Source organism: Streptomyces sp. NPDC006463 (genome assembly GCF_042870715.1).
Lineage (GTDB): Bacteria > Actinomycetota > Actinomycetes > Streptomycetales > Streptomycetaceae > Streptomyces.
This window is the reverse complement of record NZ_JBIAHP010000004.1, coordinates 56464-114134: the sequence shown is the minus strand read 5'-3', so window position 1 is coordinate 114134 and position 57671 is coordinate 56464. Positions and strand designations below refer to the sequence as shown.

The following is a 57671-nucleotide window of genomic DNA, read 5'->3' as shown; positions in this document are numbered from 1 at the left end:
CGGCGTCCACCCGGTCGGTCTTGTTGAGTACGACCAGGTCCGCGACGGCGAGGTGGCGGTCGGTCTCCGGGTGCCGGGCCCGGGTCGCGTCGAACTCCGCCGCGTCCACGACCTCGACCATGCCGCCGTAACGGACGTCCGGGTTCTCGCTGGCCATGAGCATCCGGATCATCTCCTGGGGCTCGGCCAGCCCGCTCGCCTCGATGACGATCACGTCGATGCGGTGGACGGGCGCGGCGAGCTTCTCCAGGTACGCGTCGAGCTCGCTGCCGTCGACGGCGCAGCACAGGCAACCGCCGCCGAGGGAGACCATCGAGTCGCCGAGCTGGCCGGCCACCGACATGGCGTCGACCTCGATCGAACCGAAGTCGTTGACGACGACTCCGATCCGGGTGCCCCCGCGGTGGGCGAGGAGGTGGTTGAGCACGGTGGTCTTGCCGGATCCGAGGAATCCGGCGAGGACGACGACGGGGATGGGCTGCCTGCTGTTCACCCGGCCGATCGTAGCCAGCCTCCGTCAGCCGAGCGGCGGCACCGGCTGCGGCGCGGTGGGACCGGCGTACCGGGCGGCCGGGCGGATGATCTTCGAGTCGGCGGCCTGTTCCAGGATGTTGGCACTCCAGCCGACCACGCGGGCAGCGCAGAAGGTCGGGGTGAACATCTCGCGCGGGAGCCCGCACAGTTCCATGACCACGCCCGCGTAGAACTCCACGTTGGTGTGCAGTTCGCGGCCCGGCTTGAGTTCGGCGAGGATCTCCTCGACCTGCCGCTCGACCTCGACGGCGAGGTCCACGAGGGGGCCGCCGAACCCGCGGGCGATGTCGCGCAGCATGCGCGAGCGGGGGTCCTCGGTGCGGTAGACGGGGTGGCCGAAGCCCATGATCCGGTCCCCCGCCAGGACCCGCTCGCGGATCCACGGTCCGATCCGGTCCGCCGTGCCGATGGCGTCGAGGGTGTCCAGGGCCCGGCTCGGGGCGCCGCCATGCAGTGGGCCGGAGAGCGCGCCGATCGCCCCGGTCAGGCAGGCCGCGACATCCGCGCCCGTGGAAGCGATGACGCGGGCGGTGAAGGTCGAGGCGTTGAATCCGTGGTCGATGGTGGAGATCAGATACCGCTCGACCGCGCGGGCCTTGACCGGGTCTGGCTCCTGCCCGGTCAGCATGTAGAGGTAGTTGGCGGCGTACGGAAGGTCATCGCGCGGCTCGACGGGCTCCAGGCCCTGGCCCAGCCTGTGCAGCGCGGTGAGCAGGGTCGGTACGGCGGCGCAGGCGGCCAGCGCGTCGGCGGCTCGGCGGACGGGGTCGAGGTCGTAGACCGGGCGGAATCCCGCGGAGGCGCCGAGCAGCGAGAGCGCGGTACGCAGTCCGGCGAGGGGTCCGGAGAGCGCGGTGGCCCGGGCGAGGGCGGGCAGGGCGTCCCTCACCTCGTCGGGGAGCCGGCGCAGCGGGGCGGTCTCGGCGCCGAAGGCGGCGCGCTCGGCTGTGTCCACGGGCAGCGCGCCGCGGAACATCAGGTGCCACACGTCCTCGAAGCTTCGGCTCCCGGCGAGCTCGACGGCCGAGTACTGGCGGTAGTGGTAGAAGCCCTCGCGTCCCCGGACGTCACCGAGCTCGGTCTCGGTGACCACGACTCCCGCGAGACCGCGGGGTGCTTCGACGGTGGTGTCGGTGGTGTTCATGCATCGACCATCGATGATTGATGGAATCCTTGTCAATATTGATTCAATCAATATATGTAGGGTGGCGTGCATGAACGAAGAGCGACGGCTCACCACCCGGCAGGCAGCCGAGCTGCTCGGGGTGAAGCCCGCGACCGTGTACGCCTACGTCAGCCGGGGCCAGCTCACAAGCCGGCGGGACCCGGTCGGGCGGGGCAGCAGCTTCGACGCGCGCGAGGTGGAGGAGCTGGCCCGGCGCAGCCGGCGGGAGGCGGCGGCCCCGGCCGGGGAGCTCGCCGTACGGACGGCCCTCACGCTGATCGAGCCGGACCGCTACTACTTCCGGGGCGTGGATGCCGTGGAACTGGCCTCGCGGTACGCCTTCGAGGAGGTCGCGGAGTGGCTCTGGACGGGAACGCTCCCGCGCGGGGCCCGGTTCACCGCTCCCCCGGAGCCGCTCGCCGCGGCGCGTCGGGCGGTGGCCGCCCTGCCGGAGCACAGCGGTCCCGTGGACCGGCTGCGGGTGGCTGTCGCCGCCGCCGCGGTGGCGGATCCGCTGCGCTTCGACCTTTCGGAGGAGGCGGTACTCGGCTCCGCGCGCTGCCTGATCCCCACGCTGGTCGGCGCCCTGCCCGTGGTCGGGCCCGCCCCGTGGGCCGGCGACGGCCGGACGGCCCGGCAGCTGTGGGCGCGGCTGACCGAGCGGGAGCCGGACCCGGACGCACTGGCCGTCCTGGACCTGGCGCTGGGGCTCCTCGCCGACCATGATCTGGCCGCCTCCACCCTGGCGGTACGGGTGGCCGCGTCGGCGCGCGCCCATCCGTACGCGGCGGTGTCGGCCGGACTCGGCGCACTGGAGGGGCCGCTGCACGGGGCGGCCGGGCGGCTGGCGCACCGGATGCTGGTGGAGGTCCTGGAGCGGGGCGGGGCCGCCCCGGTAGTGGCGGAGTACCTGCGGGCGGGGCGCCGGGTGCCGGGGCTCGGCCACCGGCTGTACCGGGGCGAGGACCCCCGCGCGACGGCGCTGTTTTGGCGGCTGGAGGGCCTGGCGCAGGCGGGCCCCGCACTGGCCGCGGCGCGCGAGGTGTCCGCGGTGATGGCACGGCAGGGCGGGCTGCACGCCAACGTGGACCTCGCGCTGGCGGTGCTGACGGTGTCGTGCGGGATGGAGGCGGAGGCCGGCGAGACGGTCTTCGCGGTGGCGCGCACGGCGGGCTGGATCGCGCACGCGCTGGAGGAGTACCAGGAGCGGCCGCTGCGGATGCGGCCGAGCGGCGAATACCAGGGGCCGCGTCCGCCCCAGCCGATGCCGTGACGGCCGGGCCTGGATCCGCTGGGGCATGGCCTTGATCCGGACGCAGCGAGTGCCCTGACCGCACTCCCATGCCGCCGCCGCTTACGCAAGCCGGCACAAATAACGCAAGCGTTTCGCGTGCACGATGCAGATTCCGCTTTTGCCGGAGCCGACCTACCGTTGCTGCCCATGCGGTTCCTCCTCATGAGCGCTCGGCGCCTCGGGCTGCCCAGACGGGCCGTCTCGCAGATCCTGCTGACCCAGCTGGCCATCGCAGGCGCGGTCGTCACGCTGGCCACCGGGCTGTTCCTGGCTCCGCTGAGCGCGCAGCTCGACGACCAGGCCATGCGCCGCGCCCTGGCCATCGCGCAGAGTGCCGCGGCCGACCCCTCGCTGGCCGCCGACCTCCTGGACTCCCGCGCTTCCGCCGACAGCCCCGTGCAGTCCTCGGCCGAGCGGATCCGCCGGGCCACGGGCGCCGAGTACGTGGTCGTCATCGATCTGAACGGCATCCGGCGGTCGCATCCCAGCCCCGGACGGATCGGGCTGCCCGTCTCCACCGACCCCAGCGACGCCCTGGCCGGCCGCGAGGTCATGGAGATCGACGAGGGCACCCTGGGCCGCTCGGCCCGCGGCAAGGTCCCGCTCCTGGCCGCCGACGGCGAGATCGTCGGCGCGGTATCGGTCGGCATCGCCTACGACAGTGTCCGCGACCGGCTGCTCGGCGCCATCCCGGGCCTGCTCGCCTACGCGGGCGGAGCGCTGGCCGCGGGCGCCCTCGCCGCCTACCTGCTGTCCCGCAGGATCCATCGGCAGACCCGTGACCTGGCCTTCTCCGACATCGCCGGGCTGCTCGCCGAACGCGAGGCGATGCTGCACTCCATCCGCGAAGGCGTGATCGCCCTCGACCGGGAGGGCCGGGTCCGCCTGGTCAACGACGAGGCCCACCGGCTGCTCGGCCTCACCCCCGACTCCGGCTCCCTCGCCGGACGCCCGCTGGACGACGTACTCGGCGCAGGCCGCACCGCCGACGTCCTGTCGGGCCGCGTCACCGGCCGGGACCTGGTCACCGTCCAGGGCCCGCGGGTCCTGGTCGCGAACCGGATGCCCACCGAGGACGGCGGCGCTGTCGCCACCCTGCGCGACCGCACCGAACTGGAGCACCTGGGCCGCGAGCTCGACTCCACCCGGGGCCTGATCGACGCCCTGCGCGCCCAGGACCACGAACACGCCAACCGCCTCCACACCCTCCTCGGCCTGCTGGAGTTGGGCCTGCACGAGGAGGCGGTGGAGTTCGTGACCGAAGTCGTCGGGGTGCACCGCACCACCGCCGAACAGGTCACCGAGAAGGTCCACGACCCGCTGCTGGCAGCCCTCCTCGTAGGCAAGGCGACGGTGGCCGCGGAGCGAGGCGTCCCCCTGCGGCTGGCCTCGGCCACGCTCCTGCCCGACCGGGTCGTGGACCCGGGCGGCCTCGTCACGATCCTCGGCAACCTGGTGGACAACGCCCTGGACGCGGCGGCCGGTTCGGCGGCGCCCCTGGTCGAGGTGGAGCTGCGTGCCGAAGGCCGCACGGCCGTGCTCCTCGTGCGCGACAGCGGCCCCGGGGTCCCTGCCGCGCGCCGCGAGGAGATCTTCACGGAAGGCTGGTCGACCAAGCAGCCCAAGGCCCACCGCGAGCGCGGGCTGGGCCTCGCCCTCGTACGCCGCCTCGCGGAGCGGCAGGGTGGCAGCGCCCGGGCCGGCGAGACAGCGGACGGAGGGGCGGAGTTCTCCGTCGTACTCCCGGAGGCCCTGCGATGAACGAGACCCCGATCCACGTATTGGTCGTCGACGACGACATGCGTGTTGCCCGGATCAACGCGGCGTACGTGGCGAAGGTTCCCGGCTTCCAGGTGGCGGCGCAGGCCCATTCGGCAGCCGAGGCCCTCGACTTCCTCGCCTCCCGCCCTGTGGACCTGATCCTCCTCGACCACTACCTCCCGGACGAGAACGGCCTCGACCTGGTGCGCCGCCTGCGTCAGCTCGGCCACCGCACCGACGTGATCATGGTCACGGCCGCGCGCGACCTGGCCACCGTCCAGGCCGCCATGCGCCTCGGCGCCCTCCAGTACCTGGTCAAACCCTTCACCTTCGCCGGCCTGCGCACGAAACTGGAGGCGTACCGAACGCTGCGCCGCACCCTGGAGACGGGCGGCGAGGCCGAACAGGCCGAGGTGGACCGGATCTTCGGCGCCCTCGCCGCCGCCGGATCCCCGAACGACCTGCCCAAAGGCCACTCGCCCACCACCGCGGAACTGGTCCGCCAGGTCCTGCGCTCCGCCGACGGCCCGCTGTCCACCCAGCAGATCGCCGACCGCGCGGGCATCAGCCGCCAGACCGCCCAGCGCTACCTCAAGCTCCTCGAACGCTCCGGCCGCGTCAGCCTGGCCCTGCGCTACGGCGAGACCGGCCGCCCCGAGCACCGCTACACCTGGCTCCCGTCGGACGGGTCCTGAGCAGGCTCACACCGCTCCGGCGCCGGTCAGCGAGCGCACCTCGGTCTCCGCGTGCTTGCGCTCGTCGGCTTCCTCACCGGAGGTGACGGTGCCCAGCCAGCCCGCCAGGAAGCCCACGGGAATGGAGATGATGCCCGGGTTCTGCAGCGGGAAGTACTGGAAGTCCACGCCCGGGAAGAGCGATTCGGGGCTCCCGGACAGCACCGGTGAGAGGACGACCAGCAGCACCGCCGGGATCAGGCCGCCGTAGACCGACCAGACGGCTCCCCGCGTGGTGAAGCCTCGCCAGAACAGCGAGTACAGCAACACCGGCAGGTTGGCCGAGGCGGCCACCGCGAAGGCCAGGCCCACCAGGAACGCCACGTTGAGGTCCTGCGCGAGCAGCCCCAGGGCGATCGCCACCGCCCCGATGCCGACGGCCGCGGCCCGGGCCACCGAGACCTCGCTGCGCTGCCTGGCATGGCGCCTCTTGAGGGAGGCGTAGAGGTCGTGGGCGACGGAGGCCGACGAGGCCAGGGTGATCCCGGCCACGACCGCGAGGATCGTGGCGAATGCGATGGCGGCCACGAACGCGAACAGCACCGCACCCCCCGTCGAGTCGGCGCCGCCGCCGAGGAACGCCGCGAGCAGCGGAACGGCCGTGTTCCCGGAGGCGTTGGAAGCCCGCACCTCTTCGGGGCCGAGGAGCGCCGCCGCCCCGAAGCCGAGCACGATGGTCATCAGGTAGAAGCCGCCGATCAGCGCGATCGCCCACACCACCGAGCGGCGCGCCGCCCGTGCGGTGGGAACGGTGTAGAAGCGCGACAGGATGTGCGGCAGTCCGGCGGTGCCCAGGACCAGTGCGAGACCGAGGCTCATGAAGTCCACGCGGGCGGTCCAGCCCCCGCCGTACTTGAGGCCGGGACTCAGGAACCGCAGGCCGTGCCCGCTGCGATCGGCGGCGGTCGTGAGCAGCTGGTCGAAGTTCCCGTGGAAGCGCAGGAGGACGAGCACGGTCAGTGTGATCGCCCCGCCCATCAGCAGCACGGCCTTCACGATCTGAATCCAGGTCGTGGCCCGCATCCCGCCGAAGGACACGTAGACCACCATCAGGGCACCGACGCCGACCACGGTGAGCGTCCGGGCCGCGGCGCTCGAATTGCCGAGAAGCAGGGCGACCAGACTGCCCGCGCCGACCATCTGCGCGACGAGGTAGAGCACGGAGACGACCACCGACGAGGTGCCCGCCGCGATGCGCACCGGCCGCTCGCTCATCCGGGCGGCGACCACGTCGGCGAGGGTGAAGCGCCCGCAGTTGCGGACCAGTTCGGCGACCAGGAACAGCACCACCAGCCAGGCGACGAGGAATCCCACCGAGTACAGCAGGCCGTCGTAGCCGAAGAGGGCGATCAACCCCGAAATGCCGAGGAAGGAGGCGGCGGACATGTAGTCGCCCGCGATTGCGAAACCGTTCTCCAGTGGGGAGAACAGCCGCCCGCCCGCATAGAACTCCTCGGCCGACCCGTGCCGGTTCCGGCTGACCCAGGTGGTGATGCCCAAGGTCACCGCGATGAAGACACTGAACAGGACCAGCGCGAGGGCCTGGTGTTCCGTGGTCACCGGCCGGCCTCCCTCGCCCGGTTCCGTACCTGGTCGCGCTCCTGCTCGAAGACGGTCCAGCGCAGGTCCAGCGCGGCCCGGTCCCGGCGCAGCCGCGCGTGCCGGGCGTAGGCCCAGGTCAGCAGGAAGGTGCTGAGGAACTGGGCGAGCCCCGCCAGCATGGCCACGTTGACCGCGCCCGCCACCGGCCGGGCCATGAGGCCGGGCGCCGCGGTGGCGGCGACCACGTAGGCGACGTACCAGAGGAAGAAGCCGACGGTCGCGGGGACGACGAACCCGCGGTAGCGGCTACGGACCTCCTGGAAGGCTGCGCTGCGCTGCACTTCGAGGTAGATGTCGGATGCGCCGGGCGCGGGGCGGCTGCCGGAGGCCGGGCGCGGCGGGGCCGTTTCCCCACCCTCGCCCCAGCCGATGGCCAGCGCGTCGTACCAGGGGTCGTCCAGCCGGATCGTTCCGGTATCACGACCATCGTGCTTGTCCACCGAACTCTCCTTGTCCGCTGCCGCATTGGCCGCGCGCCCACAAGGATGGGCTCAATGGTCGCTTTCCGGACTGATGTCCCGGTGCTCTTCACTCCTTCAGGTGATGGAGTGAAGGGCACCGGTATGCCGTGGAACCGGACGGGCCGCCTCCCCGCTCAGGCGTCGATGCGCGAGCGGTCCAAGGTGGCCGCGGAACTCGTGATGAACTCCTTGCGCGGGGCCACCTCATTGCCCATGAGCAGGTCGAAGACCGTCTCGGCCGAGTCCAGGTCGCCGATGTTGATCCTGCGCAGGGTGCGGAAGCGGGGGTCCATGGTGGTCTCCGCCAGCTGGTCCGCGTCCATCTCGCCGAGGCCCTTGTAACGCTGGATCGAGTCCTTGTACCGGATGTTCTTGCGCTGGTACTCCAGCAGGGTCTGGCGCAGTTCGTTGTCCGAGTACGTGTAGACGTACTTGTCCTGGCCCTTCTTCGGCTGGACCAGCTCGATCCGGTGCAGCGGCGGCACCGCCGCGAAGACCCGGCCCGCCTCGACCATCGGGCGCATGTACCGCTGGAACAGCGTCAGCAGCAGGCAGCGGATGTGCGCGCCGTCCACATCGGCGTCGACGAGCAGGACGATCTTTCCGTACCGGGCCGCGTCGATGTCGAAGGTCCGGCCCGAGCCGGCTCCTATGACCTGGATGATCGCCCCGCACTCGGCGTTCTTGAGCATGTCCGAGACCGACGACTTCTGGACATTGAGGATCTTGCCGCGGATCGGCAGGAGCGCCTGGAATTCCGAATTCCGGGCGAGCTTGGCGGTACCGAGAGCGGAGTCACCCTCGACGATGAAGAGCTCGCTGCGCTCCACGTCGTCGCTACGGCAGTCGGCCAGCTTGGCGGGGAGCGAGGAAGACTCCAGCGCGGTCTTCCGGCGCTGCGCCTCCTTGTGCTGGCGGGCCGCGATCCGGGTCCGGGCGGCCGCGACGATCTTCTCCATCACGGAGCGGGCCTGCTGCTTGTCGTCCCGCTTGGTGGAGGTCAGGAAGGCCTTGAGCTCCTTGGCGACCACGGCGGCGACGATCCTGGTGGCCGCCGAGGTGCCGAGCACCTCCTTGGTCTGGCCCTCGAACTGCGGCTCGGCGAGGCGGACGGTGACGACGGCCGTCATGCCCTCCATCGCGTCGTCCTTGACCACGTCGTCCTCGGCGACCCGCAGCAGCTTGGCAGAGCGCAGCACCTCGTTCACGGTCTTGGCGACCGAGCGCTCGAAGCCGGAGACGTGGGTGCCGCCCTTGGGGGTGGCGATGATGTTCACGAAGGACTTGACGTTGGTCTCGTACCCCGTGCCCCAGCGCAGGGCGATGTCCACGCCGAGCTCACGGGTGACCTCGGTGGGGGTCATGTGGCCGCGGTCGTCGAGGACCGGGACGGTCTCCTTGAAGGTGCCCGTGCCGGTCAGGCGCAGCACGTCGCAGACGGCCTTGTCCTGGGCGAGGTAATCGCAGAATTCGCTGATGCCGCCGTCGAAGCGGAAGGTCTCCTCGGTCTTGCCGGCGCCGTCGATGCCCCGCTCGTCGCGGACGACCAGGGTCAGGCCGGGGACGAGGAAGGCGGTCTGGCGGGCGCGCTGGTAGAGCGTCTCCAGGCTGAGCCGGGCGTCCTTGAGGAAGATCTGGCGGTCGGCCCAGTAGCGGACGCGGGTGCCGGTCTTCCCCTTGGCGATGCGCTTGACCTTGCGCAGGCCGTTGGCGGGGTCGAAGGGGCTGTCGGGGCCCTGCTCGGTGAACATCCCGGGGACGCCGCGGCGGAAGCTGATGGCGTGGGTGGAGCTGCCCCGGTCGACCTCGACGTCCAGGCGGGCGGAGAGGGCGTTGACCACGGAGGCGCCCACACCGTGCAGGCCGCCCGAGGCCGCGTACGAGCCGCCGCCGAACTTTCCGCCGGCGTGCAGCTTGGTCATGACGACCTCGACACCGGACAGGCCGGTCTTGGGCTCGACGTCCACGGGGATGCCGCGGCCGTTGTCGCGGACCTCCACGGAGGAGTCCTCGTGGAGGATCACCTCGATGTGGTCGCAGTAGCCGCCCAGGGCCTCGTCGACGGAATTGTCGATGATCTCCCAGAGGCAGTGCATGAGGCCCCGGCTGTCGGTCGAGCCGATATACATGCCGGGGCGCTTGCGGACGGCCTCCAGCCCTTCGAGGACGAGCAGGTGCCGCGCGGTGTAGTTGGAACCGTCCCGGTCTGCTCCGGACAGCAGCGCGCTGGAAGGCACGGACGTGTCGGCGGTCACGCAGTTCGCTCCTCGCTGAATTTCTTTTCTGGCCCGGTCGGGCGCAGGGGTGGCTCGGTTGCCGGTCGAAGGGTACCGAGGCCAGGTAGAGCCGATGCAACGCCACCCTCACGCGTTCCTCAGCCTAGTCCAGATCCGTACGGATGTTCGATCCCTCGCGGGGGTGAAGCAAACATCACGTTCCCTTCCAGGCATGAACCATTTAGGGTTCGGGCACGTCCTCATGAACAACCTGGCACTCACGCCGGGGAGGATGGAACTGCAAGAAGCGAACGACTGACAACGCGAAACCGTAAAGCAACGCAATACGGCTCCTTCGCCGCCAACCGGCAGCAGCCGGCCAGCTTCGGAAGGAAGTTTCGAGGAAAAGCCGCGAGCGGGAACGTTTTCGGCCTGGTTGGATGTTGACCCTGGTACGACAGCTCGTCGAGCTAGAGAAGAGGCGACGTGACTACTGTTCTGACACCCGCGACCCCGCTGACGGCCGCTGACCGATGCGACCGTTGCGGCGCCCAGGCATATCTGCGCGTCGTCCTGCTGAGCGGCGGTGAACTGCTCTTCTGCGCCCACCACGGTCGCAAGTTCGAGCCGGAACTCAAGAAGATCGCCGCAGAAATACAGGATGAGACCGAGCGGCTCACGTCCGCTCCGGCTGCCAATGCCGCCGAACCCGAGGACCGCTGACACAAGGCCTGCACCTCGCATCCGACGAGCCAGGACCGGCCAGGCCGGTCGACGGGCGGCATACCTGCGACCCAGGGATGCCGCCCGTCCTCATGTCCGCCCCCAAGCCCGTACGGGGGCTACTCCGTCCGAGGTACCTGCACGGGCCCTGCACCCGCCCTGTACGCCCTCCGGGTAGCGGCGGCGACGTCCTGGACCCTCGCGGGCTGCGCGGCCCTCTGCGGGCCTGTCACGAAGTCGGCGAACGGCGCAATCCGCGTGTACACCCCCGGGCTGTCCGCGCGCCCGCAGCCGCGTCCCCACGACACAAGGCCGATGAGCCGCCCCTGCGCCACCAGCGGTCCCCCGCTGTCCCCCTGGCAGGCGTCCTTCCCGCCCGCGTCGTCGCCCGCGCACACCATGGAATCCGCGCGGTACTGCCCGTCGGCGTCCCCGGGGTAGGCCCGGCCGCAGACCTCGTCCGACAGTACGGTCACCGCGGCGGCGCGCAGCGCGTACGCGTAGTCACCGAATCCGCTGGTGTCGCCCCAGCCGTACACGGCCGCCTCGGTCCCCGCCGCATAGGCGGGATGCCCCGCTCCGGCGATGGGGAGTACGTAGTGCGCCGGCACGGCTTCGGCGAGTTCCAGTACGGCCAGGTCCCCGGCGTTGCTGCGCGGGTCGTAGTCCGGGTTCACCCGGGCCGCGCGCACCGCGATCTCCTGGCCGTCGGTCGCCCGCAGCTCCGTACGCCCGGCGATCACCCGGAAGTCCTCGACCGACTCGACGGAGCCGCCCAGCACCTCGCGCCCCAGACAGTGGGCCGCGGTCAGCACCTTCGCCGGTGCCACGATGACGCCCCCGCAGAACTGCCCGCCCCGCGTACCCCCGAACCGGTCACGGCTGGCGAGGGCCACGACCCAGGGACTGTCGGCCGCCTTCACCGGCTTCCCGCCGATCACCACACTGTCCGCGGCCGCCTGCGGCACCTGGGCCAGCGGGGCCGCGGCCGCTCCCGCCGCCAGGGTCAGCGCTCCCGCCAGAGCACGGGCAAAGGGACGACGCATGAGGCCTCCTGACTCCGAGTGTGCATGACTCCACCCAGAGTGGGATGCCTGGTGGCCGTGCGCACCCGCGCGGCCACCGCCGTCGGCATCGCTGCCGGACGCGTGCCGGTCAGTCGAGGTAGTCGCGCAGCACCTGGGAGCGGGAGGGGTGGCGCAGCTTCGACATCGTCTTCGACTCGATCTGGCGGATCCGCTCACGCGTGACCCCGTAGACCTTGCCGATCTCGTCGAGGGTCTTGGGCTGGCCGTCCGTGAGGCCGAAGCGCATCGACACGACACCGGCCTCGCGCTCGCTCAGGGTGTCGAGCACCGAGTGCAGCTGCTCCTGCAGGAGCGTGAAGCTCACGGCGTCGGCCGGGACGACGGCCTCGGAGTCCTCGATCAGGTCGCCGAACTCGCTGTCGCCGTCCTCGCCGAGCGGGGTGTGCAGGGAGATCGGCTCGCGGCCGTACTTCTGGACCTCGATGACCTTCTCGGGGGTCATGTCGAGTTCCTTGGCCAGCTCCTCCGGGGTGGGCTCGCGGCCCAGGTCCTGGAGCATCTGGCGCTGCACGCGGGCGAGCTTGTTGATGACCTCGACCATGTGCACCGGGATGCGGATGGTGCGGGCCTGGTCGGCCATGGCGCGGGTGATCGCCTGCCGGATCCACCACGTCGCGTAGGTGGAGAACTTGTAGCCCTTGGTGTAGTCGAACTTCTCGACGGCGCGGATCAGGCCCAGGTTGCCCTCCTGGATCAGGTCCAGGAAGAGCATGCCGCGGCCGGTGTAGCGCTTGGCGAGGGAGACCACGAGGCGGAGGTTGGCCTCCAGCAGGTGGTTCTTCGCGCGGCGGCCGTCCTCGGCGATGATCTCCAGCTCGCGCTTGAGCTTGGGCGCCAGCTTGTCGGAGTTCGCCAGCTTGTCCTCGGCGAACAGGCCCGCCTCGATGCGCTTGGCGAGCTCGACCTCCTGCTCGGCGTTGAGCAGGGGGACCTTGCCGATCTGCTTGAGGTAGTCCTTGACCGGGTCGGCGGTGGCGCCGGCGACGACGACCTGCTGGGCGGGGGCGTCGTCCTCGTCGTCGGAGATGACGAAGCCCTTGTTCTCGCCGCCCTCCTCCTCTTCGTCGGCCTCGGCCTTGACGGTGTCGGGACCCTCGTCCGGGGTCTCCTCGTCACCGGCCGCGTCGGCGTCCTTCTTGGCGGCGGTCTTCTTCGCCGCCGTCTTCTTGGCGGCGGCCTTCTTGGCGGGCGCGGCCTTCTTGGCCGTCGTCTTCTTCGCCGCCGTCTTCTTCGCGGCGGGCTCCGTTGCGGGCTCCTGCGCGAGGGCGTCCGCGGTCTCCGGGTCCGCCGTCACGGCCTCCGGGGCCGCGGCGTCCGCGGGCTGCGCTGCCGTCGTCTTCGCCGCCGTCTTCTTGGCCACCGGCTCGGTCGCAGTCCGCTTGGCCGGGCTCTTCGCTGCGACGCTCTTGCGGGTGGTGCGCTTGGGCGACTCCGCGGCACTGACCATCAGCGTCACACCCTCTTCCTCGAGGATCTGGTTGAGGCTGCGCAGAACATTCTTCCACTGGGTCGCTGGAATCTGGTCAGCCTCGAAGGCCCGACGCACGTCATCGCCGGCGATCTGCCCCTCGGCCTTGCCCCGCTCGATGAGCGCCATCACAGACTCGGAATCGGCGATCTCCGGCGGGAGCGTACGGGATGTGCTGGCCGACACGAACAACCTCTCGGAACGATGGAAACGGCTTCCGACCCCGGCCTGGTGCTGGACCGGAGCCGACGACCACCGACTGGGGATGGGCCGGGGGCGCGGGCAGGGGCCGGGGAGCTGCACAGCACCCGCAAGGGCTGCTGTCTTCCCTCCGTCGGCCATCACCTCTTAGGTCATCGCGTGGCGTCGCGGAGCGTTACGCCCAATCTTCGTGGCCCGAGTCACACCCCGTATGAGCCGATGCCGGTCATGGGGTCACGCACATGGTTCCGGCGGGTCCGGAGCAGGGCGCCGTATGCCGGTGTCGCCGGACCCGACCGGGCCCGGCGACACGTCGTGCGCCCCCGTGCCCCCGCGCGTCCGCCCGTCAGTGCTCGCGCGGGGCGGGGACCACGCGCTCGACCTCCGGATGCACCGTCAGGAGCTGACGCATGGCGTTCTCGGCGCCCGTCGCGTCACCCGCGGCGAGGGCCTCGACCATCCGCGCGTGGTGCGCGACGCCGGCCTCGCTCGGGCGGTCGCAGGCGGTGATCGGGCTGCCCGAGACCTGGAGCGCGGCGGAGACGATGCCGGAGAGGTGCTCCAGCATCCGGTTGCCGGCGACCTGGATGAGGAGTGCGTGGAACTCGTTGTCGGCGCGCGTGAAGGTGATCGAGTCTCCCTGGCCGAGGGCGTGGCCCATGATCTCGACCATGTCGGCGAGGCGCTGCTGGATGTCCGGGCGGCCGTGGCCGGCGGCGAGGCGGGCGGCGAGCGGCTCGATGGTCCAGCGGAGCTCCCCGAGCTCGCGGCGCTGGTCGTCGCGCTGGGGGCCGAAGGCGCGCCATTCGATGATGTCGGGGTCGAGGAGGTTCCAGTCGGCGACCGGACGGACCCGGGTGCCGACGTTCGGGCGGGCGCTGACGAGGCCCTTGGCCTCCAGGACCCGCAGCGATTCACGGACGACGGTGCGGGAGACCTCGAAGCGCTGGCCGATCTCCTCGGGGACCAGCGGGCGGTCCGCCCCGAGATCGCCGGAGACGATCATCTGGCCGAGCTGCTGGACGAGTTGGCCGTGCAGTCCGCGGCCGCGGCTACCTGCCGCGCGGCGGCCGACCCGGCTCAACTCGACGTCGGCGCCGTCCCAGTGGGGCGCTCCGCCGCGGTCGGGACCGGGGGCCTCCGCGTAGGGGTAGCGGTCGAGTTCGCCCGGGCCGGCGAGGCCGGAGTCGGCATGGCGGGCGGCGGTCATCATGGTGTGCGCAAGGGTACTCACGAATCCTTTGTCGGCCGTGCCTCGATCGCCCTTGAGGTCTTTGGTGAAAAGCACACGAAAGGGTGATCGGTGCCACCCACGCAATTGACGACTTATCGTAAAGAACCGGGCCTTTTACGGGGAGTTGCGGTCCGCGTCATACGAGGCGGACTTCAACGGTCCCGTCCGGGCCCGGTACGCACCGAAACGATCACCAACGGACCTTGCTGCGCAGTCCGGTGAACCCATAGGCGCACAACAGGACCATCAGCGACAACACCAGTGCGGTGCCGACGGGTTGGGCCATCACCCGCAAGGCCCCCAGGATCAGGCGGTCCGCCTCGGGCGGCCACTGCACCCGGGTGAGAGCCCGCAGCCGGGGCCCGAGTCCGGTGACCGGGTACGCGGAGGGGCCTTCCAGCACCTTGCGCACCATCGGCACCACCATCACCGGTACGGCGAGCACCGCGGCCAGGCCTGCGGTGGCGGACCGGAAGACACCGGAGGCAAGTACGCCGGCCCAGGCGCAGCCGATGAGCAGCCCGGCCCAGCTCACGGCCGGGTAGAGCCACCGCACCGGGGTACGCAGCGGGCCGCTGTCGAAGACGAGCGCCAGGGCGCCGGCGTCGGCCACCACCACGAGGGCTCCCAGCAGCAGCGCAAGCAGGGCGCAGACACCGAGCTTGGCCGCGAGGAGTCCCATCCGGCGGGGCACGGTGCCCCGATCGGCGGCGAGCGCGGGGTAGCGGTACTCCTCGCCGAAGGCCAGGGCGCCGAGCAGGCCGGCGCCGAAGGCCGCGGGCGGTAGCGGCAGCTGCTCGGGCCACGCGGCGAGCAGCCGGTTCTGCGTCGTGTGCCCGGCCCGGGCCAGCACCAGGGTGGTCAGGACGGAGACGGCGACGACGAGCGCGGCGGTGAGGGCGGGGGTGGCGGTTCCGAAGACCCGGAGCAGCTCGTAGCGCAGCGGCCGCAGCGGTCCGCCGACGCGGCGCACCGCGGACGTCGGCCGCCCGGACCGGGCGCGCCGCGCCCGTCCGCCGGGGGTCTCGTCAGACACCTCTCCCGGGGCTTCGCCGGAGGTGGGGGCGGGCTGGGCCCCGGCGGCCTCGGCGCGGGCGCGCGGGACCGGTGACGTGGGAGCGCCTGCGTCTCCGGTCTCGTCGGCGAGCTGATGGACGAGCACCCCGTGCCGGAACGCCGCCTCGCCGACCTCGGCACAGTTGCTGCCGTACACCGACAGGCGATTGCCGCTCTCCGACACGATCTCCACGGCACGCTGGGCCGCCCGGGCCTCCCGGCCCAGCACGTCGGCCAGCCGGGTAGCGTGCGGGGTACGCACGGCGACGCGCGGCCGCAGACGGGTCCGGGCGAACTCCGCGGCGTCCTGGTCGGCGACGAGGCGACCCGCTTCGATGCTGACGACCCGGTCGGCGCTGCGGGCCGCCTCTTTGGCGTCGTCGGTCGTGAAGAGCACCGCTCCGCCGAGGGAGGCGTGGCCGCGCAGCAGCCCGTGCAACCAGCCGCGTTCACGGGGCGACAGACCGGCCGCGGGCTCGTCCAGGATCAGGGTGCAGGGGTCGGCGAGCAGCGCCGCGGCCAGCGCGACCCGTCGCTCCATGCCCAGAGAGAGCGAGCCGAGCCGCTGGTCCCGCAGGCCCGCGATGCCGACGACGTCCAGCATGGTGTCGGCCCGGGAGGCCGGCACGCCTGCGGCGGCGCAGAGCATCCGCAGCTGGTTTCGTACGGTGCGCGCGGGGTTGCCGGGGACGTCGCCGAGCAGCACGCCGACCTCACGGCTCGGGTACGGGATCCGGTGCAGCGGACGGCCGCGGAAGTAGGTGACGCCGCGGCCCGGTTCGAGTTCGAGCATGAGCCGCAGCGCGGTGGTCTTGCCCGATCCTGCCTCGCCGAGCAGGGCGGTCACGCTCCCCGGGCGGGCCTCGAACGTGAGGTCGTCCACGAGGGGCCGGGAGTCGGGGCGGGGTTTGCTGGTGAGTCCGATTGCCTGGAGCATCGCTTCTCTCGCGGGGGGTGAGACCGCTCTGCGGCAGGGTGAGTACCGCAAGCAAGATAACGCGATATGTCCGATTTACGGTGCAACCGGTCCGATGGGATACCGATATTGCCGTCGGAGCGAAAGCCGGGACCGCTGCCTCGGCGTCAGACTTCCGGACGCAGCATCGGCGGGTTGAGCAGGGTGGCCCCGCCCGCACGGAACAGCTGGGCGGGGCGCCCACCCTGACGGGTCGTCGTCCCTCCGGCCGGCACCAGGAACCCGGGGGTCCCGGTGACCTTGCGGTGGAAGTTCCGTGGATCGAGGGCCACGCCCCAGACGGCCTCGTAGACCCGGCGCAGCTCGCCGACCGTGAACTCGGGCGGGCAGAAAGCGGTGGCGAGGGAGGAGTACTCAATCTTCGAACGGGCCCGCTCCACGCCGTCGTCGAGGATCCTGGCGTGGTCGAAGGCGAGCCCCGCGGACGCCGGGTCCTCGGATTCCAGCAGCTCGTCGACGGGGGCCCAGCGGGCACTGTTGGCGTCGCCGCCGGCCCGGGGCGCAGGCAGGTCGGGAGCGAGCACCAGATGCGCCACGCTGACGACACGCATCCGCGGATCCCGCTTCGGATCACCGTAAGTGGCCAGCTGTTCGAGATGGGCCCCGTTGCCCACGCCCGGCACGGCGGGGTCGTGCGCACACAGGCCGGTCTCCTCGGAGAGTTCCCTGGCGGCGGCCGCCGCCAGGTCCTCGTCTCCGCGCACGAATCCGCCGGGCAGCGCCCAGCGCCCCTGGAACGGCTGCTCACCCCGCCGGACGACCAGCGCGCAGAGCGCGTGGCGCCGTACGGTGAGCACGACCAGGTCGACGGTGACGGCGAAGGGCGGAAAGGCCGACGGGTCGTAGGGCGACATGCCGCGATCATAGTCGTCTGCCTGACGATAAACAGCGCTTTGGTGACCTTGAAGACGCTGGAGTGGAGGCTAGCCTCCCAGTACGAGCGCATCGGCCGCCTCCTCCACCATGCCGAGGCCCAGCCGGCTGATCCGGACGGCGAAGGGCTCCCCCGACACACGCAAGCCGGAGAGCCGCAGCGCGCCGAGCGGTGCGCCGGGGAGGGGGGCGAGGGCGACCGTCCCCGCAGGGGCGTCGGGGCGGATCCCGGCGAGGGCGGTCAGGACGTGGATCCCGGCCGCGGCGGCCACCGCGGCCGGGCGACAGGCCGCCGGGTGCGGGATCGGAGCGCTGCCGGAGGTGCGCTGCTCGGCCGCGAACATCTCCGGTAGCCGGTACCCGAAGCTCTCCGCCGCGTCCAGCAGGCCCCGGAGCAGGCCGGCGGCCTCCTTCTCGAAGCCGGCCTGGGCCAGTCCGGCCACCGCCACGGCGCTCTCGTACGCGCGCACCGCGCCGGAGCGGTGGCCGAACGGGTTGTGGCCCGGTTCCCTGGCCGCCATGCTCCGCAGTCCCCACCCGGAGTCCATCGCGGGCGCGCCGAGCAGCCGGGCCAGCTGCTCGGTGCGGACCCGGTCCAGGAGCCCGGGGGCGAGCCGGCCGCCGCTGAGGAGGCCGGTGTCGAGCAGGTGGGCGGCGGCCCCCGTCAGCCGGGGCAGCGGCCGGCCGTCGGGATGCAGGGCCGCCGCGGGCCGCCCCCCGTCCGGGCCGTCGATCCAGAACTCGGCCCGGAACCGCTCCCGCAGCGCGGCCGCCCGCTGCCGCCACTCCTCGGCGCCGGCCCGACCGCGTGCGGCGAGGAGGTCCGCGCCGAGCAGCGCGGCCCGGTGGGCGTGGGCCTGGGTCTCGCAGCGCCGCGGCCCCGGCTCCGGATCGGCCAGGAAGCCGTCCTCGCCCAGAGCGCCCCGCAGCCAGTCGAGACACCGCTCGGCGGCGGGGAGCAGTCGGTCCACCTCCTCCTCCGGCATCCCCCAGAGCCGGGACTCGGCGAGCACCGCCGGGAAGGCCAGGGTCGCCTCCGTGCCCGTGCACCCCGGGGGGAGCTGCGGGCCCGCCCCCCGCAGAGGTCCTGGGATCTTCCCCGCGTCGGGCCCGCGCCCGTCACTCTGGTTGCGGGCCAGGATCCGCAGGGTGGCCGCGGCCAGTCCGGTCCCGAGCGGCAGTGCCATGCGGGCGGCCCAGAGGGACTCCGCCGGTGCCAGCCCCAGCCGCCATGGCACGCCCGCCGCCGCGAAAGCGTCACCCGGCTCGGCGGGATCCCTCAGTAGCAGCGCCCTGAGGTCCTCGACGCTGGTCCGGAACCACGCCTCGGCTCTCGGGTCGTCCCCTTCGGCCCGGGCATCGGCGAGCGGATTGGCCACCTGGCCGGCCGGAGCCCGGACGACGCGGTCCTGGGTGGTCCGCAGCTCGATGGTGCGGGACTCGCCGGGACCGAGTTCGAGCTGCCAGCGCAGCAGCCCGGACGAGGCCAGCGCGTCGTCCGGATGCGGATCGGCGGCGGTGACCGCCTCGGCGTCGCCGGTACTCCAGCGCAGCCCGGCGGCATGCACCGCGGCGGGCAGCTCCGGCCCGGCCCGGCCGGCGGCCACGGCGGCCAGTTCCGCCAGGTCTGTGCCGAGCAGAACCTCCACGGGCAGGCGCAGCGGCCGGGCCGCAAAGCTGCGCAGGGTGATCCGTTCGGTGCCGTCCGCGTGGCGGACCCGCTCCACGCCGACGTCCGGGTCGGGGCCGGGCTCGGCACCGGTGCGCACCGTGGCGGTGAAGGCGGCGCGGTCCGCGCCGAGGCTGCGCCCCTGGACGGCCACCGGGTCCCGCCCGCCGACGCGCAGCACGCACCGGGAGAGCAGCCGCCGCCCGGAGCGGTAGATGCCGTCGATCCCCCGGCCGGTCAGCTGGCCGTGCCCCGGTGAGATGACCAGGCAGGGCGCCGCGACGCAGATGACGGCGCCGTGCACTGGCGGTGGCTCGGACCTGCGGGCGACAGGCACGCCGGGTGGTCTGGAGGGTGCGGGGTGAGACATGCGTCGCCTTGTCTGCGCTCCGGTCGGTTCGGCTGGGCGGCGGCGCGGCCGGGCCCCCACCGCCCCACAGCTGAACGCCCCCACCCCCGCCCGGGTCACGGGCCGCAGAGCCGACCGCGCACGCCCGGGGCGGGGCTGCCGTCTCATTACCGCGCCCAGGGCCCTTCGCAGCCGCCGCACCCCAGTCCCCTGCCGGGGCCGCAGCGGGCTCACTGCCCGCTCCCCGCGGTGCGGCGGGGAGCCGCCTTGCCGCGGCGGCCGGGGGGACGGGTACCCGCGGTCCGCCGCCCCGACCTGGGCTCGCGGCGCCGCCGTTCCTCCCGCAGGCATTGCCGCAGTCCCTCGGGGTCGATGCCCTCGTTGCAGGCGTGGTGGAGCAGTTGGGCGAAGCGGTATTCGCCGTCCGCCCGCAGGGCGAGTCCGAGGGCGATCCGGGCGGTCGGCTCGTCCCCGGCGGACCAGGAGACCCAGCCCGCGAGGGTGAGCGGAGCCGCCGCGTGTTCGCCGTACGCCCCGACACAGCGCCGGGCCAGGGCCCGCCACAGCCGCAGGGCGGGCGCTGCCTCCTCGTCCTCCATCCACTCGGCCGCGATGTCCCTGACCTCACGGTCCTGGAGGCCGAGGATCACTGAGGCGGCCTCGTCGTGGCCGAGCAGCGCGTCGTCCCAGTCATCGGCGTGGGGACCTCCCTCCACGGGCGGCGCGAGGGTCATCCGCCGCATCAGTGAACGGGCCAGCGTGAGGGTCTCGGCGCCGACCTCCTCCCGGCTCGCCCCGTCGAGGATCTTCGGTACGAGGGCGGCTGCCGCCCGGTCCAGGGCGCTCTCCATCTCCGCGGCGACTGCCCCGCGCAGCGGCGCGAGCCGGCCCTCGATGTCCTTGAGGGAGCCCCGGACCTGGAGCCCGGCGAAGGTGGCCGCGGCGGCCATCACGGAGGTGCCGACCGCGGCCAGCTGGCTGCCTTCGGCCGGGCAGCAGCGCTCGTCGGGGCACACGTAGGACCAGAACCGGCCCGCGGAGAGGCACAGGGCCTCCAGAACGGGCACGTCCAGCGCGCCGCAGGCCAGCCGGATCCGCTGGGCGAGCGGCCGCAGCCGGGTCATCACCCGCTGGCCGCTCTCCCCTCCCTGCGGCTCCTGGCAGAGGAAGACGACGATGCCGTCGGGCTTGCTGCTGCGCCGCTCGCTGCCGCGGATCAGGCAGTCGGCGGCCTGCTGTGCGGTGTCCTCCCATTCCGCGGGGGTGGCCGGGATGCCGACGCGCAGCCGACCGCCGAACCGCCCACCGTCGCCGTGCACGGCGACCATGACCAGGGAGTCCGTGGGATGGAAGCCGAGCATGTAGGGCAGCGCGTCGGCCAGCTCGGCCGGACTGCGCAGAGTGATCCGGGAGTCGGAGGTGGATCCGGCCGCGCTGATGGACGGCCGGCCGGACGGGGTGCGTGATTCGTGGTTGTTCGTCATGTCCCGAAGATCCCGTGAGTGATCCGATCCCGAAAGCCCTGTGGATAACCATTTGACCGTTCAACATCCACAGGCTCAGAGCGGCATTGGCGCTATGTCGGAGCCATCGGGTTGCATGGGGGCATGAACGCAGACCTGAGGTCCTCGGCCGACTCCGTACTAGCCCGCCTCGTGGGCGATCCCACGGGCACCGCGCGGCTGCGCGAGGACCAGTGGCTGGCGATCGAGGCCCTCGTCGCGCACAAGCGGCGGGCGCTGGTGGTACAGCGCACGGGCTGGGGCAAGTCCGCGGTGTACTTCGTCGCCACCTCGCTGCTGCGGGCGAGCGGCGCCGGTCCCACCGTGATCGTCTCCCCGCTCCTCGCCCTGATGCGCAACCAGGTCGAGGCCGCCGCCCGCGCCGGGATCCGCGCCCGCACCATCAACTCCGCCAATCCCGAGGAATGGGAGGGGATTCAGGCCGAGGTCGCGTCGGGCGAGGTCGACGTCCTGCTGGTGAGCCCGGAGCGGCTCAACAACCCGGACTTCCGCGACCAGGTGCTCCCCAAACTGTCCGCCGCCACCGGTCTCCTCGTCGTGGACGAGGCCCACTGCATCTCCGACTGGGGCCACGACTTCCGCCCCGACTACCGGCGGCTGCGCACGATGCTCGCCGACCTCCCGCCGGGCGTCCCGGTGCTGGCCACCACCGCGACGGCCAACGCCCGCGTGACGGCCGACGTCGCGGAGCAGCTCGGTACCGGCGCCGGGACGGACGCGCTGGTCCTGCGCGGCCCGCTGGACCGCGAAAGCCTGAGCCTGGCGGTGCTGACCCTGCCCGACGCGGCACACCGACTGGCCTGGCTCGCAGACCACCTGGGCGAGCTGCCCGGCTCCGGGATCATCTACACGCTGACCGTGGCGGCGGCCGAGGAAGTCACCGCGTACCTGCGCCACCGCGGGCACACGGTCGCCTCGTACACCGGGAAGACGGAGAACGCCGACCGCCAGCAGGCCGAGGACGACCTCCAGGCCAACCGGGTCAAGGCGCTGGTCGCCACCTCCGCCCTCGGCATGGGCTTCGACAAGCCCGACCTCGGCTTCGTCGTGCACCTGGGCTCCCCCTCCTCCCCCATCGCCTACTACCAGCAGGTCGGCCGCGCCGGCCGCGGTGTGGAACACGCCGAGGTCCTGCTCCTGCCCGGCCGGGAGGACGAAGCGATCTGGCAGTACTTCGCCTCGGTGGCCTTCCCGCCCGAGGAGCAGGTGCGCCGCACCCTCGACGTACTGGCCCAGGCAGGCCGGCCGATGTCGCTGCCCGCGCTGGAGCCGCTGGTCGACCTGCGGCGCACCCGGCTGGAGACCATGCTCAAGGTGCTGGACGTGGACGGGGCCGTGCACCGGGTCAAGGGCGGCTGGACCTCGACCGGCGAGCCGTGGGCGTACGACGCGGAGCGCTACGCGTGGGTGGCCCGCCAGCGGGCCGCGGAGCAGCAGGCCATGCGCGACTACGCGGCGGCCACCGAGTGCCGGATGGAGTTCCTGCGCCGCCAGCTCGACGACGAGGAAGCCGCGCCCTGCGGCCGCTGCGACAACTGCGCCGGAGCCCGGTTCACCGCGGACGTCTCAACCACCGCGCTGGACACCGCCCGCGGCGAACTCGGCCGCCCGGGCGTGGAGCTGGAGCCGCGCAAGATGTGGCCGACCGGGCTCACGGCCGTCGGCGTCGACCTCAAGGGGCGCATCCCGGCCGGGGAACAGGCCGCCACCGGCCGGGCGCTGGGCCGGCTGTCCGACATCGGCTGGGGCAACCGGCTGCGCCCGATGCTCGCCCCGCAGAGTCCGGACCAGCCCGTTCCCGACGAGGTCGCCCAGGCCGTGGTGGCCGTCCTCGCCGACTGGGCGCGCGGCCCCGGCGGCTGGGCCTCGGGGGCGCCGGACGCCCCGGCCCGGCCGGTGGGCGTGGTCGCGCTGCCCTCGCGAAGCCGTCCGCAGCTGGTCGGTTCGCTGGCCGCACGCATCGCCGAGGTGGGGAGGATGCCACTGCTCGGGACGGTCGCGTACACGGACCAGGTACCGGAGTACGGTCTGCCCTCCTCCAACAGCGCGCAGCGAGTGCGGGGGCTCCACCAGGCCTTGACCGTGCCCCCGGCCCTTGCGGCGACGTTGGCCGAGGCGTCAGGGCCGGTGCTCCTCGTGGACGACCGTGCGGAGAGCGGTTGGACCCTCGCCGTGGCCGCTCGGCTGCTGCGTCGGGCGGGCGCGAAGGAGGTGCTCCCACTGGTACTGGCGGTCCAGCCGTAGCCGAATGAGTCATCTTCGGCGTGGCGGGGCAAGGATATGAACGGCATACCGGCGAATTCCGGTCGGCAGCGTCATTTGCTCGTTGCCGCATGCTCCGGCGCCACGCGAGAATTGGAGTGCTCCCGCTCGGCTCCGCGGCACTCTCCTGGGCCGCGCCGCGGCGCGCCCACACTCCAGCCGTGCCCGTCCGCGGGCGTGTACCCGAAGGGAGGACCGTGACCTTCGGATTCGCCCCGCCCTCGACCACGTCCCTGAAAACGGCCACCGGCAGCGCCAGCCGGCACGGCCGGCTGCTTGAACCCGCCGAATGGACAGCGGCGGGAATTCCGTTGCTGCGCAATCCTCGTGAGGTCGTCAGCGGCCTGCACTCGCGGCACGCCCCGGTGCCGTCGACCGCGGTCATAGCCGTCCTCGGCCCGGAGGAGCAGCTCGTGGCGAGCGCCTCCTTCGTGCAGCGGTCGGCCTCGGCCGACGGCTGGGAGTACCGCAACGCCCTGCTCTCCGCGCTGCGCCGGGTCCTCCCGCACGACCTGCGGCGACGGACCCCGGTGCGGACGGCGGTGCTGCTCTACTGCCGCGAGGGCGACGAGCGGTGGACCGAGGAGGACGGCGCGTGGATGTGGGGACTGCGGGACGCCTGCACCCTGCACGGGCTGCGCTGCGGCGCGTACATCACGCTGACCCGGGGCGGCTGGCAGGTTCTCGGCGAGGGCCGGGGCGGCCGGCGGCCCAGCTCGGACTCGCGACCTCAGCGGCTCGGCGACACCGTGGCCGAGTTCGCCCCGATCGCCCTGCACGGCGGCGGCGGCGCTGCCGAGGCCTTGCGCCGAACCGCCGCGCGCTGACCGTCGTACGGCCGCCCGGCCACACGGGTGCATACCCGGACGGGCGGACCGCCTACACGCGGACCACCGGCATCCCCACCACCGGCATCCCGACCACCGACATCCGGCCCACCTGCGGGCGGACTCCGGCGGGCACACCTCACGGCCGTACCCCCAGGCGCGGGCGTACGGCGGATCAGTCTCCGGGCTTCAAGCGGGGCCGGCCGTCGGCCCGCCCCGCCCCTCGCCCGAGCCGGGATACGGGGCGTCAGACGCCCGCACCCAGCACGGAGTTGATCTGCTTCGCGTCACCACACACGATCAGCAGCGCACCGGCCCGTGCGAGGGCGACCGGCAGGGCGTCGGCGACCGCGTCGACCGCTCCGCCATTGACGGCGAAGACCACGACCGGGCGGCCGGAGGCGCGCTTGACCTGCGCGGCGTCCGCGTAGAAGACGTCGTCCCCGGCGTCGTGCAGGGCCCAGTACGCGGCCTCGCCGAAGGACAGCTCGTGCGCGGCCCACGGGTGCGGGTCGCCGGTCGTGAGCACCAGGATGTCGCCGGGCGCGCGACCGGTGTCGAGCAGCAGGTCGACGGCCTCTTCGGCCGCGTCCAGCGCACCCTCGGCGGAGGCCGGGATCAGCTGGATCTGCGGGACCGCCGCCGAGACGGACGGCGCGGCGGGAGCGGCTGCGGCTGCGGCTGCGGCTGCGGGAACGGGTCCGGGGCTGGCCTGCTGAACGGGCGGGGCGGGCCGGACGGGACCGGGGCGTCCGGGCCGGGGCACGGCGGCGGGACGCGGACCAGGTACGGGGCGGGGGGTCTGCGCGGTGCGGCTCGCGGCCGGCGTGACGCGGGGACCCTGGGCACTCTCGTGAATCTGAGGCTCCTCGATGGCGGGGTGAGAGGCGTGACGTGGTGTCTATCAAACGCCGGTACGAAACGTACCGGTCAGTGGCACATGGGTGCGATCAGAAATCGAAGCCGAGTTGGCCTCCGTTTTCCAGCTCCATCGACTCCTCGCTGCGGCGCACCTTCTTGAGGTGGCGCCACTGGGGAAGCGCGTCGAGGTACGACCACGAGAGCCGGTGGTAGGGGGTGGGCCCCCGATCCTCCAACGCCGCCCGGTGCACAGGTGAGGGGTATCCGGCGTTGGCGGCGAAGGCGAAGTCCTCGAATCCACCGCCCTGTTCGCCTATCTCGGCCATCATGCGGTCCCGGCGGACCTTGGCGATGACCGAGGCCGCCGCGACGGCGACGCAGGACTGGTCGCCCTTGATCACCGTACGGACCCGCCAGGGCGAGCCGAGGTAGTCGTGCTTGCCGTCGAGGATCACCGCGTCGGGCCGCACCGGCAACGCTTCCAGAGCACGCTCCGCGGCGAGCCGCAGGGCGGCGGTCATCCCCAGTTCGTCGATCTCCTCCGGGGAGGAGTGCCCGAGGGCGTACGCGGTGACCCAGGCCTCCAGGACGTCGACGAGGACGTCGCGCCGTTTGGCGGTGAGCAGTTTGGAGTCGGTGAGCCCCGCGGGCGGCCGGCGCAGACCGGTGATCGCCGCGCACACGGTGACGGGACCGGCCCAGGCCCCTCGTCCGACTTCGTCGACCCCGGCGATGACCTTGGCGCCGGTGGTTGCACGGAGGGAGCGTTCGACGGTGTGGGTGGGTGCTTCGTACGGCATGGCGCCAGCAAGGTTACGCCGCCCCGCGCCGCCTGCACACCCCGCCCCGGGTCCGACGCGACTCCGTCCCGGTCACGGCGCGTGTCCGGCCCGCATCCGGATCCTCTCCTTCGCTCCCGCACACCTCCGTGCGATACATCGCCGTCGCCGCGAACGACATCCACGACAAACGGACCAGTCGAGTCCGGCCGCGCTCCGCTCCGCCCGATTCTCCACCGGACAAGCCCCTGATCAGACACCACACCAGCGGCCGCGATCCGGACCGGACGGGTCCGCAGAACCGGTCGGCCCGCATCTGACGACACCTGCGATCGCATTCGTGAAGGAACGGCCGCCGGATCTGTCCGCCATCGCACGGCCCCCACCCGCCTCGCGTGAATTTTCGGCACCGGTGAATCCTTTCGTTCACTAAGGATTCGCTCCTACCGTGGTCCCACAGTGAACGGTTGCGTTCACCCACTCACTTTGGGGGGGATCCTCAGTGACAAGCTCTCAACTCACCAAACCCCGGATACCGGGCGCGGCCCGCCGGGAGGGGCGTCCCGGCGTGGCCCTCACCGTCATCGCCGCATGCCAGCTCATGGTCGTCCTCGACGCGACGATCGTGAACATCGCGCTCCCGCACATCCAGACCGCCCTCGACTTCAGCACCACCGACCTCTCCTGGGTGCTGAGCGCCTACACGCTCACCTTCGGCGGTCTGCTCCTGCTGGGCGGCCGGGCCGGCGACATCCTGGGCCGACGCCGCGTGTTCATGGCCGGAATCCTGCTCTTCACCCTGGCCTCCCTCCTCGGCGGTTTCGCCCAGGAGCCCTGGCAGTTGCTCGCCGCCCGCGCCCTCCAGGGCGTCGGCGGCGCGATCGCCTCCCCGACCTCGCTCGCCCTGGTCACCACGACCTTCCCCGAAGGCCCCGAACGGAACCGGGCCTTCGGGGTGTTCGCCGCCGTCTCCGCGGGCGGCGGCGCCATCGGCCTGCTGGCCGGCGGCATGCTGACCGAGTGGCTCGACTGGCGCTGGGTGCTCTTCGTCAACGTGCCGATCGGCGTGCTGATCGCGATCCTCGCCCCGCTCTACATCAGCGAGTCCGAGCGCCACCCGGGCCGCTTCGACGTCGCCGGCGCCCTCACCTCCACCGGCGGCATGGCCTCGCTGGTCTACGGGTTCATCCGCGCCTCGGAAGACGGCTGGCGCGACTCCCTCACGCTCGGCTCGTTCGCCGCTGCCGTCGTCCTGCTCGCGCTCTTCGTCGCCATCGAGTCCCGGGCCCCCGAACCGATCATCCCGCTGCGGATGTTCGCCGACCGCAACCGAGCCGGCACGTACGTGATCATGCTCGGCCTCGCCGCGGCGATGTTCGGGATGTTCTTCTTCATCGTCCAGTTCGTACAGAACGTTCTGGGCTTCTCCCCGATCCAGTCCGGACTCGGGTTCCTGCCCGTGACCGTCGCCATCGTCACGGCCGCCGGTCTCTCTCAGCGCTTCCTGCCCCGCTTCGGCCCCAAGCCGTTCATGGTCACCGGAACCGCCCTCGTAGGCACCGGACTCAGCTGGCTGGCCTTCATCCGGACCGATTCCTCGTACCTCGCCGGGGTGCTCGGGCCGATGCTGCTGTTCGGCTTCGGCATGGGACTCAACTTCGTGACTCTCACGCTCACCGCCGTCTCCGGAGTCGCGCCGAAGGAGGCGGGTGCGGCCTCCGGGCTGCTCAACGCCAGCCAGCAGGTGGGCGGTTCCCTGGGGCTGTCCATCCTGGTCACCGTCTTCGGCACGGCCGCCCGCACCGAGGCCGCCCAGCAGGTCCCCGTCTTCATGGCGCAGGCTCGGCCGGACCAGCTGGTCGCCTTCGACGAGACCGGCCAGCTGCCCGACCCCTGGGGCGACCTCGTGCTCACCCAGGGCATCTCCACCGCGTTCGGCGCCGCCGTGGCGATGGCCGGTCTCGCCCTGGCCACCGCGCTGCTGGTGATCCGGGTGCGCAAGAGCGACCTGGATGCCCTCAACGGAGCCGCCGTGAAGAACGGTCCGGCGGCCTGAGCCTGGCCGCCGGACGTACGGGAGCCCGGGCGCGGCACCGTGCCCCGTGCCGGACCCCGTGCGGCGCCCCCTAGTACTCGGTGCGGCCGCTGAACGTGCCGAGGCGCGAGCAGACCTCGTACGACGCGGTCACCGGCCGCTCGCGCAGAATCCGGCGGGCCCGGTGCTCGCCGAGGCTCATGGCGTACCACGGGACGCCGCCCGCCCTGGAGATCTCGGCGCTGATCCCGTACAGGGCGCAGGACCTGCGGGGCTCGGGCAGCCGGTCCAGGGCCGGCACGGCGTCCGCCGACAGGCTCTGGAAGTAGGCCAGGTCGATCTTGCCGTCCGCCTGGAACCGGGCGACGTTGTTCTCGGCGACCATCCCGTCCGGGGACAGCAGGCCGAAGACCAGGACGCCGGCCGCCGCGCTCCCGGCGACCGCGCGCGGCAGCCAGCGAGCACCGAACACCCCGGCCGCCATGATCAGTACGATGACCAGCCCGAGCCACAGCTCCATCGCGGCCACCGACACGCGCAGCCTGGTCAGGCCGTACGCCTCCACGTAGAGGTCCATCCGGCGCAGCGCGGAGGCGACGACGACCAGGGTCAGCGCACACAGCGCCCCGAGGACGACGCGGACGAAGCGGCGGTCACCCGCGCCGTCGCGCGGGGCCCAGCGCAGCGCGAGGGCGATCACTGCGAGAATGAGCAGGGTGGCCCAGAGCAACTGCCAGAATCCCTGCCGGGCGTACTCGGCGTAGGTGAGGCCGGTGCTCTCCAGGACCTTGTCGTAGCCGCCGAACAGAACGGCCAGCTGCACGGCGTTGAAGCCGGCGAACAGCAGGTTGAGCAGGACGAGCGGAAGGGCCCATTCGACGCGGGACCGCGGCTTGCCTGGGGTCACCTTGATCCGGTCCCAGCGCAGCGGGGCCGCGGCGGTGCGGGCGGCGGCCACCGCGAGGAGGGCGCCGACGAGGAAGAGCAGGATCCGCAGGGGCCCGTCCCCTACGGAGATGTCGGGCGTCAGCCCGCCCAGCAGATCGGCGAACGCCGCGTCGGCAGAGGCGAACAGCGCGCCGAAGAGCAGCAGGAGGGCCACCGCCACGGCGCTGGCCTTGGCGACCGGCAGCCAGCGGTCCTTGCTCACGCCGCTGCGCGAGCGCAGGCCGGACCAGGCCCAGCCGACGCCGGACACGGCGGCCTCGAAGAAGCCGAGCGGGCTCAGCAGGACTCCTGGCCAGGTCCGGCTGCCGTGCAGGGCCAGCGCGCCGAGCAGGACGGCGGAGAGGATCGCGAGGGTGGACGGCCACGCCGAGTCGCGCAGGGCGGGTACGACCAGGAGCGCGAGGCAGCCGATCGCCCAGACCACCGTCCAGGGGCGTGCCGTACGACGGGCCGTGCGGGCGGCGGCGTACGCGGCGACGACGGCGGGCACGACGGCGAGCAGCAGGCCAGGGCCCATGCCGTCGCCGAGGAGCAGGGCCGCGGAGAGTCCCGCGAGGCCGGCGGCGGCGAGGGTGGCGGTTCCGATGGGCGCGGCCTGGGCGGGCCGCACCAGTACGGCCCACTCGGGCGGCGCGGCGGCCTTGGCGCGGGCCGCGGCGGCCCGTTCGCGTCGCTGCTGCTCCTGCCAGGCCTGCCAGGCGGCCGCGTCGGCCGGGGCTCCGGAGCCCGGCCCGGCAGGTCCGGCCGCTGCGGCTGGTCTGTCCGCGGCCGGAGCCGTGCCTGCGGGCGGATCTCCGGCCGCGGACGCGCCGTTGGACGCGCCCTCGGCTGCGGTGCCGGCCGCGTTGTCGTCCGCCCTGTTGATGTTCTCTGACATCGGGTTCCCCTCCCCTGTCGTCCGCCCCCGGGTTCCGATGGGGGCGGCGGAGCGGACAGAGTAGGCCGGTGCCATGCAGTTTTGAACAGGATCAAAAGACTCCTGTGGCAGGACCGTGACAATCGGAACGGGGTATTTCACCCGCCGCGACGCCACGAGCCAGCTGCCGCTAACGCGTTGCGGCCTCCGGGAGCCAGGCCGGCAGGGCCTCGGTGCGCGCCAGCCACGCGGCCGGCAGCACCTCGTCGCCGCGTGCGCCCAGCACCCCGCCGACGATCGCGCAGGTCGTGTCGACGTCCCCGCCCACCTGCGCGGTGGTCCAGAACGCCCGCTCGTAGTCGTCCAGCGACCGCGCGGCCGACCACAGCGCGAACGGCACGGTGTCATGGGCGCTCGTGCGCCGCCCACAGCCCAGTACCGCCGCGACCGTCGTCGCATCGCCGTAGTCGAGCATGTCCCGTGCCCGCCGCACCCCGGCGCCCACGGCGCTGCGCGGCACCAGCGCGATCACGCCGTCCAGCAGGTCGGCGGCCTTCGGCGGTCCGGCCGGGTCCGCCGCGAGCGCGGCTGCGGCGGCGACGGCCATGGCCCCGCACACGGCCTCGCGGTGCTGGTGGGTCGTGTAGGCGGAGATCTCCGCCTGGTGCGTGGCCTGCTCGGGGTCGTCGGCGTACCAGGCGCCCAGCGGCGCGATCCTCATGGCGGCGCCGTTGCCCCACGAGCCCTGCCCGTTGAACAGCTCGGCGGCCAGCGTGCGCCAGTCCTCGCCTTCCCGGATCAGGCGGAGCATCCGGTTCACGGCGGGGCCGTAGCCCCGGTCGAAGTCGTGGTGGTGGGCGAAGGAGTCGGCCAACGCGTCCTGGTCGACGCGGCCGTGCTCGGCGAGCACGGCCACCACCGAACAGGCCATCTCGGTGTCGTCGGTCCACTGCCACGTCTCGGTGCCGGCAGGGAGTTCGCGCCGCTTGAGGCGGGGGTAGTTCACGGGGACGAAGTACTGGGAGCCCAGGGCATCGCCCAGCGCCAGCCCGCGGAGGCTGGACATGGCGCGTGCGTAGCGCCGTTCGGGAGTGGTGTCAGGGGTCATCGCGGGTCACTCTAGCCGTCCAGGTCATAAGGCTCGGGTGTGGTCCAGCGCTCAAACGGGCGGTCCATCCGGTACCGGCCGTCCGGTCCCAGCACGAGCGTCCGGAATTCGCCGTTCCCGGGGTTGGACAGGGCCTCGAACTCGGCCACCGACCAATGGAACCACCGCATGCAGAACAGCCGCATGGTCAGCCCGTGCGTCACCAGCAGCACGTTCTCGGGGTGGTCCGGCGCCTCGAAGCTGCGGTAGAGGCTTTCCAGGAACGACCCGACACGGTCGTACACATCGGCGCCCGACTCCCCCTGCGCGAAGCGGTAGAAGAAGTGGCCGTACGCGTCCCGGTACGCCTTCTGGAGCCGTACGTCGTCCCGGTCCTGCCAGTTTCCCCAGTCCTGCTCGCGCAGCCTCGGTTCCTCGCGCATCCGGACCCGGGTCGGATCCAGCCGCAGCTCCCGGAAGGTCTGCAGGGTCCGGCGGTACGGGGAGACGTAGGCGCTGATCGTCTCGTCGCCGAAGAGCTCGCGCAGCCGCTCGCCGACCGCCACGGCCTGCTCGCGGCCGTTCCTGGTCAGCCGCAGCGCGTGGTCGGGTTCCCGTTCGTACACCGAGTCGTCGGCGTTTCCCTCGGATTCCCCGTGCCTGACAAGGACGATGCGGCGTGGTCGAGACATCCCACGACCCTATTCGGCCACCGGGAGCCGACCGGCCGGGCACGCCGGTGGGCCTGCCGGTCGTCGTACGGTCATACCGTCCAGGAAGGTTCGAGGTCGACGACGTCACCGGTGAGGGCCTCGACATCGGCCTGGATCTGGGCGCGCAGGGAGAGCCGCTCGACCCGCTCCTGCCGGTACTTGCCGTGCTCCGCGGCCGCGCGCCACATCGACAGCACCAGGAACTCCCGGCCCGGGGCCTCCCCGAAAAGGCCGCGGATCATGCCGGGCGAACCCGCCATGGCCGGGTTCCACACCTTCTCCTGCATGAGGGCGAAATGGTCCACTCGCCCCTCCCGGACACGGGTGTGCGCCACCCGGACGACGTCGGCGTCGGTGAAGCGCGGCTCGAACCCGGTCTTCACATCGAAGCGGTGGTCGAAGAGCGTGACCCTCGCATCGGTGTAGGTGCCGTGCTGCGCCGCGGCGAGCCGGTCATGACTGCGGGCCATGAAGGAGTCGTAGAAGGAACGGCTCTCCCAGAACGCGAAGACATGCGCGACCCCCTGCCGGCCCCGGCTCCAGCCGCCGCCTTGTCCCCGGAATCCCGGCTCGCCCGGCAGCCCCGCCCATTTTCGCTGTCCGCGCTCGAACCCGCGTCGGTCCGTCACCGTGCAGCGAATCCACTTGACCAGCACTGCGCCATCGTACGGTCCCGGCGCGACCCGGGTCAGTCCCCGGCGGTGTGGATCCGCACCAGTTCCGCCCCATCCCGCTCGGGCAGCCGAAGCCCGAACTCCCGGTCGAGCACGTCGAGCAGCTCGTCCGGGCCGACGGACCGCCGCTCGTCCCGCCCGTCGGGGTGCAGCCGGGTGAGCTCGCGCCCGACCAGCGCCCGGCGGACGTCGTCGCCCGGGTGCTGCACGATGACTCGCCCGATGAAGGCGGAGCGGGGGTGGGTGGAGCTGTAGTGGTTGAGCAGGAGGTAGTCGACGGGGTGGTACCGCTGCGGGGAGAACGCGTACAGGTCGCGCCAGGCTCCCCCGCGCAGGAAGCACAGCACGAGGATGCCGTCCTCCTCCTCGCGCACGCGGTACGTCCACTGCCCCTGCCGCACCTCGCCGCCGGGCTGCCCCAGCGGGACGGGCTCGCGCGGGCCCTGGTAGCCGAACCCGGCGTCGCACAGCCACGGTTGTCCCTCGGCGGTGGCGACGAGGACGGCGTGCGTCACCGGAGTCAGGGAGTCCCCGCGGGTGCGGTTGCGGGCGCCTCGCCCCGAGACCTCGAAGCCGATCCGCTCCAGTGCGGCAGCCAGCAGTGAGTTCTGCTCGTAGCAGTACCCGCCGCGGCGGGCGTGCACGAGCTTGTCCTCGATCGCCTTTGTGTCCAGCTCGACGGGGCGGCCGAGCAGGACGTCCAGACTCTCGAAGGTGATGGCGGCGGTATGTGCGCGGTGCACTGCGTACAACGTCTCCAGGTCCGGACGGAGTTCCCCGCCCCCACCCCCGATCCCGATCCGTGCCAGATACGCGTCCAGGTCCAGCTCGTCACCGCTCCACATGGCTCCCCCGTTTCCCCGTGTCCCTCGGTCCGTCCGCGGTGTACGCGGCGTCCACACAATGATCGCGGGCCCGAGAACGCCGGAGGCGGGCAGGTCCCCCAAGAGACCTGCCCGCCTCAGCGGATCACGACATCAGCACGGCATCACCCGGATGTACTGGCGGAGATCACTTGTTGCTGGGGCGTCGTATTCCTCGCCTCGCCCGTTCTTCACGCGCGCCGTCGGGGCCCAGGCCGGGGGTAGCCGAGCTGGTCGGCGGGCTCCTTCCAACCTCCGCAGACCTCAGCGACCTCGCGGGGATCTTCGACCGTGAGACGCGCCTCAAGGTGTTCGACCTGGTCGGCCGAGAACAGGACGCCGCGGGGGCGGTCCGCCCGGGCGAGCGCCGGGCGCAGCGGCTGCAGCTCGGCCGGGATGTGCCCGTCGGGACCGGCCAGCGGGTGCTGGAGCCAGTCAGCGAGCACGCAGCGGGCGCACTTGGCGTCGGCGACAGGTCCGGCCGCCGAGCCCGCAGGCTCGGCAGGTGTAGTCGAAGGCGGTGCCCGCAGGCTTCGCAGATGCCGGTCCCGTCCTCGGCGGTCCCGATCAGGCCGGCGGGACGGCGGAGTGTCCGGCGGCGTGCAGGATCGGGGCGAGGCGAACGATCACGGAGGGGCAGTGGGAGTCGCCGGAGACCAGGGCCTACGCCGTGATCACGCGGTCGAGGGCCACCTGTCGCTGCTCGGCTCGCTGGCGGTCGCGAGTGCGGCCCATGGCCCTCGGGGCGACGGATCGTGGTCCCGGGCGGCTGGCAGCGGACGGACCGGTGCGCGTCCGCAGTCTTGCGGATCTCCTCGTTGACGACCTGGATCTCGATGGGGTCCCCGGGCTGGCAGCCGAGGGTGTCGCAGAGCGCCGCGAGGGGGTCCAACGACAGCCGCTGCGGGGGCTGGGTGACCAGGCGGAAGACCTGTTCCCGGGACAGGGTGATGCCCCGCGCCGCGCGCCTGGTGCCGGCCTCACGATGCATCTACGACGAAGGGGACCGGCCGGAGGCCGGTCCCCTTCGTGAGCTGCTGGTCAGCTACCTGTGCGGACTACGTCGGATGTTGCATCCAACGCAATTGCGCCCGGTATCAGCTGCAGCCGCTGGTGGAGCCGCAGCCCTCGCAGATGTAGCAGGAGCCGGCGCGCTGCATCTTCGTACCGCAGGAGAAGCAGAGCGGAGCGTCGGCGGAGACGCCCAGCTGCATCTCGACCAGTTCGGCGTTGCTGTGCGCCGTCTTCGGAGCCGGGACCGGGGCGACCGCCGGCTTCGGGGCCGACGGGACGGCGGCCAGCGGGGCCGACTGGGCCAGCGACTCGGTGTCCAGCTCGTCCTCGAGGGGCTCGTAGGAGCCGGTCTCCAGGTGGCGCTGACGCTCCTCGGCGGTGTGGATGCCGAGGGCCGAGCGCGTCTCGAAGGGCAGGAAGTCGAGCGCCAGGCGGCGGAAGATGTAGTCGACGATCGACTGCGCCATCCGCACGTCCGGGTCGTCCGTCATGCCGGCCGGCTCGAAGCGCATGTTCGTGAACTTCGAGACGTACGTCTCCAGCGGGACGCCGTACTGCAGACCGACAGAGACGGCGATGGAGAAGGCGTCCATCATGCCCGCGAGGGTCGAACCCTGCTTGGACATCTTCAGGAAGACCTCGCCCAGACCGTCGTCCGGGTAGGAGTTGGCCGTCATGTAGCCCTCGGCGCCACCGACCGTGAAGGAGGTGGTGATCCCCGGGCGGCCCTTGGGGAGGCGCTTGCGGACGGGACGGTACTCGATGACCTTCTCGACGGCTGCGCGGATGGTCTCCTCCGTCTTGGCGGTGACCTCCTCCTTCTCCTCTTCCTTCTTCTTCGCGGAGAGGGGCTGGCCGACCTTGCAGTTGTCGCGGTAGATCGCGAGCGCCTTGACGCCCAGCTTCCACGCCTCGAAGTAGATCTCCTCGATCTCCTCGACGGTCGCCGACTCCGGCATGTTGACCGTCTTCGAGATCGCGCCGGAGATCCAGGGCTGGATCGCGGCCATCATGCGGACGTGGCCCATCGCGGAGATGGAACGCTCGCCCATGGCGCAGTCGAAGACCTCGTAGTGCTCGGTCTTCAGACCCGGGGCGTCGACGACCACGCCGTGCTCGGCGATGTGGGCGACGATCGCCTCGATCTGCTCCTCCTGGTAACCCAGGCGGCGCAGGGCCTGCGGGACGGTGCCGTTGACGATCTGCATCGAGCCGCCGCCGACGAGCTTCTTGAACTTGACCAGGGCCAGGTCCGGCTCGACACCGGTGGTGTCGCAGGACATCGCGAGACCGATGGTGCCGGTCGGCGCCAGGACGGAGGCCTGGGAGTTGCGGAAGCCGTTCTTCTCGCCGAGGCGCAGGACGTCCTGCCAGGCCTCGGTCGCCGCGGCCCAGATCGCGTTGTCCAGGTCCTCGGTGCGCGGCGCGACGGCGTTGGCGTCGGCGTGCTGCTTCATGACGCGCTTGTGCGACTCGGCGTTGCGGGCGTAGCCGTCGTACGGGCCGACGATGGCGGCCAGCTCGGCGGAGCGCTTGTACGCGGTACCGGTCATCAGCGAGGTGATCGAGGCGGCGAGGGTGCGGCCGCCGTCCGAGTCGTACGCGTGGCCGGTGGCCATCAGCAGGGCGCCGAGGTTGGCGTAGCCGATGCCCAGCTGGCGGAAGGCGCGGGTGTTCTCGCCGATCTTCTGCGTCGGGAAGTCCGCGAAGCAGATGGAGATGTCCATCGCCGTGATGACGAGCTCGACGACCTTGGCGAAGCGCTCGGCGTCGAAGGACTGGTTGCCCTTGCCGTCGTCGTTCAGGAACTTCATCAGGTTCAGCGAGGCGAGGTTGCAGGACGTGTTGTCCAGGTGCATGTACTCGCTGCAGGGGTTGGACGCGGTGATGCGGCCGGACTCGGGGCAGGTGTGCCAGTTGTTGATCACACCGTCGTACTGGATGCCCGGGTCGGCGCAGGCCCACGCGGCCTCGGCCAGCTTGCGGAAGAGCGCCTTGGCGTCGACCTTCTCGATGACCTCGCCGGTCATACGGGCACGCAGCCCGAACTCGGTGCCGTTCTCGACGGCCGTCATGAACTCGTCGTTCACGCGGACGGAGTTGTTGGCGTTCTGGTACTGGACGGACGTGATGTCGTCGCCGCCCAGGTCCATGTCGAAGCCCGCGTCACGCAGGGCGCGGATCTTCTCCTCTTCCTTCACCTTGGTCTCGATGAAGGCCTCGACGTCCGGGTGGTCCACGTCCAGGACGACCATCTTGGCCGCGCGGCGGGTGGCGCCGCCCGACTTGATCGTTCCCGCGGACGCGTCGGCGCCGCGCATGAAGGAGACCGGGCCGGAGGCGTTGCCGCCGGAGGAGAGGAGCTCCTTGGAGGAGCGGATGCGGGAGAGGTTCAGGCCGGCGCCGGAGCCGCCCTTGAAGATCATGCCCTCTTCCTTGTACCAGTCGAGGATCGACTCCATGGAGTCGTCGACGGCCAGGATGAAGCAGGCGGAGACCTGCTGCGGCTGGGGCGTGCCGACGTTGAACCACACCGGGGAGTTGAAGCTGAAGATCTGGTGCAGGAGGGCGTAGGTCAGCTCGTGCTCGAAGATCTCCACGTCGGCGGGCGACGCGAAGTAGGCGTGGTCCTCGCCGGCCTTCGTGTACGTCTTCACGATCCGGTCGATCAGCTGCTTCAGACCGGTCTCGCGCTGCGGGGTGCCCACCGCGCCGCGGAAGTACTTGCTGGTGACGATGTTGACCGCGTTCACCGACCAGAAGTCGGGGAACTCGACGCCACGCTGCTCGAAGTTGACCGAGCCGTCGCGCCAGTTGGTCATGACGACGTCACGGCGCTCCCAGCTCACCTCGTCGTAAGGGTGCACGCCGGGGGTGGTGTGGATGCGCTCGATACGCAGGCCGCCCTTGGCGGCCTTGGTCCCCTTGGCGCGGGAACCACGTGCCGAGCTGCTCGCCGTCTCTGTCATGCCGCCTCCCAATGCGGGCAAAACGCCCTAAAGTGCCAGCGCTATTCCGCGGCACGGTGCTGTGTCTTGTATCTACGTCTCTTCGCCTGACTCACCGGCCGCTCCGCGTTGCGATTGCAGTGCGGGGCGGGCCGTCCGGTCAGTCGGCGGCGGAGGCGGGCACGGGGACCGAACCGGTCCCACCGGGCTCGCGCTCTTCGGGGTGAGGCCGTGGCACGCGGAGCTCCGCGATTGCGGTCTCGAAGTCTTCGAGGGTGTCGAACGCTTTGTAAACGGACGCGAAGCGCAGGTAGGCGACCAGATCGAGTTCCTGCAACGGGCCGAGTATGGCCAGACCCACGTCGTGGGTGGTCAGCTCGGCACTCCCGGTGGCGCGCACCGCCTCCTCGACCCGCTGGCCGAGCTTGGCGAGGGCGTCCTCGGTGACCGGCCGCCCCTGGCACGCCTTGCGCACGCCGGAGATGACCTTGGTACGGCTGAAGGGTTCGGTCACCCCGCTGCGCTTGATCACCATCAGCGAGGCCGTCTCCACCGTCGTGAAGCGACGGGAGCAGTCGGGGCACTGACGGCGCCTGCGGATCGACGTGCCGTCGTCCGTGGTGCGGCTGTCGACGACGCGGCTGTCGGGGTGCCTGCAGAAGGGGCAGTGCATGGTTCCCTCACCCTCCCTCTTGGCACGACTGAATCACCCCACGAGGCCCCTGAACGACAGAGACAGGCTCTGCCGGGGGCTCGTGAAGCAGCCACAAGCATATGCGATGCCGGGACCCTCAACAGACCGAGGACCACAACTTCTGGGTGGCCGCGCTCATCCAACCACTAGATCTTGGGTTGTGGCGGATTTACCCGACCCTGCGTGTCGCGGCGTCCGATAGCCGGATACGAGGCCTCGCGGTGCCACACTGGAGCCAGGCCCCGAAGGCGGCGACCCGACCGGGAAGGGTACCGTAAGCGGCGGATGCCGAGCCGAACCCGCGTTCGGTGAACCGATCGTCCATACCACCCCTCGATGTACCCACGCGGGACGATCCGCGATTTTTCACTCGAACGTGTGTTTGGCGCAACCTTTCGAAAGCAACTACCGTTGTCCAGCTAGGGAGAACATTTCGAGAGGGGCCGACGTGACCACCACCGCAGACAGCGCCACCATCACTGCCCAGAACCGCTCCCAGAGCCGACTTGAGCCGGTGCACGCCATGAACGATGCAAACCTGAACCCGGAGGCGGAGCCCGTACGCCCCGCACGCTCGCTGCCAGGTCGACCTCCAGGCATCCGCGCCGACAGCTCCGGGCTCACGGACCGGCAGCGGAGGGTCATCGAGGTCATTCGCGACTCGGTGCAGCGGCGGGGTTACCCGCCGTCGATGCGGGAGATCGGCCAGGCGGTCGGCCTGTCCAGCACCTCCTCGGTCGCGCATCAGCTGATGGCGCTGGAGCGGAAGGGCTTCCTGCGCCGCGACCCGCACCGCCCCCGGGCGTATGAGGTACGGGGCTCCGACCAGCCCAGCTCGCAGCCCACGGACACCACCGGCAAGCCCGCCGCCTCCTACGTTCCCCTGGTCGGCCGGATCGCGGCCGGCGGCCCGATCCTCGCCGAGGAGTCGGTCGAGGACGTCTTCCCGCTCCCCCGCCAGCTCGTCGGCGACGGTGAGCTCTTCGTCCTCAAGGTCGTCGGCGACTCGATGATCGAAGCCGCGATCTGTGACGGCGACTGGGTCACGGTCCGTCGCCAGCCGGTCGCGGAGAACGGAGACATCGTCGCCGCGATGCTGGACGGCGAGGCCACCGTCAAGCGGTTCAAGCGCGAGGACGGCCACGTGTGGTTGCTCCCCCACAACTCCGCCTACCAGCCGATCCCCGGTGACGAGGCGACCATCCTCGGCAAGGTCGTCGCAGTACTGCGGCGGGTCTGACCCGCCGCCACCATCCAGCCCCCGGGATCCACTGCGCCGGTCCCGGGGGTTGTTCCATGCCCGCAGCCCGCTGCCTACTTGCCGTCGGCCTTCGCGGAAGCATCGATGGCGGCCAGTGAGCGCCGGGCCTGATTGCGGTCCGTCGTGTACCAGAAGTCCGGCAGTGTCGCCCGCAGGAAGCTCCCGTACCGCGCCGTGGCCAGTCGGGGGTCCAGCACCGCGACGACACCCCGGTCGCCGCTGGCCCGTACGAGCCGACCCGCGCCCTGGGCCATCAGCAGGGCGGCATGCGTCGCCGCGACGGCCATGAATCCGTTGCCGCCGTGCTCCTCCACCGACTTCTGCCGGGCGCTCATCAGCGGGTCGTCGGGACGCGGGAACGGAATCCTGTCCATGACGACCAGCTGGCAGCTGGGTCCGGGCACGTCCACGCCCTGCCAAAGCGACAGCGTTCCGAAGAGGCAGGTCTTCGGGTCCGCCGCGAAGGCCTTGATCAGCTCGCCGAGCGTCTCCTCGCCCTGGAGCAGGATCGGGTTGTCGAGCCGGCCGCGCAGTTCCTCGGCGGCCGCCTTGGCTCCGCGCATGGAGGAGAAGAGCCCGAGGGTACGACCGCCGGCCGCCTCGATCAGCTCGGCGAGCTCGTCCATCATGTCGCCGCGGGTGCCTTCGCGGCCCGGCGTGGCCAGGTGCTTGGCGACGTAGAGGATGCCCTGCTTCGGGTAGTCGAAGGGCGAGCCGACATCCAGGCCCTTCCAGAGCGGCGCGTCGTCCCCCTCGACCCCCTCGGGGGACAGGCCCAGCGAGGCCGCGACCCCGTTGAAGTCGCCGCCGAGCTTGAGGGTGGCCGAGGTCAGGACCACCGAGCGGTCCTCGAACAGCTTCTCGCGCAGCAGGCCGGACACGGACAGCGGGGCGACCCGGACGGTGGCGCCGAAGCGGTCGTGGCGCTCGTACCAGACGACGTCGTACTCGGAGCCGTTGGTGATCCGCTCCGCCACCGTGTGGATGCCTTCCACGCCGGCCAGGGCCTGCTTGCGGACCGCGTCCTCGTCGTGGACGGACTTGTCGCGGGTCGCGCCGATCGCGGAGATCACATTGCGCGCGGCGTCCCGCAAAGCCATGAGCGCGTAGCCGAGGTCTTCGGGGATCTCCTCCAGCCGGCCGGGGAGCGCCAGCTCCATGACCCGCTCGAAGGACTCCGAGGCAGTCTGCAGGGAGTCGGCCGTCTTCTCGTCGACCAGCTTGGCGGCACGCTTCACCGCCCGGTTGACCTGCCCCGGGGTGAGCTCGCCGGTGGCGACCCCGGTCACCCGGGAGACCAGCTCGTGCGCCTCGTCCACGATCAGCACCTCGTGCTGGGGCAGCACCGGGGCGCCCTCGATCGCGTCGATGGCGAGCAGCGCGTGGTTGGTGACGACCACGTCCGCCAGCTTGGCGCGCTCACGCGCGGCCTCGGCGAAGCACTCGGCCCCGTACGCGCACTTCGTCGCGCCCAGGCACTCGCGGGAGGAGACAGAGATCTGCCCCCAGGCCTTGTCGGAGACGCCCGGGGTCAGGTCGTCGCGGTCGCCGGTCTCCGTCTCGTCCGCCCAGTCGCGCAGGCGCAGCAGGTCCTTGCCGAGCTTGCTGGTGGGGGTGGCCGCCTCGAACTGGTCGAAGAGGCCCTCCTCCTCGTCCTGCGGCGCACCCTCGTGCAGGCGGTGCAGGCACAGATAGTTGGAGCGGCCCTTGAGCATGGCGAACTGCGGGCGGCGGCGCAGCTGCGGGTGCAGTGCCTCCACCGTGCGCGGCAGGTCGCGCTCGACGAGCTGGCGCTGGAGTGCGAGGGTCGCGGTGGCCACGACCACCCGTTCCCCGTGCGCGAGCGCCGGCACCAGGTAGCCGAGGGACTTGCCGGTGCCGGTTCCGGCCTGGATGAGCCGGTGGGAGTTGTCGTCGATCGCTTCGGCGACGGCTTCGGCCATGGCCACCTGGCCGGGGCGCTCCGTGCCGCCGACGGCGGAGACGGCGGCGTGCAGCAGGTCGGGGAGGGAGGGCTTCGTCATAGCACTGCCAACCCTACGGGGCTCCACCGACAGCGACGGCACGGACGAGGGTTCACGGCCGGTAAAGGGGGTTGGGTACGGTGCCGTGCTGTACGGCGTGCGGGCGTGTCGGGCGGTCGCGGTAGCCGTCCTCGTAGAGCCGGTTCCGGTTCAGGCAGAGCCGTCCGACGCGCTCGCCGAGCAGGTCGAAGAGCTCGTAGCGGTCCTTGAGCTCCGGGAAGCGGGCCTGGTGGCGGAGGATCTCCGCCCGTACGAGGAACCAGAACTCGCTCTCCGGGACGCCGAGGCGGTCCTCGCACAGGGCCGAGAGGTAGCGGAAGACGCCGACGAAGAGCCCGGAGTGGATGAACTGCGGCAGGAAGTCCGCGGGCTCGGTGAGCAGGACCGCCCGGACCTCTTCGGGCAGGGAGTCCAGCTCGGGCAGCGGTTCGGCACTGATGTTGACGTCGTCCACGAAGTCCTTGACCGCGAGGCGGACCGGGACGTCCTGTTCGTCGAAGATCACGATGGCGTTCTCTCCGTGCGGGGAGAAGACGGTGCCGTAGCGGTAGAGGAAGTGCAGGAGCGGGGGGAGCACGGCGGCGAACAGGCGCTGCAGCCAGGCCTCGGGGGTCAGCCCGGACCGGGCGACGAGTTCGGCGGTGAAGGAACGGCCGCGCGGGTCGGTGTGGAGGAGCGAGGCGAGCGTGCGGGCACGCTCGCCTGATGCGAGGCGGCCGGTCAGGGGCTCGCGCCAGATCGCGCCGAGGAGCTCCTTGTACTGGTACGGGACCTCGGGAAGCTCGTCGTAGACGGCGTGGCGGACGGTAACGGAGGCGACCTCGCCGAGCAGGATGACCCGGCATTCGTCGCGGAGGAAGGGGTCGGCATCGCGCAGGGAGTGGATCCAGGCGGTGACGGCGGGGGCGGCGAGGGCGAGGTCGCTGGGCAGGCCGCGCCAGACCATGGTGTTGAAGACGGAGAGCGGGAGCTTGACGCTGTGCCGGTCGGGACGGGTGAGGTTGAGGAACGTACGGATGGACTGCTGCGGCAGGCGCACGTCGGGATCGGCGGGGAGCGGGACGAGGGCACCCGAGGCGAGGGCCGGGGCGAAGAGGGGGAGGACGACCTCGTCCCACTGCCAGGGGTGGACCGGCAGGTAGAGGTAGTGGAGCGGGTCCAGGCCGCGGTCGCGCAGGGCCTGGTCGAAGGCGGCGCGGGTGACGGGGTCGAGCTCGGCGGAGTAGAGGCGGGCGGGATCCTCCAGGCCGGCGGTGCCGCGGTAGGTCGCGAGCGAGGTGTGGGCGGCGAGCCAGGGCAGCCGTTGGCGGGTGCGGGACTCGGGGGCCCAGGCGGCGGTGTCGGATGCGGATAGACCGATGCGCCCCTTGTTGAGGACGAGCCAGGGGTGGCCGGTCTGGTGGCCTTCGAGCGCGGCGTAATCGAGGTCGGCGAGGACGTCGGCTGTGAGCGCGGTGTGATCGATCCGGGCGTCGGCGCAGAGGGTGGCGCTCAGCTCTCGGACGAGGTGGCCGAGGGTGACTCCGTCGACGCCGAGGAGGGTGCGGGAGCGGGTGAGGAAGGCGTACGGGTCCCCGAAGGGGGTCGGCGGCTGTCGTGAGGACGGAGGCGGGGTGAGGGTGATCGTGTCGGGGGCGACGTGCCAGCTGCCGTAGGCGCGGCGGCGGGCCCGGAAGCCGAGACTGCTGCCGTCGTCCAGGGTCAGGGTCCACGCGTCGCCGTCGGCGGCGGCGGCCGGGGCGGGGACAGGGACCGGGACCGGGCTGATGATCTCCTCGTAGGCGAACTCCGCGAGCATCTTGGCGAGCAGTCGCCTGGCGGCGCCGTCCCAGGTCGCGCGGTTGAGTTCGGGGGGTGTGCGGGGGTGCTGGGGCGAGTGGGGCGCGGAGGGTTCGGCGGAGTCGGGGGCTGCGGGAAAATTCGGCACGGGACTCCTCGGAGATCGGGAACTGCGCTTCGTCACGCAGAGTTATCAAAGGGAGAGGTGCGAAGAGCGACGACGGGTCAGGGTGTGCGGGGCGGCAGTCAGAGGAGATTGCGCAGCGCCCGCTCCCGGACCATCAGGGCCGCGCGCTTCTCGGGAAGGTCGATTTCCGTGTAACAGCGGAATCCGGAGCTCAGGAAGGCCGATACGGAGGGGGTGTTGCGGATGTCCGGTTCCGCGATCACGCGTGTGCAGCGAGGGCGGTTGTCGAGCACCAGGTCGGCGACGGCGCGCAGCAGAGTGGTGCCCAGGCCCCGGCCGCGGTTCGGGCCGTCTCCGATGAGCAGGTGGATACCCGTGTCGTGGGGGCGCGCCGGGTAGTGGCGGGAGAGCGGGTCCAGGTCGGCCCGGTAGATCTCCCAGTAGCTCATCGGTGTGCCATCGAGGAGACCGAGGCAAGGGATGCTGCGGCCGTCCCCGTCGAGCTGGGCCCGCAGGTGGGCGGCGGTGACGGCAGCGGGGCCGGCGAGCTCCCAGTAGGCGGCCACCTCGGGGTCGTTCATCCAGCCGGTGAGGAGTTCCAGGTCTCGGCCGGGGCGTACGGGATCGAGGCGGAAGGCTCCGGCGGGGGTGTCGGTGCTGCCCCAGGTCGCCGGGGAGTCGAGGAGGTCGGCCTCGGCGAGCAGGGGCAACAGCTCGGCGGTGCGCCGCAGTTCGAAGGTGTCGTCGAGGGGCCGGACCAGGCCGGTGGCGTGGGTGGCGGGGCGGACGGGATCGGCGGGGGCGTTTGTGGTGGGCATGGGGGCTCTTCCCCGCGTCGGCGGCGACGCGTCAATCGTGGAGGGGGTTGGCGATGGTGACGTAGACGGACTGGGTGTCGACGGGTCCGACGAGTTCGTCGAGGCCGCCCAGGCGGGTGAGCAGGTTCGCCTTGCAGCGCAGGGTGGGCGAGTCGAGCAGCCTCGCGGGGAGCGGGCCGAGGCCTGAGGTCTTGCCGAGGAATCGACGGAAGGCGGCGAGGAGCACGCGCTCGTCGGCGAGCCGCTGGGATCCGAAGGCGCCGATGAGGCCCAGCACGTTGTTGATGCCGAGGTAGTAGGCGAAGCGTTCGTCGGTGACGGCGTCGGAGACGAAGGTGTCGCTGAGGCTGCCGATGCCGGGGAGCCGGTGCTCCAGTTCCGTGCGGTGGGACTCGCGGAAGTAGTAGCCCTGGTTGTCGCGGTAGCGGCCGCCGACCGGCCAGCCGACCGGGTCGAGGAGGACCAGGGTGTTCTGCTGGTGCGCTTCGAGGGCGATGCCGGCGAGCGCGTCGAAGGCGAGGACCGGAAGGACCACATGGTCGAGGTAGCGCAGGAACCACTCGGCGGAGACCGCGGAGGTGGTGCGTCCGGTGGCGGCGGCGAGGGCGGAGACGATCTCGGCGAGCCGCGAGCTGATGGTGGTCCGCCCGGGCCAGGGGCGGGGCGAGGTGAGCGCGGCGACGCAGACGGCGTCGTCGCCGGAGCGGAAGGGGTTGTGGCGCAGCAGGGCGTCGAGTCCGGGGACGGGGGTGCCGTCCGGGGAGTCGACGGCGACCCAGGCGGGGTCGCGGACGATGTCGAAGCCGGGGTGGGCCGTCTGCCACTGCTCGGCGAGGCCGGTGCGGAGCAGCCGGTGCACTTCGACACCGCGGTGGAGCTCCTTGCGGAGGTTCTCCCGGCGGGAGTTGGTGATGCGCAGGCCCAGGGAGAGCTTGAGCATCGCGGGCGCGCCCGGGCGGTGGACGGTGCGGACGGAGGAGGTGGGGTACCAGTGGGCGCCGTACGGGCCCAGGTCGTGCAGGAGTCCCGCGTCGCGGAGGGCGGCGACGGCGGGGCGCTGGAGCAGGTCGCGGGCCTGCCAGGGGTGAAGGGGAAGGGGGATAGCGCCGTCGGGGAGGGAGAGTCCGGGGGCGAGCCGGCCGAGCAGCGCGGTGGCCGAGACGGGACGGCCGCGTTCGGTCCAGGCTGATTCGGTGGCGAGGACGGACGGCGCGACGGCGAACCAGTGCAGGGGGAAGGAGCCGTGGAGTTCTGGTGAGTAGCGGCGCACTTCGGTCTCGGAAAGTCCTTCGCGGCTCTTCGGGTCCGGCTGGAGGGGGTGGCCGAGGAGGAGGGACTGTTCGGCGGTCAGGAAGCGGTCCACACCGATGTGGGAGGGGGCGGCGGGGCGTTCGCGCCGGTCGGCGATGAACTCGGCGGTGCGGCGGACCGAGTCGGCGACCCGGCCGACGAGGTCGGCGCTGCCGCGGACGCCGCAGGGGCCCGCGGCTGTGGCTGCGACCGTGGCCGCATGTGTGCCTGTGCCCTCGCGGGCGATCAGGGCGGCCAGGGTGACGGCGTCCAGGGCGGGGGCAGCGGCGGGGGCGGCGGCCAGCCGGGCCGGGCCGAAGCGGTGCCATCCCGTGGGGGACCAGTACCGCACGGGGACGACCAGGGCCGCGCCGGATGCGGGGAGGGGGATGCGCAGCGGGGTCCCGGCGAGGCCGTCGGGGCGGCGAAGGCCCGCTTCGCGGACCCAGCAGCGGAGGAGGTTCTCCACTGCCGCTCCCTCGGCGGCGACGGCCGGGTCGGGGTGGTCCAGGAAGTCGGGCACCGCTGTCGGCGCCACTGTGGGGGGACCTGCCCAGCCGGGCCGGGGTCTGGGCGTGCCGTCCTTCTGACGCGGCACGGTGGCCGCCGCCTCGATTCCGGTCGCGGGGGGCTGCTGGTGCGCTGCTCCGGCGGTGGGGGCCGGGACTGTGGGACGGGACTCGACGGCCGGGGAGCGGTCGGCCGGGGAGCGGTCGGCGGAGGCCTCGTACCGTTCGGCGGCTCCGGGCGGCGGTACGGATGCCTGCCCGGGCCCGGTGGTCCGAGGAGGATCGGCGGGAGTCGGCGGCGGCAGCGGTGGCGCGGGGGGAACGAGCCCGGGGGCGGTGTCGGGAGACGCCGCGGGGGCCGGGCGCTGCTGGACCTCGGCGTGGCCGGGGTCCTCCTGGGCACCTCGCTCGGGCGGCGTGGGTGACCCGGGGGCCAGCTGGGCGCCGGGGTCGGGGTCAGGGGCGGGGGCTCGATCGGGTGCCTGGTGTTGTGCGGGGGCGGGGTCCGCGGGTCCGGCGGCCGCGGGGGCCGGGGACTGCGGGAGCGGCCCGCTGTGGGGCGGGGTGGACTGGTGCGGATCGGGCATCGCGGGTCCTCGGGGTCCGGGTCAGTGGGGTCGTCGGGCTGCGGCCGGGATGGCGTCGGCCAGGCGGTCTAGGACCGCCGCGGCCTGCTCGTCGGTCAAGGTCAGTGGAGGGAGCAGCCGGACGACGGCGTTGTGGCGGCCGCCCAGTTCGACGATCAGGCCGCGGTCCAGGCACTCCTGGCGGACGGCCGCGGCCAGGGCCGGCGCGGCCGACCCGGTGTCGGGGTCGACCAGTTCGACGCCGATCATCAGGCCGCGCCCCCGGACGTCCCCGATGCAGGGCTGGGCGGAGGCCAGGCCGCGCAGGGCGGTCAGCATGCTCTCGCCCAGGGCGGCGGCGCGCTCGGCGAGCCGGTTCTCGCGGACGAAGGCGAGCGTGGCGGCTCCGGCGGCCATGGCGAGCTGGTTGCCGCGGAAGGTGCCCGCGTGGGCGCCGGGGGTCCAGATGTCCAGGCCCGCCCGGTACACGATGACCGCGAGCGGCAGGCTGCCGCCGATCGCCTTGGACAGCACCATCACATCGGGCACCACCCCGGCGTGGTCGACCCCCCAGAAGGCACCGGTGCGGCCCACTCCCGTCTGTACCTCGTCGGCGATCAGCGGGATCCCCCGCGCCTCGGTGATCTCCCGCATCCGGCGCAGCCAGGCGTCCGGGGCCGGGAGGACCCCGCCCTCGCCCTGTACGGGTTCGACGATCAGGCCGGCGGGGGCGGGTACCCCGCCCTTGGGGTCGTCGAGGAGGTTCTCCGCCCAGCGGGCCCCGAGTTCGGCCCCCTCGGGGCCGCCGATTCCGAACGGGCAGCGGTGGTCCTGCGGGTACGGGAGCCGGGTCACCCGTACGTCCTGGGCGCCGCCCGAGGCGGCGAGGGCTCCGGCGGTCATCCCGTGGTAGGCCCCGGTGAAGGCGAGCAGGCCCGAGCGACCGGTCGCGGTGCGGACCAGCTTGAGGGCGGCCTCCACGGCGTCCGTGCCGGCGGGTCCGCAGAACTGGATGCGGGCGTCGGCGGCCAGTTGCGGTGGCAGGTTGGCGAACAGCTCGGTGGTGAAGGCGTCCTTGACCGGTGTCGCGAGGTCGAGCACGTGCAGCGGAGCCCCGGAGTCGAGGACCTTGCGGATGGCTTCGAGCACGACCGGGTGGTTGTGCCCGAGGGCGAGGGTTCCGGCCCCGGAGAGGCAGTCGAGGTAGCGGCGCCCGTCGGCGCCTTCGATCGTCAGCCCGCGGGCCCGCACGGGGACGATGGGCAGCGAGCGGGCGTACGTCCGGGCGGCGGACTCCCGCTGCGCCTGTCTGCGCAGGATGCCGTCCGGGGAGGGGGACCGGCCGGGCCCGCCAACTCCCCCGGCCGCGCCGGGTCCTGGCACCCGGCTCCCCTGCGACGGCACCTGCGGCGCGATGTCGGGCGTGCTCTGCGGTGTGCTCTGAGGCGCGATCTCCGCCGGGAACTCTTCTGCGACCTCTTCCGTGAACTCCGCCGTGAACCCCTGGGCGCTCTGAGGCGTGTTCTGTGCGGCGGCCTCGGCCGCGGCCGGCTCGGTCAAAGCCACGAGTGTCGTCCTCCCGCACGGATTGCACTTCCGGATTGCGCCTCGAACACGAACGCTGCCCATCCATCCCCCGTACGTACCAACGACGGTGACGGCGAGGGATCACGGGTGGACGCAAGATCCTTGCCCGGCAAGGCGGGAGGGCCGGGGAACCGCAGCCCCGGGCTGTGCCGTCCCTCACCACGGCGGCATAGTGGGGTGCTGCACTCCACGCCTCGAAACCACCAGGGGGACGAACGACATGCGACCGAACCGACCGGTCACCGCGATCCTGTGCGCGGCCGCGCTCGCGCTGACCGCCGCGGCCTGCGGCCCCGGCGACGGGGAGGCCGGCGGCGACGCCAAGCCGACCGTGGCGGCGAGCCTTCCGGGCAAGGACGGGATCAAGATCCCCGACGGGCTCAAGGACAAGCTCAAAGAGCACGGCATCGACCTGGAGAAGTGGAAGGGGGGTGCGTGGAAGAACTGGAAGAAGGAGGACTGGCTCCGCGAGGCGGGCGACTACGTCAACCCGATCATCGAGGGCCTGTGGGACCCGGACCGGATGCGTGACGCCGAGCAGCCGCAGCAGCCGGCCGTCGACCCGGACGCGGGCAAGGACCAGGGCGTGACCGACCCGACCCCGGCGCCGGTGACGGCCAAGGCGGCGAACACGCCCTACCACACGAGCGTTCCGCAGGCGGGCAAGGTCTTCTTCGACGGCCCCGAGGGCTCGATGGTCTGCTCGGCGACCGTGGTCAAGGACCCGGCCCACCCCGGCAAGTCCAACCTGGTCTGGACGGCGGGCCACTGCGTGCACGCGGGCAAGTCCGGTGGCTGGTACCGCAACATCGCCTTCGTCCCGTCCTACAACAACGCGGGCAGGCCGGCGGCGCAGCTCAAGGGCGCACCCCGCGAGCAGGTGGCCCCGTACGGCGTCTGGTGGAGCGACTGGGCGCAGACCTCCGACCAGTGGATCGCGAACGGCGGCCCGACCGGTGGCGCGGGTGCCCCGTACGACTTCGCGGTGCTGCACGTGACTCCCGAGAAGGGCAGCGGCAAGTCCCTTGAGGAGACGGTCGGTTCGGCGCTCCCGGTGGAGTTCAACGCCCCGGCGGTGACGAAGGTCGCGAGCCTCACGGCCACCGGATACCCGGCGGCGGCGCCCTTCGACGGCCAGAAGGCCTACCAGTGCGCGGACAGGCCGGGCCGGCTGTCGCTGACGGCGAACGACCCGGTGATGTACCGCATCGGCTGCACCATGACTGGCGGTTCCTCCGGTGGCGGCTGGGTCGCGGCGGGCGCGGACGGCAAGCCTGCGCTGGTGTCGAACACCTCGATCGGCCCGGCCAAGGCGGGCTGGCTGGCCGGACCCCGGCTGGGTCCGGAGGCGCAGGGCATCTTCACCGCGGTGAGCGGCAAGTTCAAGTAGCCCCGGAACGACGGAGAAAGGCCGAGGCCCCCTGCACCGCAGGGGGCCTCGGCCTTCTCACATGCACGTCAGCACGTCATGCGTCCGTGCGTCACCGCTTCGCCAGCGCGTACGGCGCCAGGTCCGCCGCCAGCTCCTGGTGGACCCGTGCCTTGAGCAGGGTGCCCTCCGGGGTGTGCTCCTCGGAGATCACGTCACCCTCGGCGTGTGCCTTGGCGACCAGCGAGCCGCGGGTGTACGGCACCATGGCCTCCACCTCGACCTCGGGCCGCGGCAGCTCGGTGTCGATGAGCGCGAGGAGTTCCTCGATGCCCATGCCCGTGCGCGCCGAGACGGCGATGGAGTGCCGCTCGATGCGCAGCAGCCGCTGAAGGACGAGCGGGTCCGCCGCGTCCGCCTTGTTGATCACCACGATCTCGGGCACGTTCACCGCGCCGACCTCGCGGATCACCTCGCGCACCGCCGCCAGCTGCTCCTCCGGCGTCGGGTGCGAGCCGTCCACGATGTGCAGGATGAGGTCGGAGTCGCCGACCTCCTCCATCGTGGAGCGGAAGGCCTCGACGAGGTGGTGGGGCAGGTGCCGGACGAAGCCGACCGTGTCGGCCAGGGTGTAGACCCGGCCGCTCGGCGTCTCGGCCCGGCGCACGGTCGGGTCGAGGGTGGCGAACAGCGCGTTCTCCACCAGCACGCCCGCGCCCGTGAGGCGGTTGAGCAGCGAGGACTTGCCCGCGTTGGTGTAGCCGGCGATGGCGACCGACGGCACCTTGTTGCGGCGCCGTTCCTGCCGCTTGATGTCACGGCCGGTCTTCATCTCCGCGATCTCCCGGCGCATCTTCGCCATCTTCTCGCGGATCCGTCGCCGGTCGGTCTCGATCTTGGTCTCACCGGGGCCTCGGGTGGCCATGCCGCCACCGCCGCCGCCACCCATCTGTCGGGACAGCGAGGCACCCCAGCCGCGCAGGCGCGGCAGCATGTACTGCATCTGCGCGAGAGCGACCTGCGCCTTGCCCTCTCGGGACTTGGCGTGCTGGGCGAAGATGTCCAGGATCAGGGCGGTCCGGTCGACCACCTTCACCTTGACGACGTCTTCGAGGGCGATGAGCTGGCCGGGGCTGAGCTCGCCGTCACAGACGACGGTGTCGGCGCCGCTCTCCATGACGATGTCGCGCAGCTCGCGCGCCTTGCCCGATCCGATGAAGGTGGCCGGGTCCGGCTTGTCGCGGCGCTGGATCACGGCGTCGAGTACGAGGGCACCCGCCGTCTCGGCGAGGGCGGCGAGCTCCGCGAGGGAGTTCTCCGCGTCGTTCACCGTGCCGGAGGTCCAGACACCGACGAGGACGACACGCTCCAGGCGGAGCTGCCGGTACTCGACCTCGGTGACGTCTTCGAGCTCGGTGGAGAGGCCGGCGACGCGGCGCAGGGCCGCACGCTCGGAACGTTCGAACTGCTCGCCGTCCCGGTCTCCGTCGATCTCGTGGCTCCAGGCGACGTCCTCTTCCATCAGGGCATCGGCCCGAAGGCTCTCGGTGAAGCTCGGCGAGTCCGGCACGTCCCGTGCGTCCCGCGCGTCCTGGGAAGGGGAAGAAGAGGAGGTCATTGGATCCTTACGTCGATTCGAATAGCACTGCTGGAACTGTCACGTCCAACGTGTCACACCGCCGGGGGATTCCCCGAACGGCCCCGTCGATGGTGACATGCCCGTTCCCCGGCGGTCACACCCTTTATTTGCCGGCCGCGGTCCCGCTCCACTCCGGGTGCCCGGGCATGGCGGGGGTCGTCTCCCCGTACAGCCACGGCTCCAGGAAGTCCTTCAGGTCCCGGCCCGCCTCCTCGGAGGCCAGGCGTACGAAATCGTCCGTGCCCGCGACCCCGTCCCGGTGGTCCGCCACCCAGCGCCGCTCGACCCGGTCGAAGGCCTCCGTACCGATCTCCTGGCGCAGCGCGTAGAGGATCAGCGCCGCCCCGTCGTACACCACGGGCCGGAACAGCCCGATCTTCTGGCCCGGGGCGGCGGCCTTCGGAGCCGCCGGGGGGCCGCCCGCCGCCCGCCACTGGTCGGAGCGCTGGTACGCCTCGCGCATGCGTCGCTCCAGGGAGTACTTGCCGAGCCCGTCCGCGTACAAGGCCTCGTACCAGGTGGCGTGCCCCTCGTTGAGCCACAGGTCGGACCAGGTCCGCGGGGCGACGCTGTCGCCGAACCACTGGTGGGCGAGTTCGTGGACCATCACGGCCTCCACGTACCACTCGGGGTAGCCGTCGCCCGAGAACAGGCCGTGTTCGAAGAGCGAGAGGGTCTGCGTCTCCAGTTCGAAGCCGGTGGTGGCCCGGGCGATCAGCACCCCGTAGTTCTCGAAGGGGTAGCGGCCGACGCGCTCCTCCATCCATGCGATGTGCCCGGCGGTCTTCTTCAGCCAGGGGTCGAGCTTCTCCCGGTCCCGGGCGGGCACCACGTCGCGCAGCGGCAGCCCGTGCGGTCCGGTTCCGTGGACGACGGCGGAGCGGCCGACGGAGACCTGGGCCAGCTCGGTGGCCATCGGGTGCCGCGTCCGGTACGTCCACGTCTTCGAGGAGCCCGCACGCAGGGTGCGGAGGGCGGGAAGGACCGGCAGCCCGTTGGCGACGACCGTGAGCCCTTCCGGGGCGGTGACCCGGAAGGTGAAGTAGGCCTTGTCGGCGGGGTGGTCGTTGCAGGGGAAGACGCGGTGGGCTGCGTCCGCCTGGTTGGCCATGGCCAGGCCGTCCTCGGTGGGCACCCAGCCGCCGTCCCCGCGTCCGCGTGGGTCGCTGGTGTGCCGGACCGTGATGTGCAGCGGCACATGGCGCGGAAGGGGGTGTGCGGGGGTCAGTACGAGGTCCTCCCCCACGCTCTCGAACCGCGCCGGCTCGCCGTTGACCTCGGCGGACGCCACTTTTCCGTGGGTGAAGTCCAGGTTGATCCGGTCCAGGGGCTGCAGGGCGCGGGCGTCGATCACGGTGACCGCGTCGAGGGGGGTGCGGTTGTCCTTGTAGGTGAAGGACAGGTCGTAAGAGAGCACGTCGTACCCGGGGTTCCCGAGCTCGGGGAACAGCCGGTCGCCGATGCCCAGCGCCGCCGGCGGGGGCAGCACGGCGGCGACGAGGGAGAGGGAGGCCGCGGTGAGCAGGGCGGCGCGCAGGCGCGGTGAGGTGAGCTGCATCCACCACCGCTTACCAGCGCCCGCCGCGCTGCCGCGAACGGCGCGCGACGAGTCCACCCGAACGGGACCTTCCGGCGCCGACCCGGCCTACGCGCGACTGACGTCATAGACGCCGGGCACGTCGCGCATCGCCCGCATCAGGGCGGGCAGCCCGGCCGCGTCGGGCAGCTGGAGGGTGTAGCTGTGCCGCACCCGCTGCTCGACCGGGGGTTCCACGGTCGCGGAGACGACCTCGACCCCCTCGCGGGCGATGGCCTCGGTCAGGTCGGCGAGCAGATGGGGGCGGCCGAACGATTCGGCGAGGAGCGTGACCCGGCAGTCCGCCGTGGCCCGCCAGTGCACGGCGACGGAAGTACGCCCCACCGCGCGCATCTGGGCGACCGCGGCGCAGTGGACACGGTGCACGGTGACGGCCCCGCCCCGGACCACGAACCCGGCGACCGCGTCCGGCGGCACCGGGGTGCAGCATCCGGCGAGCCGGACGGGGGCGTCCGGCAGGTCGGCGACGGCGTTGGCCCCGCCGCCCCGGGCCCCGACCACCGACAGCGGCGCCCGCGCGGCCGAGGTGGTGGCCATCGCCCGGTCGGGATGGGCGTCGAGCCAGCTGCTGATGGCGATCCGGGCGGCCGGGGTCCGCGCGTGGTCCAGCCACTCGGCGGCGGGCCCCGAGGAGGCGTCCTGCGCGAGCAGCAGCTGCACGGTGTCCCCGTCGGACAGCGGGGAGGAGAGGGAGGTGAGGCGCCCGTTGACCCGGGCGCCGATACAGCCGTGGGCCGCCTCGCCGTGCTGCGCGTAGGCGGCGTCGATACAGCTGGCACCGGCCGGCAGACCCAGCGTCCCGCCGTCGGCGCGGAAGACGGTGATCTCCCGGTCCTGGGCCAGCTCGGCGCGCAGCACGCTCCAGAAGGTGTCCGGGTCGGGCGCGGACTGCTGCCAGTCGAGCAGCCGGGACAGCCAGCCGGGCCGCGTCGGGTCCACCCGCTCCTCGTCGCATTCCGCGGCGTCGGCCGTCGCGGTGGCGTACGGATTGCCGAGGGCGACCACGCCCGCCTCCGCCACGCGGTGCATCTGCCGGGTCCGCACGATGACTTCGGCGACGTAGCCCTCGGGCGTGGCGACGGCGGTGTGCAGCGACTGGTAGAGGTTGAACTTGGGGGCGGCGATGAAGTCCTTGAACTCCGATACGACCGGGGTGAAGCAGGTGTGCAGCTCTCCCAGGACCGCGTAGCAGTCGGCGTTCTCGCCGACGAGGACGAGGACACGGCCGAAGTCGGAGCCGCGCAGCTCGCCGCGTTTGAGGGCGATCCGGTGCACGGAGACGAAGTGCCGCGGGCGGACCTGCACCTGGGCGGCGATGCCGGCCTCGCGCAGGACGGTGCGTACGGAGTCGGCGATGGCGGGCAGCGGGTCGCGTTCCCCCGCGTGGGCCGCGATGAGCGCGCGGGTGTGCTCGTACTCCTCGGGGTGCAGGATCGCGAAGACGAGGTCTTCCAGCTCGGTCTTGAGGGCCTGGACGCCGAGCCGTTCGGCGAGCGGGATGAGCACGTCGCGCGTGACCTTGGCGATACGGGCCTGTTTCTCGGGTCGCATCACGCCCAGGGTGCGCATGTTGTGCAGCCGGTCGGCGAGTTTGATGGACATCACGCGGACGTCGTTGCCGGTGGCGACGAGCATCTTGCGGAAGGTCTCGGGCTCGGCGGCGGCGCCGTAGTCGATCTTCTCGACCTTGGTGACGCCGTCGACGATGAAGCAGACCTCGTCGCCGAACTCCTCGCGTACCTGATCGAGGGTCACCTCGGTGTCCTCGACGGTGTCGTGGAGCAGAGAGGCCGTCAGGGTGGTTGTCTCGGCGCCGAGTTCGGCGAGGATCAGGGTCACGGCGAGCGGATGTGTGATGTACGGCTCACCACTTTTTCGCATCTGACCGCGGTGTGAGGTCTCCGCGAGGACGTAAGCGCGGCGCAAAACGGACAGATCGGCGTCCGGATGGTGGGCGCGGTGCGCCTCGGCGACGTGCCCGATGGCGTCCGGGAGGCGGTCGCGGGACGTGGGCCCCAGCAGGGCCGCGCGGCCGAGCCGGCGCAGATCGAGCCTGGTCCGGCCCCGTCTGCGGAGCTCAGGGCGCGCTTCGGGGTGTGCTTCGGGGTTCGTGGCCTCTGCACTCATGGGCACCTCCGGCGGCTTCGACCGGCGGTGGCGGGCATGGGGTGAGCCCTCAGGGCCGGTGCCTGATGTTACCGACCCCACCACGTGGCGCAGTCCACCTCTCGCTGAGCGTGAAACGGATCACCCATTAGAGGGAAGCTTCAGGCGAAGGCCGTTTCGGTGAGCCAGGCCGCTTCGAACTCCCCCGCAGCCACGATCACGGCCGGTCCGGTCATGTCGATCTGCCCGTCGGGGTGCTCGGTGATGACCAGGGTTCCGCCGGGGAGGTCGACGGTGTAGGTGACCGGCCGGCCGGTGGCGGCCGGGTCGGCTCCGTCGCGGCGGATGGCGGCCACGGCCACCGCGCAGGCGCCGGTGCCGCAGGAGCGGGTCTCGCCGGAGCCTCGCTCGTGCACGCGCATCGCGACGTGCCGGGGGCCGCGGTCCACGACGAACTCGACATTGACCCCGGTCGGGTAGGCGGACGCCGGGCTGAACGGCGGGGCGGCGTACAGGTTCCCTGCGTCGTCGAGGCTGTCGACGAAGGCCACGGCGTGCGGGTTGCCCATGTTGACGTTGCGCGCGGGCCAGCTGCGCTCGCCGACCGAGACGGTGACCTCGCCCTCGGGGAGGACGGCGCGCCCCATCGAGACGGTGACGTCGCCGCTCTTGTCGAGGTGGACGTGCTTGACGCCGCCGCGGGTGGCGATCGCGAGGTCGCCGGGCTCGACGTGGCCGGCGTGCTGGAGGTAGCGGGCGAAGACGCGTACGCCGTTGCCGCACATCTCGGCGATGGAGCCGTCGCTGTTGCGGTAGTCCATGAACCACTCCGCCTGGCCGGCCAGGTGTGCGGCGTCGGGGTGCGCGGCGGATCGGACGACGTGCAGGACGCCGTCCGCCCCGATCCCGGCTCGGCGGTCGCACAGCTTCGCGACGGCGGACGCGGGCAGCTCCAGCGAGTTGTCCGGGTCCGGGACGATCACGAAATCGTTCTCGGTGCCGTGGCCCTTGAGGAAGGGGAGGGTGGTGTGCGTCACCCGCTCATGGTACCGAGCCGCAGTTCAGGGGCGCTGCGCAGGCCCCGCGGCGCGGCCCGGGCGCGGTCAGCGCAGCCGGGCGACGCGGTACACGGCAAGGCTGACGACGGCCAGCACGACCAGGGCGTACAGCGCGGCCATGCGCCAGTCGGGGCGGCGGCCGCTCCCCCGGGCCGGGAGCCCGGGCCAGGTGTAGCCCACCCGGCGGGCGGCCATCATCCCCCAGCCTCCGGCGCAGCAGCTGATGAGGAAGCCGAGCATGGCGACCACGGCTCCGCCGTCGCCGAACTCGAAGGCGAGCGGGAAGGCGAACATCAGCGATCCCGCGGCGGCGAGCACCGCGATGGGGGCGATCTGCCACAGGCGCAGGCGGCGCTGCGGGCGCAGCTCGACCTCGACCGCGGGTCCGGCGGCGGCCTCGGCCTCCGCGGAGTCCGGTGCGTCCGGGCCGTCCGGGGTCAGCCGCGCGGGGTCGGCGGGCAGGCCGAGTCCGGCGGGGCCGTCGGGCCCCGCGGACCCGTCCGTCGGGTCGGGGGACCCGTCCCTCCGGTCGAGAAGCCTCGGGTCCGCTTCCTGCCGGGTGTCGTCCCGCCCGGTGTCACGAGGGCCGGCCTCCATCGCCACGCGCCCTCCCCACTCGGACTCAGTACGCCGCAATTCACTGCGGGTGACCACACCCGCTGGAGTTTGATGATGGCACGCCGCCGACCCCTCGACGGGCGCCCGGGGCGTCCCGATGCCATCACGTGATCAGGCTGTGACCGCTCGTTCGACCAACGTCTGCGCGAGCCCGGCGAGTTCCCCCCGGTCCGCGGCGGCGCCGCTGAGCCAGTGCACGCGCGGGTCGCGGCGGAACCACGAGTCCTGCCGCCGGGCGAACCGCTTGGTGGCCCGGACCGTTTCGGCCCTCGCCTCGTCCTCGGTGCACTCCCCGGCGAGCGCGGCGAGCACCTGCTGGTAGCCGAGCGCCCTGGAGGCGGTTATTCCGTCCCGCAGGCCCCGTGCCTCCAGCTCGCGGACCTCGTCCACGAGCCCGTCCTCCCACATCCGGTCCACGCGCAACGCGATCCGCTCGTCGAGCTCGGGCCGGGCCACGTCGACGCCGATCTGCACGGTGTCGTAGACGGACTCGTGGCCGGGCAGGTTGGCCGTGAAGGGGCGGCCGGTGATCTCGATGACCTCCAGCGCGCGGACGATCCGGCGGCCGTTGCTGGGCAGGATCGCCCGGGCGGCGGCCGGGTCGACGGAGGCGAGGCGGGCGTGCAGGGCGCCGGGGCCGCGCAGGGTGGCCTCCTCCTCCAGCCGGGCTCGGACCTCGGGGTCGGTGCCGGGGAACTCCATGGCGTCCAGGGCGCCCCGCACGTAAAGGCCGGACCCGCCGACGAGGACGGGCGTGCGCCCCTCGGCGAGGAGCTTGTCGATCTCGACGCGGGCCAGCCGCTGGTACTCGGCGACGTTGGCGGTCTCGGTGACGTCCCAGATGTCCAGGAGGTGGTGCGGGACGCCGCCGCGCTCCTCGGTCGTCAGCTTGGCGGTGCCGATGTCCATCCCCCGGTAGAGCTGCATGGAGTCGGCGTTGACGACTTCGCCGTCGAAGTGGCGGGCCAGGGCTACGCCCAGATCGGACTTTCCGGCCGCGGTGGGACCGACGACGGCGATGACCCGCGGTGCGGGGGCTGCTTTCCTCACTGCCCCAGTCTCGCAGCCCCCGGTCAAGACACGCTCATGTACCCGATCGAGCTACGTGACGGGGTGGGGGAGGCGTCGTTGCCCTGGCGGGGTTCGGCCCGGTGGAGGCCCCTGCGGCCACGGGGGAACTTCACTCACACGAGTACCGTTAAAGGAGTAGACATGGGCGTTTTTGATCGGCTTTTTCGCCGTAAGGACCAGGGTGTGACCGAGGCGGTCGCCACCGAGTCCCCGACGGCGGAGTCCGGTTCGGCCGAGGAGACCGTGGCCGAGGAGACCGCGGCCGAGGCGGCTGCCGTGGAGGCTCCTGCGGCGGAAGCCGTGGAGATTCCGAAGCAGCAGTCGGCCGAGGTGGCCGCGGACAGCGAAGCCGGCGACGGCGCCCGTACGTAGCGACCGCCAACGGAAGGTGACCCATGGGCCTGCTGGACAATCTGAAGGCCAAGCTCGCTCCGGCGAAGGAGAAGGTCGAAGGCCTCGCCCAGAAGAACGAGGGCAGGATCACCGAGGGTCTGGACAAGGTGGCGAAGGCCGTGGACTCCAAGACCCACGGCAAGTACAGCGACCGGATCACGAGCGGTACGGGCAAGGCGAAGGACGCCCTGGGCAAGATCGCGCACAAGGACACCCCCGGCGGGCCGACGACGCCGCCCGCCGCTTCCTGACGCGGTACCGGAAAGGGGCGCGGGGGGCGCGGGGGGGGGGGCGCCGCCCCCCCCCCCCGGGGGCGGGGGGGGCGGCCCCCGCGGGGGGGGGGGAGGCGCCCCGCGGGCGCCCCCCACCCA

44 protein-coding genes and 1 pseudogene (1 of these 45 running past the window's edge) are annotated in these 57671 nt (G+C 72.2%); 11 read left to right on the top strand and 34 right to left on the bottom strand.

The genetic code is table 11. From position 1 onward, the window contains the following. Together ACFYOB_RS09710 and ACFYOB_RS09705 are read right to left on the bottom strand one after the other, a co-directional pair. Positions 1–493 carry the 5' end (the start) of a CobW family GTP-binding protein gene (locus tag ACFYOB_RS09710; RefSeq protein ID WP_388557047.1) on the bottom strand. 629 nt of this gene lie to the left of the window's left edge, so 493 of the gene's 1122 nt are visible here — the first part of the coding sequence; the start codon lies at positions 491–493; its stop codon lies beyond the left edge, outside the window. A gap of 24 nt (positions 494–517) precedes the next feature. Continuing rightward, positions 518–1678, bottom strand: coding sequence for a citrate synthase/methylcitrate synthase (locus ACFYOB_RS09705; RefSeq protein ID WP_388557045.1), 1161 nt, complete (start codon positions 1676–1678; stop codon positions 518–520). 70 nt (positions 1679–1748) lie between these two features. On the opposite strand from ACFYOB_RS09705, the gene ACFYOB_RS09700 reads away from it, so the two are divergent. From ACFYOB_RS09700 to ACFYOB_RS09690, 3 genes are all read left to right on the top strand, one after another. Beyond that, a complete protein-coding gene (locus tag ACFYOB_RS09700; RefSeq protein ID WP_388557042.1) occupies positions 1749–2972 on the top strand; it encodes a citrate synthase in 1224 nt (407 codons plus the stop codon). A 168-nt stretch (positions 2973–3140) separates the two neighbouring features. Continuing rightward, the gene (locus tag ACFYOB_RS09695) at positions 3141–4754 is read left to right on the top strand and encodes an ATP-binding protein (protein ID WP_388557040.1); all 1614 of its coding nucleotides are present in this window, start codon (positions 3141–3143) and stop codon (positions 4752–4754) included. Continuing rightward, on the top strand, positions 4751–5449 hold the full coding sequence (locus ACFYOB_RS09690) for a response regulator (protein WP_388557037.1): 699 nt from the start codon (positions 4751–4753) through the stop codon (positions 5447–5449). Before ACFYOB_RS09695 ends, ACFYOB_RS09690 begins: the two co-directional genes overlap by 4 nt. A 6-nt stretch (positions 5450–5455) precedes the next feature. Here ACFYOB_RS09690 and ACFYOB_RS09685 read toward each other — a convergent pair whose 3' ends face one another. The 3 genes from ACFYOB_RS09685 to ACFYOB_RS09675 all read right to left on the bottom strand — a co-directional run bounded on the left by ACFYOB_RS09685 (position 5456) and on the right by ACFYOB_RS09675 (position 9806). Beyond that, positions 5456–7048 carry a cation acetate symporter gene (locus tag ACFYOB_RS09685; protein ID WP_388557034.1) on the bottom strand — a complete coding sequence of 531 codons (1593 nt, stop codon included), beginning with the start codon at positions 7046–7048 and terminating at the stop codon, positions 5456–5458. Further along, the gene (locus tag ACFYOB_RS09680; RefSeq protein ID WP_388557031.1) at positions 7045–7530 is read right to left on the bottom strand and encodes a DUF485 domain-containing protein; all 486 of its coding nucleotides are present in this window, start codon (positions 7528–7530) and stop codon (positions 7045–7047) included. Before ACFYOB_RS09680 ends, ACFYOB_RS09685 begins: the two co-directional genes overlap by 4 nt. Positions 7531–7685: 155 nt before the next feature. Further along, positions 7686–9806 (bottom strand): type IIA DNA topoisomerase subunit B, encoded by a 2121-nt coding sequence (locus ACFYOB_RS09675; protein WP_388557028.1) that lies wholly within the window; start codon positions 9804–9806, stop codon positions 7686–7688. Between the two features lie 447 nt (positions 9807–10253). On the opposite strand from ACFYOB_RS09675, the gene ACFYOB_RS09670 reads away from it, so the two are divergent. After that, positions 10254–10490, top strand: coding sequence for a hypothetical protein (locus tag ACFYOB_RS09670; RefSeq protein ID WP_215019552.1), 237 nt, complete (start codon positions 10254–10256; stop codon positions 10488–10490). A gap of 119 nt (positions 10491–10609) precedes the next feature. Here ACFYOB_RS09670 and ACFYOB_RS09665 read toward each other — a convergent pair whose 3' ends face one another. The 7 genes from ACFYOB_RS09665 to ACFYOB_RS09635 all read right to left on the bottom strand — a co-directional run bounded on the left by ACFYOB_RS09665 (position 10610) and on the right by ACFYOB_RS09635 (position 20888). Next, complete coding sequence (locus ACFYOB_RS09665) at positions 10610–11536, bottom strand: serine protease (protein WP_388557025.1); 927 nt, start codon at positions 11534–11536, stop codon at positions 10610–10612. A gap of 109 nt (positions 11537–11645) precedes the next feature. Beyond that, complete coding sequence (locus ACFYOB_RS09660) at positions 11646–13232, bottom strand: RNA polymerase sigma factor (RefSeq protein ID WP_388557022.1); 1587 nt, start codon at positions 13230–13232, stop codon at positions 11646–11648. 361 nt (positions 13233–13593) lie between these two features. Next, entirely contained in the window at positions 13594–14535 is a 942-nt protein-coding gene (locus ACFYOB_RS09655; RefSeq protein WP_388557019.1) for a FadR/GntR family transcriptional regulator, read from the bottom strand. Positions 14536–14671: 136 nt separating this feature from the next. Next, positions 14672–16474 (bottom strand): ATP-binding cassette domain-containing protein, encoded by a 1803-nt coding sequence (locus ACFYOB_RS09650; RefSeq protein WP_388557016.1) that lies wholly within the window; start codon positions 16472–16474, stop codon positions 14672–14674. A 146-nt stretch (positions 16475–16620) separates the two neighbouring features. After that, on the bottom strand, positions 16621–17367 hold the full coding sequence (locus tag ACFYOB_RS09645) for an NUDIX domain-containing protein (protein ID WP_388557013.1): 747 nt from the start codon (positions 17365–17367) through the stop codon (positions 16621–16623). Between the two features lie 69 nt (positions 17368–17436). Beyond that, entirely contained in the window at positions 17437–19425 is a 1989-nt protein-coding gene (locus tag ACFYOB_RS09640; RefSeq protein ID WP_388557010.1) for a glycogen debranching N-terminal domain-containing protein, read from the bottom strand. A gap of 209 nt (positions 19426–19634) precedes the next feature. Then, positions 19635–20888 (bottom strand): DUF4192 domain-containing protein, encoded by a 1254-nt coding sequence (locus ACFYOB_RS09635; RefSeq protein WP_388557007.1) that lies wholly within the window; start codon positions 20886–20888, stop codon positions 19635–19637. A 123-nt stretch (positions 20889–21011) separates the two neighbouring features. Here ACFYOB_RS09635 and ACFYOB_RS09630 point away from each other — a divergent pair, with 123 nt between their 5' ends. Next, entirely contained in the window at positions 21012–23171 is a 2160-nt protein-coding gene (locus ACFYOB_RS09630; RefSeq protein WP_388557004.1) for a RecQ family ATP-dependent DNA helicase, read from the top strand. 215 nt (positions 23172–23386) lie between these two features. Beyond that, complete coding sequence (locus ACFYOB_RS09625; protein WP_388557002.1) at positions 23387–24016, top strand: hypothetical protein; 630 nt, start codon at positions 23387–23389, stop codon at positions 24014–24016. A gap of 247 nt (positions 24017–24263) precedes the next feature. On the opposite strand, the gene ACFYOB_RS09620 is transcribed toward ACFYOB_RS09625, so the two are convergent. Beyond that, positions 24264–24890 carry a hypothetical protein gene (locus ACFYOB_RS09620; protein WP_388557674.1) on the bottom strand — a complete coding sequence of 209 codons (627 nt, stop codon included), beginning with the start codon at positions 24888–24890 and terminating at the stop codon, positions 24264–24266. 76 nt (positions 24891–24966) lie between these two features. Then, entirely contained in the window at positions 24967–25677 is a 711-nt protein-coding gene (locus tag ACFYOB_RS09615; RefSeq protein WP_388556999.1) for a ribonuclease HII, read from the bottom strand. Positions 25678–26158: 481 nt separating this feature from the next. On the opposite strand from ACFYOB_RS09615, the gene ACFYOB_RS09610 reads away from it, so the two are divergent. Next, a complete protein-coding gene (locus tag ACFYOB_RS09610) occupies positions 26159–27712 on the top strand; it encodes an MFS transporter (RefSeq protein ID WP_388556995.1) in 1554 nt (517 codons plus the stop codon). Between the two features lie 70 nt (positions 27713–27782). Here ACFYOB_RS09610 and ACFYOB_RS09605 read toward each other — a convergent pair whose 3' ends face one another. The 9 genes and pseudogenes from ACFYOB_RS09605 to nrdR form a co-directional block, all read right to left on the bottom strand. Beyond that, entirely contained in the window at positions 27783–29516 is a 1734-nt protein-coding gene (locus ACFYOB_RS09605) for a DUF4173 domain-containing protein (RefSeq protein ID WP_388556992.1), read from the bottom strand. Positions 29517–29685: 169 nt separating this feature from the next. Next, entirely contained in the window at positions 29686–30603 is a 918-nt protein-coding gene (locus tag ACFYOB_RS09600; protein ID WP_388556989.1) for an ADP-ribosylglycohydrolase family protein, read from the bottom strand. Positions 30604–30614: 11 nt separating this feature from the next. Further along, complete coding sequence (locus tag ACFYOB_RS09595) at positions 30615–31274, bottom strand: histidine phosphatase family protein (RefSeq protein ID WP_388556984.1); 660 nt, start codon at positions 31272–31274, stop codon at positions 30615–30617. A gap of 71 nt (positions 31275–31345) precedes the next feature. Next, a complete protein-coding gene (locus ACFYOB_RS09590; protein WP_388556979.1) occupies positions 31346–31951 on the bottom strand; it encodes a YdbC family protein in 606 nt (201 codons plus the stop codon). A 32-nt stretch (positions 31952–31983) separates the two neighbouring features. Continuing rightward, positions 31984–32814, bottom strand: a complete 831-nt coding sequence (locus ACFYOB_RS09585) for an arylamine N-acetyltransferase (protein WP_388556976.1) — start codon at positions 32812–32814, stop codon at positions 31984–31986. Positions 32815–33023: 209 nt separating this feature from the next. Next, complete coding sequence (locus tag ACFYOB_RS09580) at positions 33024–33278, bottom strand: hypothetical protein (RefSeq protein ID WP_388557700.1); 255 nt, start codon at positions 33276–33278, stop codon at positions 33024–33026. A 446-nt stretch (positions 33279–33724) separates the two neighbouring features. Beyond that, a pseudogene (locus ACFYOB_RS09575) lies at positions 33725–33823 on the bottom strand (hypothetical protein); the annotation flags it as partial. Between the two features lie 106 nt (positions 33824–33929). Beyond that, positions 33930–36815 carry a vitamin B12-dependent ribonucleotide reductase gene (locus ACFYOB_RS09570; protein ID WP_388556973.1) on the bottom strand — a complete coding sequence of 962 codons (2886 nt, stop codon included), beginning with the start codon at positions 36813–36815 and terminating at the stop codon, positions 33930–33932. Positions 36816–36954: 139 nt separating this feature from the next. After that, positions 36955–37467 carry a transcriptional regulator NrdR gene (gene nrdR, locus ACFYOB_RS09565; RefSeq protein WP_328928017.1) on the bottom strand — a complete coding sequence of 171 codons (513 nt, stop codon included), beginning with the start codon at positions 37465–37467 and terminating at the stop codon, positions 36955–36957. A 469-nt stretch (positions 37468–37936) separates the two neighbouring features. On the opposite strand from nrdR, the gene lexA reads away from it, so the two are divergent. After that, positions 37937–38728: a transcriptional repressor LexA gene (gene lexA, locus ACFYOB_RS09560; protein ID WP_215016496.1), complete on the top strand. Its 792-nt coding sequence runs from the start codon at positions 37937–37939 to the stop codon at positions 38726–38728. 74 nt (positions 38729–38802) lie between these two features. On the opposite strand, the gene ACFYOB_RS09555 is transcribed toward lexA, so the two are convergent. From ACFYOB_RS09555 to ACFYOB_RS09535, 5 genes are all read right to left on the bottom strand, one after another. Next, positions 38803–40773: an ATP-dependent DNA helicase gene (locus ACFYOB_RS09555; RefSeq protein WP_388556968.1), complete on the bottom strand. Its 1971-nt coding sequence runs from the start codon at positions 40771–40773 to the stop codon at positions 38803–38805. Positions 40774–40825: 52 nt separating this feature from the next. Continuing rightward, positions 40826–42700, bottom strand: a complete 1875-nt coding sequence (locus ACFYOB_RS09550) for an IucA/IucC family protein (protein ID WP_388556965.1) — start codon at positions 42698–42700, stop codon at positions 40826–40828. Between the two features lie 98 nt (positions 42701–42798). After that, the gene (locus tag ACFYOB_RS09545) at positions 42799–43497 is read right to left on the bottom strand and encodes a GNAT family N-acetyltransferase (protein WP_388556963.1); all 699 of its coding nucleotides are present in this window, start codon (positions 43495–43497) and stop codon (positions 42799–42801) included. Between the two features lie 31 nt (positions 43498–43528). After that, positions 43529–45883: an IucA/IucC family protein gene (locus ACFYOB_RS09540; RefSeq protein WP_388556960.1), complete on the bottom strand. Its 2355-nt coding sequence runs from the start codon at positions 45881–45883 to the stop codon at positions 43529–43531. 21 nt (positions 45884–45904) lie between these two features. Next, complete coding sequence (locus tag ACFYOB_RS09535) at positions 45905–47245, bottom strand: diaminobutyrate--2-oxoglutarate transaminase family protein (RefSeq protein WP_388557671.1); 1341 nt, start codon at positions 47243–47245, stop codon at positions 45905–45907. A 424-nt stretch (positions 47246–47669) separates the two neighbouring features. Here ACFYOB_RS09535 and ACFYOB_RS09530 point away from each other — a divergent pair, with 424 nt between their 5' ends. Then, positions 47670–48839 (top strand): trypsin-like serine peptidase, encoded by a 1170-nt coding sequence (locus ACFYOB_RS09530; protein ID WP_388556957.1) that lies wholly within the window; start codon positions 47670–47672, stop codon positions 48837–48839. 91 nt (positions 48840–48930) lie between these two features. Here the strand turns inward: ACFYOB_RS09530 and hflX are convergent, their stop codons facing one another. From hflX to miaA, 6 genes are all read right to left on the bottom strand, one after another. Next, complete coding sequence (gene hflX, locus ACFYOB_RS09525; protein WP_388556954.1) at positions 48931–50436, bottom strand: GTPase HflX; 1506 nt, start codon at positions 50434–50436, stop codon at positions 48931–48933. 124 nt (positions 50437–50560) lie between these two features. Then, a complete protein-coding gene (locus tag ACFYOB_RS09520; protein WP_388556951.1) occupies positions 50561–52015 on the bottom strand; it encodes a M1 family metallopeptidase in 1455 nt (484 codons plus the stop codon). Positions 52016–52102: 87 nt separating this feature from the next. Next, a complete protein-coding gene (locus ACFYOB_RS09515) occupies positions 52103–54181 on the bottom strand; it encodes a RelA/SpoT family protein (protein WP_388556948.1) in 2079 nt (692 codons plus the stop codon). 140 nt (positions 54182–54321) lie between these two features. Next, positions 54322–55197: a diaminopimelate epimerase gene (gene dapF / locus ACFYOB_RS09510; RefSeq protein WP_388556945.1), complete on the bottom strand. Its 876-nt coding sequence runs from the start codon at positions 55195–55197 to the stop codon at positions 54322–54324. A 66-nt stretch (positions 55198–55263) separates the two neighbouring features. Continuing rightward, on the bottom strand, positions 55264–55815 hold the full coding sequence (locus tag ACFYOB_RS09505) for a hypothetical protein (RefSeq protein WP_388557668.1): 552 nt from the start codon (positions 55813–55815) through the stop codon (positions 55264–55266). A 132-nt stretch (positions 55816–55947) separates the two neighbouring features. After that, on the bottom strand, positions 55948–56886 hold the full coding sequence (miaA, locus tag ACFYOB_RS09500; protein ID WP_388556942.1) for a tRNA (adenosine(37)-N6)-dimethylallyltransferase MiaA: 939 nt from the start codon (positions 56884–56886) through the stop codon (positions 55948–55950). A gap of 204 nt (positions 56887–57090) precedes the next feature. Here miaA and ACFYOB_RS09495 point away from each other — a divergent pair, with 204 nt between their 5' ends. After that, positions 57091–57279 carry a gliding motility protein gene (locus ACFYOB_RS09495; RefSeq protein ID WP_388556939.1) on the top strand — a complete coding sequence of 63 codons (189 nt, stop codon included), beginning with the start codon at positions 57091–57093 and terminating at the stop codon, positions 57277–57279. A 23-nt stretch (positions 57280–57302) separates the two neighbouring features. Further along, a complete protein-coding gene (locus ACFYOB_RS09490; protein ID WP_388556936.1) occupies positions 57303–57551 on the top strand; it encodes an antitoxin in 249 nt (82 codons plus the stop codon). The last annotated feature ends 120 nt before the right edge of the window (positions 57552–57671 follow it).

What these genes read in the sequence shown, in the direction of transcription:
- ACFYOB_RS09585 (WP_388556976.1), bottom strand. Translation starts at nt 32,814, where the DNA reads ATGTGGAGCGGTGACGAGCTGGACCTGGACGCGTATCTGGCACGGATC.
- ACFYOB_RS09595 (WP_388556984.1), bottom strand. Translation starts at nt 31,274, where the DNA reads ATGTCTCGACCACGCCGCATCGTCCTTGTCAGGCACGGGGAATCCGAG.
- nrdR (WP_328928017.1), bottom strand. Translation starts at nt 37,467, where the DNA reads ATGCACTGCCCCTTCTGCAGGCACCCCGACAGCCGCGTCGTCGACAGC.
- ACFYOB_RS09645 (WP_388557013.1), bottom strand. Translation starts at nt 17,367, where the DNA reads ATGTCGCCCTACGACCCGTCGGCCTTTCCGCCCTTCGCCGTCACCGTC.
- ACFYOB_RS09530 (WP_388556957.1), top strand. Translation starts at nt 47,670, where the DNA reads ATGCGACCGAACCGACCGGTCACCGCGATCCTGTGCGCGGCCGCGCTC.
- ACFYOB_RS09690 (WP_388557037.1), top strand. Translation starts at nt 4,751, where the DNA reads ATGAACGAGACCCCGATCCACGTATTGGTCGTCGACGACGACATGCGT.
- ACFYOB_RS09490 (WP_388556936.1), top strand. Translation starts at nt 57,303, where the DNA reads ATGGGCCTGCTGGACAATCTGAAGGCCAAGCTCGCTCCGGCGAAGGAG.
- ACFYOB_RS09640 (WP_388557010.1), bottom strand. Translation starts at nt 19,425, where the DNA reads ATGTCTCACCCCGCACCCTCCAGACCACCCGGCGTGCCTGTCGCCCGC.
- ACFYOB_RS09545 (WP_388556963.1), bottom strand. Translation starts at nt 43,497, where the DNA reads ATGCCCACCACAAACGCCCCCGCCGATCCCGTCCGCCCCGCCACCCAC.
- ACFYOB_RS09615 (WP_388556999.1), bottom strand. Translation starts at nt 25,677, where the DNA reads ATGCCGTACGAAGCACCCACCCACACCGTCGAACGCTCCCTCCGTGCA.
- ACFYOB_RS09600 (WP_388556989.1), bottom strand. Translation starts at nt 30,603, where the DNA reads ATGACCCCTGACACCACTCCCGAACGGCGCTACGCACGCGCCATGTCC.
- ACFYOB_RS09695 (WP_388557040.1), top strand. Translation starts at nt 3,141, where the DNA reads ATGCGGTTCCTCCTCATGAGCGCTCGGCGCCTCGGGCTGCCCAGACGG.
- ACFYOB_RS09705 (WP_388557045.1), bottom strand. Translation starts at nt 1,678, where the DNA reads ATGAACACCACCGACACCACCGTCGAAGCACCCCGCGGTCTCGCGGGA.
- ACFYOB_RS09635 (WP_388557007.1), bottom strand. Translation starts at nt 20,888, where the DNA reads ATGACGAACAACCACGAATCACGCACCCCGTCCGGCCGGCCGTCCATC.
- ACFYOB_RS09520 (WP_388556951.1), bottom strand. Translation starts at nt 52,015, where the DNA reads ATGCAGCTCACCTCACCGCGCCTGCGCGCCGCCCTGCTCACCGCGGCC.
- ACFYOB_RS09605 (WP_388556992.1), bottom strand. Translation starts at nt 29,516, where the DNA reads ATGTCAGAGAACATCAACAGGGCGGACGACAACGCGGCCGGCACCGCA.
- ACFYOB_RS09505 (WP_388557668.1), bottom strand. Translation starts at nt 55,815, where the DNA reads ATGGAGGCCGGCCCTCGTGACACCGGGCGGGACGACACCCGGCAGGAA.
- hflX (WP_388556954.1), bottom strand. Translation starts at nt 50,436, where the DNA reads ATGACCTCCTCTTCTTCCCCTTCCCAGGACGCGCGGGACGCACGGGAC.
- ACFYOB_RS09665 (WP_388557025.1), bottom strand. Translation starts at nt 11,536, where the DNA reads ATGCGTCGTCCCTTTGCCCGTGCTCTGGCGGGAGCGCTGACCCTGGCG.
- ACFYOB_RS09700 (WP_388557042.1), top strand. Translation starts at nt 1,749, where the DNA reads ATGAACGAAGAGCGACGGCTCACCACCCGGCAGGCAGCCGAGCTGCTC.
- ACFYOB_RS09540 (WP_388556960.1), bottom strand. Translation starts at nt 45,883, where the DNA reads ATGCCCGATCCGCACCAGTCCACCCCGCCCCACAGCGGGCCGCTCCCG.
- ACFYOB_RS09515 (WP_388556948.1), bottom strand. Translation starts at nt 54,181, where the DNA reads ATGAGTGCAGAGGCCACGAACCCCGAAGCACACCCCGAAGCGCGCCCT.
- ACFYOB_RS09650 (WP_388557016.1), bottom strand. Translation starts at nt 16,474, where the DNA reads ATGCTCCAGGCAATCGGACTCACCAGCAAACCCCGCCCCGACTCCCGG.
- ACFYOB_RS09555 (WP_388556968.1), bottom strand. Translation starts at nt 40,773, where the DNA reads ATGACGAAGCCCTCCCTCCCCGACCTGCTGCACGCCGCCGTCTCCGCC.
- ACFYOB_RS09630 (WP_388557004.1), top strand. Translation starts at nt 21,012, where the DNA reads ATGAACGCAGACCTGAGGTCCTCGGCCGACTCCGTACTAGCCCGCCTC.
- ACFYOB_RS09570 (WP_388556973.1), bottom strand. Translation starts at nt 36,815, where the DNA reads ATGACAGAGACGGCGAGCAGCTCGGCACGTGGTTCCCGCGCCAAGGGG.